The organism is Bacteroidota bacterium, assembly GCA_021300195.1.
Classification (GTDB): Bacteria; Bacteroidota; Bacteroidia; order J057; family JAJTIE01; genus JAJTIE01.
Window position 1 is genome coordinate 1 of the sequence record JAJTIE010000006.1, and the last position, 42,389, is coordinate 42,389.

36 protein-coding genes, 1 tRNA gene and 1 pseudogene are annotated in these 42,389 nt (G+C 56.8%); 18 read left to right on the forward strand and 20 right to left on the reverse strand.

Features of this window, described 5'->3' with window-relative positions; genetic code table 11:
- Positions 1–182: 182 nt before the first annotated feature.
- Positions 183–653: an SRPBCC family protein gene (locus LW884_02295; GenBank protein ID MCE3007167.1), complete on the reverse strand. Its 471-nt coding sequence runs from the start codon at positions 651–653 to the stop codon at positions 183–185.
- Between the two features lie 322 nt (positions 654–975).
- Here LW884_02295 and LW884_02300 point away from each other — a divergent pair, with 322 nt between their 5' ends.
- The 5 genes from LW884_02300 (at position 976) to LW884_02320 (ending at position 4,795) form a co-directional block, all read left to right on the forward strand.
- Positions 976–2,259 carry a DEAD/DEAH box helicase gene (locus tag LW884_02300; GenBank protein MCE3007168.1) on the forward strand — a complete coding sequence of 428 codons (1,284 nt, stop codon included), beginning with the start codon at positions 976–978 and terminating at the stop codon, positions 2,257–2,259.
- A gap of 262 nt (positions 2,260–2,521) precedes the next feature.
- The gene (locus LW884_02305; GenBank protein ID MCE3007169.1) at positions 2,522–3,004 is read left to right on the forward strand and encodes a transcriptional repressor; all 483 of its coding nucleotides are present in this window, start codon (positions 2,522–2,524) and stop codon (positions 3,002–3,004) included.
- A 3-nt stretch (positions 3,005–3,007) separates the two neighbouring features.
- Complete coding sequence (locus tag LW884_02310; protein MCE3007170.1) at positions 3,008–3,367, forward strand: STAS domain-containing protein; 360 nt, start codon at positions 3,008–3,010, stop codon at positions 3,365–3,367.
- 13 nt (positions 3,368–3,380) lie between these two features.
- Positions 3,381–4,637: an adenylosuccinate synthase gene (locus LW884_02315; GenBank protein ID MCE3007171.1), complete on the forward strand. Its 1,257-nt coding sequence runs from the start codon at positions 3,381–3,383 to the stop codon at positions 4,635–4,637.
- A gap of 85 nt (positions 4,638–4,722) precedes the next feature.
- Positions 4,723–4,795: transfer RNA gene (locus tag LW884_02320), tRNA-Ile, on the forward strand.
- A gap of 178 nt (positions 4,796–4,973) precedes the next feature.
- On the opposite strand, the gene LW884_02325 is transcribed toward LW884_02320, so the two are convergent.
- The 16 genes and pseudogenes from LW884_02325 to LW884_02400 form a co-directional block, all read right to left on the reverse strand.
- Complete coding sequence (locus tag LW884_02325; protein MCE3007172.1) at positions 4,974–5,753, reverse strand: enoyl-CoA hydratase-related protein; 780 nt, start codon at positions 5,751–5,753, stop codon at positions 4,974–4,976.
- A gap of 102 nt (positions 5,754–5,855) precedes the next feature.
- Positions 5,856–6,245 (reverse strand): 50S ribosomal protein L20, encoded by a 390-nt coding sequence (gene rplT / locus LW884_02330; GenBank protein ID MCE3007173.1) that lies wholly within the window; start codon positions 6,243–6,245, stop codon positions 5,856–5,858.
- Between the two features lie 62 nt (positions 6,246–6,307).
- A pseudogene (gene rpmI / locus LW884_02335) lies at positions 6,308–6,493 on the reverse strand (50S ribosomal protein L35).
- 51 nt (positions 6,494–6,544) lie between these two features.
- Positions 6,545–7,102 (reverse strand): translation initiation factor IF-3, encoded by a 558-nt coding sequence (gene infC, locus LW884_02340; protein ID MCE3007174.1) that lies wholly within the window; start codon positions 7,100–7,102, stop codon positions 6,545–6,547.
- Positions 7,099–9,039, reverse strand: a complete 1,941-nt coding sequence (gene thrS, locus LW884_02345) for a threonine--tRNA ligase (protein ID MCE3007175.1) — start codon at positions 9,037–9,039, stop codon at positions 7,099–7,101. Before thrS ends, infC begins: the two co-directional genes overlap by 4 nt.
- A 27-nt stretch (positions 9,040–9,066) precedes the next feature.
- Positions 9,067–9,582 carry an HAD-IIIA family hydrolase gene (locus tag LW884_02350; protein MCE3007176.1) on the reverse strand — a complete coding sequence of 172 codons (516 nt, stop codon included), beginning with the start codon at positions 9,580–9,582 and terminating at the stop codon, positions 9,067–9,069.
- Positions 9,583–10,260: a response regulator transcription factor gene (locus tag LW884_02355; protein ID MCE3007177.1), complete on the reverse strand. Its 678-nt coding sequence runs from the start codon at positions 10,258–10,260 to the stop codon at positions 9,583–9,585. It lies immediately after the preceding gene.
- Positions 10,261–10,359: 99 nt separating this feature from the next.
- Positions 10,360–11,010: a phospholipase gene (locus LW884_02360; GenBank protein MCE3007178.1), complete on the reverse strand. Its 651-nt coding sequence runs from the start codon at positions 11,008–11,010 to the stop codon at positions 10,360–10,362.
- The gene (locus LW884_02365; protein MCE3007179.1) at positions 10,982–12,724 is read right to left on the reverse strand and encodes a M1 family metallopeptidase; all 1,743 of its coding nucleotides are present in this window, start codon (positions 12,722–12,724) and stop codon (positions 10,982–10,984) included. The genes LW884_02360 and LW884_02365 overlap by 29 nt, the downstream gene beginning before the upstream one ends.
- Positions 12,702–13,301: a ribosome biogenesis GTP-binding protein YihA/YsxC gene (yihA, locus tag LW884_02370; protein MCE3007180.1), complete on the reverse strand. Its 600-nt coding sequence runs from the start codon at positions 13,299–13,301 to the stop codon at positions 12,702–12,704. Before yihA ends, LW884_02365 begins: the two co-directional genes overlap by 23 nt.
- Positions 13,302–13,453: 152 nt before the next feature.
- On the reverse strand, positions 13,454–14,590 hold the full coding sequence (lpxB, locus tag LW884_02375) for a lipid-A-disaccharide synthase (GenBank protein ID MCE3007181.1): 1,137 nt from the start codon (positions 14,588–14,590) through the stop codon (positions 13,454–13,456).
- Positions 14,591–14,635: 45 nt separating this feature from the next.
- On the reverse strand, positions 14,636–15,292 hold the full coding sequence (locus LW884_02380; GenBank protein ID MCE3007182.1) for a carboxypeptidase-like regulatory domain-containing protein: 657 nt from the start codon (positions 15,290–15,292) through the stop codon (positions 14,636–14,638).
- 185 nt (positions 15,293–15,477) lie between these two features.
- A complete protein-coding gene (locus tag LW884_02385; GenBank protein MCE3007183.1) occupies positions 15,478–17,538 on the reverse strand; it encodes a BatA domain-containing protein in 2,061 nt (686 codons plus the stop codon).
- Between the two features lie 108 nt (positions 17,539–17,646).
- The gene (secD, locus tag LW884_02390; GenBank protein MCE3007184.1) at positions 17,647–20,544 is read right to left on the reverse strand and encodes a protein translocase subunit SecD; all 2,898 of its coding nucleotides are present in this window, start codon (positions 20,542–20,544) and stop codon (positions 17,647–17,649) included.
- Positions 20,545–20,789: 245 nt separating this feature from the next.
- Positions 20,790–22,439, reverse strand: a complete 1,650-nt coding sequence (groL, locus tag LW884_02395; GenBank protein ID MCE3007185.1) for a chaperonin GroEL — start codon at positions 22,437–22,439, stop codon at positions 20,790–20,792.
- 69 nt (positions 22,440–22,508) lie between these two features.
- Positions 22,509–22,784 (reverse strand): co-chaperone GroES, encoded by a 276-nt coding sequence (locus LW884_02400; protein MCE3007186.1) that lies wholly within the window; start codon positions 22,782–22,784, stop codon positions 22,509–22,511.
- A 408-nt stretch (positions 22,785–23,192) separates the two neighbouring features.
- Between LW884_02400 and LW884_02405 the strand changes: the two genes are divergently transcribed.
- From LW884_02405 to fabD, 4 genes are all read left to right on the forward strand, one after another.
- Positions 23,193–26,090: a gliding motility-associated C-terminal domain-containing protein gene (locus tag LW884_02405; protein ID MCE3007187.1), complete on the forward strand. Its 2,898-nt coding sequence runs from the start codon at positions 23,193–23,195 to the stop codon at positions 26,088–26,090.
- A gap of 8 nt (positions 26,091–26,098) precedes the next feature.
- Positions 26,099–26,701, forward strand: coding sequence for a riboflavin synthase (locus tag LW884_02410; protein MCE3007188.1), 603 nt, complete (start codon positions 26,099–26,101; stop codon positions 26,699–26,701).
- Positions 26,702–26,792: 91 nt separating this feature from the next.
- Positions 26,793–27,569, forward strand: coding sequence for a 5'/3'-nucleotidase SurE (gene surE, locus LW884_02415; protein ID MCE3007189.1), 777 nt, complete (start codon positions 26,793–26,795; stop codon positions 27,567–27,569).
- Between the two features lie 52 nt (positions 27,570–27,621).
- Positions 27,622–28,512 carry an ACP S-malonyltransferase gene (gene fabD / locus LW884_02420; GenBank protein ID MCE3007190.1) on the forward strand — a complete coding sequence of 297 codons (891 nt, stop codon included), beginning with the start codon at positions 27,622–27,624 and terminating at the stop codon, positions 28,510–28,512.
- Between the two features lie 255 nt (positions 28,513–28,767).
- Here the strand turns inward: fabD and LW884_02425 are convergent, their stop codons facing one another.
- A complete protein-coding gene (locus tag LW884_02425) occupies positions 28,768–30,072 on the reverse strand; it encodes a replication-associated recombination protein A (GenBank protein ID MCE3007191.1) in 1,305 nt (434 codons plus the stop codon).
- A gap of 60 nt (positions 30,073–30,132) precedes the next feature.
- Positions 30,133–31,167: an ABC transporter permease gene (locus LW884_02430; protein MCE3007192.1), complete on the reverse strand. Its 1,035-nt coding sequence runs from the start codon at positions 31,165–31,167 to the stop codon at positions 30,133–30,135.
- Positions 31,168–31,315: 148 nt separating this feature from the next.
- On the opposite strand from LW884_02430, the gene LW884_02435 reads away from it, so the two are divergent.
- The 7 genes from LW884_02435 to LW884_02465 all read left to right on the forward strand — a co-directional run bounded on the left by LW884_02435 (position 31,316) and on the right by LW884_02465 (position 39,433).
- The gene (locus LW884_02435) at positions 31,316–32,734 is read left to right on the forward strand and encodes a Mur ligase domain-containing protein (GenBank protein MCE3007193.1); all 1,419 of its coding nucleotides are present in this window, start codon (positions 31,316–31,318) and stop codon (positions 32,732–32,734) included.
- 32 nt (positions 32,735–32,766) lie between these two features.
- Positions 32,767–33,390, forward strand: coding sequence for a glycerol-3-phosphate 1-O-acyltransferase PlsY (gene plsY, locus LW884_02440; protein MCE3007194.1), 624 nt, complete (start codon positions 32,767–32,769; stop codon positions 33,388–33,390).
- The gene (tgt, locus tag LW884_02445) at positions 33,383–34,519 is read left to right on the forward strand and encodes a tRNA guanosine(34) transglycosylase Tgt (GenBank protein ID MCE3007195.1); all 1,137 of its coding nucleotides are present in this window, start codon (positions 33,383–33,385) and stop codon (positions 34,517–34,519) included. The genes plsY and tgt overlap by 8 nt, the downstream gene beginning before the upstream one ends.
- 178 nt (positions 34,520–34,697) lie before the next feature.
- Complete coding sequence (locus tag LW884_02450) at positions 34,698–35,531, forward strand: phosphate ABC transporter substrate-binding protein (GenBank protein ID MCE3007196.1); 834 nt, start codon at positions 34,698–34,700, stop codon at positions 35,529–35,531.
- A 41-nt stretch (positions 35,532–35,572) separates the two neighbouring features.
- Positions 35,573–37,339: an ATP-binding protein gene (locus LW884_02455; GenBank protein MCE3007197.1), complete on the forward strand. Its 1,767-nt coding sequence runs from the start codon at positions 35,573–35,575 to the stop codon at positions 37,337–37,339.
- Positions 37,336–37,743: a response regulator gene (locus tag LW884_02460; GenBank protein MCE3007198.1), complete on the forward strand. Its 408-nt coding sequence runs from the start codon at positions 37,336–37,338 to the stop codon at positions 37,741–37,743. Before LW884_02455 ends, LW884_02460 begins: the two co-directional genes overlap by 4 nt.
- A gap of 34 nt (positions 37,744–37,777) precedes the next feature.
- Positions 37,778–39,433 (forward strand): SpoIIE family protein phosphatase, encoded by a 1,656-nt coding sequence (locus LW884_02465; GenBank protein ID MCE3007199.1) that lies wholly within the window; start codon positions 37,778–37,780, stop codon positions 39,431–39,433.
- A gap of 147 nt (positions 39,434–39,580) precedes the next feature.
- Here LW884_02465 and LW884_02470 read toward each other — a convergent pair whose 3' ends face one another.
- Positions 39,581–40,756 carry a formimidoylglutamase gene (locus LW884_02470; protein MCE3007200.1) on the reverse strand — a complete coding sequence of 392 codons (1,176 nt, stop codon included), beginning with the start codon at positions 40,754–40,756 and terminating at the stop codon, positions 39,581–39,583.
- Positions 40,757–40,770: 14 nt separating this feature from the next.
- Between LW884_02470 and LW884_02475 the strand changes: the two genes are divergently transcribed.
- Entirely contained in the window at positions 40,771–41,757 is a 987-nt protein-coding gene (locus LW884_02475; GenBank protein ID MCE3007201.1) for an NAD-dependent epimerase/dehydratase family protein, read from the forward strand.
- The gene (gene thiS / locus LW884_02480; GenBank protein MCE3007202.1) at positions 41,735–41,947 is read left to right on the forward strand and encodes a sulfur carrier protein ThiS; all 213 of its coding nucleotides are present in this window, start codon (positions 41,735–41,737) and stop codon (positions 41,945–41,947) included. Before LW884_02475 ends, thiS begins: the two co-directional genes overlap by 23 nt.
- Positions 41,948–42,389 lie beyond the last annotated feature (442 nt).

Genomic DNA, 42,389 nt, shown 5'->3' on the forward strand with positions numbered 1-42,389 from the left:
CGCTAGCCTCGTGCTTGTAGAAGAGGATCTCTGGCACACTCCAGTCGTCTAGCGGCACCCGGTAGCGCCTCAGGTTGCTGCTGTGGCCGGAGACCACCTGCGCAAGCGTCCCTGCATGGGTGTCTTTTTTCCTAATCATGCTAAGCATAAAGACTAGCAATTCACCTTTCTCGATAGCCCCCCTACCCTTGCGTGTAGGTACCGAAGATCTCTTCCATCCGAGCCTTTCGGTAGGCAAAGCTCCGGCGGATGTCTGCTGCCAGAAACAGGCTGTGCCCCAGCCTGCCCAGCAGGCCCAGCGGAAGCTGATACTGTAGCAGATCGCGCACCTCAGTCCCCCCAGCTATGGGCACCAGTTCATGCCTGTGCACCCAGTGCGAAAAGGGGCCCTGCTCCTGTATGTCAACAAAATACTGATTGGGCACCCAGGCCTGGATACGGCTAACCCACCGCATGGGCAGGCCGTACTTGTGCACCCGATAGGTCAATACTGTGCCCGCCTGTATGGGTCTTGTCGTGCTGTGCACCACCTCAAAGCGCATATGCCTGGGGGTAATGCGCGCCAGATTTTCGGGCACAGAAAAGAAATCCATCAATTCCGCTGCCGAGGCAGGCAGCCGCTGAGAATCCTGTAGCGTAAATAACTTTGCCATATATTAAGGTACAGAGTAGGAGACAAAAGCGTTCTGTAATGCAGCCAGGGTAGCACAAATAGTGTGTCTTTCTGGCTCTAGTTCCGCCATGGGCCCGGCACAGGCAGTCTTATGCGGAAACGTATGCGAAAAAGCATACAGACGAGGGCTGAAACCGGGAGCCTAAACCTGATACCAGATAATTTAATCAATAACCCTTTCGGATTCAGCTTTTTTTGTATATTTGCCTGTGGAAGTGTTTGCGGGGAAAGTATAGCAAAACAAAACTCAAGCAAGCACAAAGTATAATTTAATCACTGGGCACCGCCCGATTCTTTTTCACTTGAATACATTTTCAGAACTAGCGCTAGACGACCGCCTAATGCGGGCGATAGCCGACTTGGGGTATGAAACCCCAACCCCAATCCAATCACAATCTATCCCCCTGGTATTAGCCGGACGAGACCTGATGGGCTGTGCACAGACCGGTACAGGCAAGACGGCTTCTTTCAGCCTGCCTATCATCCAGCAGCTGCTGGAGGCAGACCGTGGCCCCGGAAAGGGCAAGCGTGCCACCAAGGTGCTGATCCTGGCCCCCACACGCGAGCTGGCACAGCAAATAGGCGATAACGTGCAGGACTACATCAGCAGAACCTTTCTGCGGCACACCGTGGTATACGGCGGCAGCCCCATCTTTCGCCAGATACGGGAGCTACAGCGCGGGCGCGAGCTGGTGATCGGCACGCCAGGCCGTGTGCTAGACCTGCTGCAACAGCGCGAACTGGTGCTGGATGAGCTGACCCACTTTGTGCTAGATGAGGCAGACCGCATGCTGGACATGGGCTTCATCAACGACATCCGCAAGATACACGGCTACATACCCGAGCATCCGCAGACGCTGATGTTTAGCGCCACCATGCCGCCTGCCATCCGCGCCCTGGCGTCCGAGCTGCTGCAGGACCCGGCACATGTGGAGGTAGCCCCCCAAAGCACCGCGGCGGAAACGGTAGAGCAAGCCCTCTTCCATGTAGACCGCAAGCACAAGATGCCACTGCTGAAGCACGTACTGGATGAAGAAGCCAAGGGCCAAACCCTCATCTTCACACGCACCAAGCGATGGGCCGACAAGCTGGCCGAGCAGCTAAATGACGACGGGTACTACACCGATGCCCTGCACGGAGATGTACGCCAAACCAAGCGCCTGAAGCTGCTAAAGGACTTCAAAGAAGGAAAACTAAAGGTACTGGTAGCTACGGATGTGGCTGCCCGTGGCCTGGACGTAAAAGGCGTAGAGCACGTAATAAACTACGACATGCCCAATGAGCCCGAAAACTACGTGCACCGCATAGGGCGCACAGGCCGGGCCGGAGCACAGGGCGTAGCCTTCAGCTTCTGCGACCAGACAGAACGCGAGTATCTGCGCGATATTGAGCGTATCCTGCAGCGGGCTGTACCCGTACGGAAACCACCCGAGGGCATGGAAGCACCCATAAGAGACGAGGCTGCACCCGGAAAAGGCAAGACAAAAGGCGCGGGCGGTAATAACCGTAGGCGCGGGGGCTTTGGCAGCAAAAGAGACAGCAAAGGAAAGGGAAGCAGTACCCGCAGGGCCTCTTCCTTCTCTTAGCACCTAAAGGCAAGTAGGCTCTGTTTAAGAAGTCTGCTGCATACAAGTCCAAAGCAGTCATGCAAAAGGGGAGCAAATGCTCCCCTTTTGCATGACTGGCTAGCGATCTAGCGGATTCACAAGCGTGTACCCCACAAACACCGGCGGCATACAAACAGGAAGCCAACGGGCCCAAACCACAGAGACCTCCCCCCCTGCACATACATGCCAAATTGCACATCTGCACCCGGATACTAGCACCGAGTTGCGTATCTTTGCGTATATGCCACAGAGCCCTGAAGCGCAAACGCTGGCCCGGATAGAGGAAGTAAAAGCCCTGTTTGCCAAATACCTGGATCAGCATGGCCAGCGGAAAACGCCGGAACGATTTGCCATACTGGAGGAGATCTATAAGCGCAACGACCACTTCGATGTAGAAAGCCTCTACATACACATGAAGAACCAGAAATATCGGGTTAGCCGGGCCACGGTGTACAACACACTGGACCTGCTGGTAGCCTGCGACCTGGTTGTCAAGCATCAGTTCAACAGCAACCAGGCACGCTATGAAAAGGCCTACGGATTTCGCCAGCATGACCACCTGATCTGCATAGACTGTGGAAAAGTACTCGAGTTTTGTGATCCCAGGGTTAGTGAGATTCAGAGCATGATCGGAAATTTACTTAACTTTCGCGTCAAAAGTCATTCGCTCTTGTTATACGGAAACTGCGACCGAACAGAGTGCAATGGCAAGACCTCCCACTAAACCATGGAAAACAGCGAAATGACCTATACCCACGAACTTAAAGACGGAATTGCTTTGTTTCACCTCGAGGGTAGTCTACTAGCCGAAGTGGACCGCACTAGCATCAAGAACGATTTTACTGAGTACCTGGAGCAGGATGTAAATAAATTTTTGATAGACCTAAGCAAGCTACGCCACATCAACAGCACCGGCCTGGGCATCTTCATCACCCTGTATACCAAGGTGCGGGGCAAAGGGGGAGAAATGGTAATCTGTAGCCCTAGCCAAAATATCAGCAACTTGCTCGCCATTACCAAGCTCAACAGTGTTTTCAACATTGTAGACACAGAGCTGGCCGGCCTTGAGCGCCTACAGTCTATCTAGTTCACAATCCTACATGTCAGTATCAATTCTGCTCGGCCTACAGTGGGGAGACGAGGGCAAGGGTAAAGTGGTGGATGTACTGGGAGACCAGTACCAGGTAGTAGCCCGCTTTCAGGGTGGGCCCAATGCTGGCCACACCCTGTACATACAGGGCGAGAAGCACGTGCTACACCAGATACCCAGTGGCATTTTCCGGCCCGGCGTACAAAATGTAATTGGCAACGGCGTGGTGGCCAATCCCATCGTCCTGATGGAAGAAATCCGCAAGCTGGAAGCCAAGGGCGTAGATGTACGCACACATCTGCTGATTAGCAACCGCTGCCACGTCATCCTGCCCACCCACCTGCACCTGGATGCCATGAGCGAAGCACAAAAGGGCGACAGGAAAATAGGCAGCACCCTGCGGGGGATCAGCCCAACCTATCAGGATAAATATGGCCGCTGTGGCCTGCGCATGGGAGACCTGCTAAGCCCCCAGTTTGAAGCCAAACTGAAAGCCGTGCTGGATGCGCATGATGCCCTGCTGAGGCGGGGTGGGTTTGAGTACAATCGGGCAGAAGGCGAGGATCGCTTTCGAGAGGCCGTGTCTATCCTCAAGACCTATCAGATACTCGATACCGAGCTGTACCTGCACCAGGCCCTGCGCGAGGGAAAAAACATACTGGCCGAAGGCGCACAGGGTACACTGCTCGACATTGAATTTGGCGCATATCCATACGTAACCAGCAGCAGCACAACGGCTGGTGGAGCGTGCACCGGCCTGGGCATCCCGCCCAACCGTGTAGACAAGGTGTATGGTGTATTCAAGGCCTATTGCACGCGCGTAGGCAGCGGCCCCTTCCCCACAGAGCTGGATAATGCCCTGGGCGAATCCATACGCCAGGCGGGAGGTGAGTTTGGCGCTACCACAGGCCGCCCACGCCGCACAGGCTGGCTAGACCTGCCTGCCCTGCGGTACGCCTGCGACCTGAATGGGGTAACCGACCTGGTAATGACCAAGGCTGACGTACTGGGCGGAATGGAAGCGGTAAAGGTATGCACCGAATACAAGGTGCGGGGCAAGCTACAAACCCATCCCCCCTTTGATATAGAGGATTCGGTGGAATTGATCTACGAGCAGTTTCCAGGCTGGCCTGCATTCAGCGAGCGAGATGCGATGCCCAGCAGCTTCCAACGATACCTGGCTTATCTGGAGCAAGCCCTGGACCGCAAGATAACCTACGTGTCGCTGGGCCCGGGAAGGGAGCAGATTGTAAAAGTAAGCGAGTGATCGTTTGCCTGAATTAAGAAAAATTGTAGATTTGCACCCCCTACCTGCGGTAGTAGTTGCCTCGGGCAGGGAGAATAGAAGAGAGGGGCTCGTGGCGCAGTGGTTAGCGCAGTTGACTCATAATCAATTGGTCGCAGGTTCGAGTCCTGCCGGGCCCACAGAGACCCACTGTACACAGTGGGTCTCTCGCTTTTAAACCCGATAGGATTTTCGCACGCGTACAATCGGGACAAGGTTCTGCACTGCCCCAGGTAGAGACGGAAAATCTATGTCCATCTCCTCGCACATACGATTCAGCTTATAAGTACGAGTTCCGAAAACCCGCTTTCTCCAGCACTACCTACCCTTCCAGTCTGGCTTTCTTTTGTCTACAAAGGCCTGCATGCCTTCCTTCTGGTCTTCGCTGGCAAAAAGGAGGTAGAAGTTTCTCCGCTCAAAGTGCAGGGCACTCTCCAGGGGCTGCTCAAAGGCCTGTAGCACCGCCTCCTTGGCCAGGCGGATAGCGAGGGGGCTCATGGCCGCCACCTGTTCTGCCAGCTTGAGGGCCTCTTCCAGGTATAACTCTACGGGCACCACTTTATTTATTAGCCCGGCTCTGTGGGCTTCTTCGGCGGTAATGAAGTTTCCTGTGAGCACCATCTCCATGGCACGGGCCTTTCCCACGGCACGGGTAAGGCGCTGGGTACCCCCGGCACCGGGCATCACGCCTATCTTGATTTCTGGCTGGCCAAACTGGGCGCTTGTGCTTGCTACAATCATATCACAGATCATGCTCAGCTCGCAGCCGCCACCCAGGGCAAAGCCACTTACGGCGGCTATTAGCGGAAGCTTGCAGCGCTTGATGGCATCCCATTTGGCAAACTGGTCTATCTCCACCATGTCTATGGCTCCATTACCTGCCATCTCCTTAATATCGGCACCGGCGGCAAAGGCACGCTCATCGCCTGCCAGCACCACACAGCGGGTGTGCCCATCGGCCTGTAGGCTGGCCAGCGCATCTACCAGCTCCTCCATCACCTTTCGGTTCAGGGCATTCAGTTCCTTGGGGCGGTTCAGGCGGATTAGGGCAATGTGGGGGCGGGCATTTGCCTCTACCAGGATGTGGGTGTAAGCCATGTGCGAAGATAGGAAAGCCATTAAGATGACGCATAAAAAAAGCCCGATAGTCGGGCTTTATATTTGCATGCGGGGTGGTGTATGCACCCCAAGAAAAGAGGGCTAGGCTGCGGGGGCGGCTTCCTTCCTGGCTGCTACGGGGGCAGTGGCAGAGGCACCTTCCTTGCTCACGGCTGCAAACACCTCGGGGTGGTTCATAGCCAGGTCGGCCAGTACCTTGCGGTTCAGGTCTATGCCTTGCGTCTTCAGGTTGTGGATCAGCTTGCTGTAGCTGAGGCCATTGAGGCGCGAACCGGCATTGATACGCTGAATCCACAGACGGCGGAAGTCGCGCTTCTTCAGTTTACGCCCGGTATAGGCGTACTTCAGGCTCTTCTCTATCTGGTTTTTGGCGACTGTCCATACATTTTTCTTACGGCCCCAGTAGCCTTTGGCTAGCTTCAGTATGCGCTTGCGGCGCTGATGAGAGGCAACTTTATTTACGGAACGCATGACTATTCTGCAGATTTTTTGTGTTTGAAACTGGGCTTGCGGTGCCTGGGGGTGGCCAGGTTCAGGAGGCGGGTAACGTGTATCGTATCCACTTCGTCCATGATCATGGTACCGGTCAGAAAGCGCTTGCGCTTGGTGGTACGCTTGCGTAGCATGTGCCGCTTGTTGGCATGCTTACCCTTAACCTTGCCGCTGGCGGTGATGCGAAAGCGCTTGGAAGCGCCGGAATGAGTTTTGACTTTAGACATGAGAAATGCTAAAAAAACGTATGCGTAAACGCGGACTGCAAATGTAGGGAATTATTTGGTTTTGGGTGCAAGGAAGAGAAACATTCTTTTCCCCTCCATTTTTGGGCCCGACTCAACCTTGGCATGCTCCTCCAGTGCTTCGGCAAAGTCTTGCAGGAGCTTTTCTCCCCGGTCCTTGTGCACAATGGTGCGGCCATGGAAGTGCACGTAAGCTTTGATCTTATTGCCTTCTTTCAGAAATTTTTCTGCGTGGCGTGTCTTGAAGTTAAAGTCGTGCTCATCCGTATTGGGGCCAAAGCGGATTTCCTTCAGCACCACTACGTGCTGCTTGGCCTTTTGCTCCTTTTCCTTCTTCTTGGACTCGTACTTGAACTTGCTGTACTCCATCAGCCGTGTGATGGGCGGCGTAGTGTTGCCATTTATCTCTATCAGGTCTACGCCCAGCTCGCGTGCCATATCCAGCGCCTGGGCGGTGGGGAATACGCCGTTGTAGCGCTCTTCCTCATGGCCAATGATGCGTACTTCCGGAACTCTAATAAAATCGTTGATGCGGTGCTGAGGCCCTCTGGGCCGGGGGGCGGGTCTGTTTCCTGGCGACTTTTTTCTCATGCAGGGACGTGTACGGGTTTTTTACTGTTTTCTATGGCGGATTTTATGGTTTGGACGGCATCCTCCAGGGCTAGCATGCCCCGGTCTCCCTCTGTATGCACGCGCAAAGATACAGAATTTGTTTGCGTTTCCTTTTCTCCCACAATAAACATGTAGGGAATTTTGGCTACCTCGGCATCGCGTATCTTTCGTCCTATCTTTTCGTTTCGCTCGTCCAGGGTGGCGCGCAGCCCTGCCTGCTCCAGCTGGGTGCGGATCTGGCGGGCATAGGGCATAAACTTATCGCTAATGGGTAGCAGGCTTACCTGCCTGGGTGCCAGCCAGAGGGGCAGGTTCCCGGCTGTGTGCTCCAGCAGGATGCCAAAGAAGCGCTCGAAGCTACCTAGCAGTGCGCGGTGGATCATCACGGGGCGGTGCTTGCTGCCGTCCTCGCCGGTGTACTCCAGGCCGAAGCGTTCGGGCATGCTGAAGTCTAGCTGCACGGTGCCCAGCTGCCAGCGGCGCTTCAGGCTATCGCGCACCACAAAGTCGATTTTGGGGCCATAAAATGCGCCATCTCCGGCATTGATGGTGTAGGCTACGCCCAGCCTGGTCAGGGTGTCTTGCAGGTATGCCTCGGCCTGGTTCCAGGTTTCCAGGGCGCCTACATACTTGCTCTCGGGGCGGGTGCTGAGGTATACGGCCACGTCGGTAAAGCCAAAAAGCTGGTAGATCTCGAAGATAAAGCTTACCAGCTTGCCCACCTCGGCCTGTATCTGGTCCAGCGTGCAGAAGATGTGTGCATCGTCCTGTGTAAAGGCCCGTACGCGGAAGAGGCCGGTAAGTACGCCGCTCAGCTCGTGGCGATGCACCAGGCCGTACTCAAACAGGCGCAGGGGCAGGTCGCGGTAGCTGCGGGGGGCCGTGCGGTATACAATGGTACTGCCCGGGCAGTTCATGGGCTTTACCGCAAACTCCATTTCGTCGATCTTGGTAAAGTACATGTTCTCGGCATAATTATGCCAGTGGCCACTCTGGTGCCACAGCTTTTCATTCAGGATAACGGGGGTCTTGATCTCTTCGTAGCCCGATGCATACAGGCGCTCGCGCAGGTAGTTTTGCAGCTCGTTGAGCACAACCATGCCGTTGTGGTGCCAGAAGGGGAAGCCTGGGCCCTCCTCGTGGAAGGAGAACATGTCCAGCTCCTTGCCCAGCCTGCGGTGGTCGCGCCTTTTAGCCTCCTCCAGCAGGTGCAGATACTCTTCCAGCTCCTTTCGGCTCGGGAAGCTGATGGCGTAGATGCGGGTTAGCTGGGGGTTTTCGCTCTTGCCACGCCAGTAGGCACCGGCGGTGCTCAGCAGCTTCACAGCTTTGATAACCCTGCTGTTGTATATGTGTCCGCCCTTGCACAGGTCTGCAAACCCACCGCTGTAGCAGAAGGTAATATCTCCGTCGGTCAGCTCCTCTATCAGCTCCACCTTGTAGGGGCTACCTTTCTGGCGGTAGTAGGCCAGGGCATCAGCCTTGCTTACAGGCTTCATTACAAAGGTCTCTTCGCTCTGGGCAAGCTCCATAAACTTGGCCTCTACGCGGGCAAAATCCTCATCGCCAAAGGCATGGTTGCCAAAGTCTATGTCGTAGTAAAAGCCCTCTTCGATAGGCGGACCAAAACCCAGCTGGATACCTGGATACAGGGCCTCCAGGGCCTCGGCCAGGATGTGGGCCGAGCTGTGCCAAAAGGCCTCCTTGCCCTCCGGATCTTTCCAGCTGTGGAGCGCCAGGGTGGCATCTGCTGCCAGGGGTGTGTTCAGCTCGGTGCGCTTGCCATTCACGGTGGCCACCAGGGCATTCCGGGCCAGGCCCTGACTAATACTTTCGGCTATCTGGTAGGGGGTAGTACCCAGGGGGTAGCTACGCTTGGCCCCATCGGGCAGGGTGATTTCAATAGACTGAGACATGTGTGGCACTTAGGGGTGCAAATATAATCAATCCATCCGCGCCAGCAGGCTTTGCCATTGCGTATACATGTCTAGCTGATACTCGGCCTCGGGGCAGGTTTCTTCTCCCACCATCACGGTGTGCATACCCAGCTGCCGGGCAGGTATCAGGTCTCGCTGGCGATCTCCCAGCATCCAGCACTGGTGGGGGTCTAGCCTGTGCTGGGCCAGTGCCCGCTCAAACAGCAGCGAGGCGGGCTTTCGGCATAGGCAGCGGCTGCTGATGGGGTGGTGGGGGCAGTAGTAAAACTGATCGATGGTGGCACCCGCAGCGGCAAAATCCTGGGCCACCTGCCGGTGCAGCATTTCTACCTCTGTGTGTCCGTACAGCTGCTTGCCTATCCCGCCCTGGTTGGTAATCACCAGGATGCGGTAGCCCTTACTTTTTGCCTCCCTACAAAAAGGCAGAATGGTGGGTAGATAGCGAAAATGGCGATACTCCCAGGTGTAGGCCTGGTTATCTTCGTTTATCACACCATCACGGTCCAGAAACAGGGCTTTCATTTATTCTTCCAGCAGGCCGTACTGTATGGCGTAGCGCACCAGGCCGGCGGTGTTTTTCACGCCTATCTTCTGCATCAGGTTTCGGCGGTGGCTGTGCACGGTGCGGGGCGAGATAAACAGCTTGTCGGCAATCTCCTGGTTCGTCATCTCGTAGGCAATGTGGCGCAGGATTTCTACCTCGCGCGTAGTTAGCTCTATGGGGGGGGCCGCCATTTGCTTGGCCTTGTTTGGGGCTGCTTCCATGGTACCAGCCTTGCTCATAAACTGGTTCATCACCGCCGTGGTAACCTCGCGGCTGAAGTAGGTATCGCCTTCGGAAACCCGCTCCAGGGCAGAGATCAGCTCCTGCTTTCCGGTATTCTTCAGAATATAGCCGCGTGCACCGGCCTGCAGCATGCTGGTAATGTACTCGTCGTCATCAAACATGGTGAGGGCAATGACTTTGACATCGGGCTTTTTCACGTTTATCTCTTCGGTAGCCTCTATGCCATTCATCTGGGGCATTTTAATGTCCATAAGCACCACGTCTACCGGCAGTTCCATGGCCTTCTCTACCGCCTCGCGCCCGTTGTTTGCTTCGCCCAGGATGCTGATTCCGGGTACGTCCTCCAGCATTGAGCGTATCCCGTTGATGATAATCTTGTGGTCATCCACCAGTAGAAGATTGAGTGTTTTCATATGAATGCTTCAGATAATTTTGTCTCTCGCCCCAGTATACTAAAAATATTAAATAGATGCGTTTTTGGATACAATTATTGCTAAAATAATCCAGGATTTTCATAATTTTTCCTGCAAAGCCCGCAGGGCATCCGGCGGCAGGGTGTGCCCGCCCCGGTAGGGCAGCGGCTGGTAGCTAAGGCCCAGGGCATCCAGGGCTTGTAGTTTATCGGGCACTTGGTCGATCGGCAAGAAGGGATCCGAGTCTCCCCAGGCTACCAGGGTGTGGGGCATAGGCTTGTGGTGTATAGGCTCTGGCGGTATGCTGCCAGCCCATAGCACCAAATGATGGGGCACAATGCGGCCCTGCGAAAACCAGCGCCAGGCTGTAGCCACCCCCTGCGAGAAGCCAAACAGAACAAGCCGGGTACCAGCAGTGTACCCTGGCTGGGCCAGCACCACATCCAGCAGCTGGTTCAGGTATACGGCCTGGTCCTGTATCTCGCTGGCCCGGTCTTCGCGGGTCATCCAGCTGGCACCCACCCGGCCACTATGCCCCTCCAGATAAAAGCGCGATAGTCCCTCGGGCGCTACTACCTGCACACTGGGCGCTGCCACGGGGGCAAACTTGCGGATCCAGTGCTGGGGGAGCATGCCATAGCCATGAAGCACGATCCACAGCTGCCGGAGGGGGGCCCCACCGCCCAGGGTGTAGTAGCGGGCTGTACGCGGCGTAAGCAGCCTATGGGCGAGGGGTTCTTCTGCGTTCATACTTGGTAGGGCGGCGGGTATGCCTGGGAATGGGGGCTGTGCGTAGCTGCAGCTGATCGGGCTCCATACGCTGGTGGGTGAACAGAAAGCGGTTGTTGGCCAGTTCCACCACACTGCCGGTATCTACCCCTTCTGGTAGGGCATGGGCCTGCAGCGCGGTGCCCACCGCTTCGTATCGGCAGGCGGTGCCACCTACACGCAGCTCCACGGGCATGGTAAAACCCGGCTGCACACCCTGCCAGCGCAGGTACAGCTGGTTGTCCCCCAGGGCATACACCAGGTGTGGCAGGGCGCGGTAGTATAGGTAGTGCTCTAGCATGGGGCGGTGGTGCTGCCCCAGCATACCGGCGGTGTAGTCCAGCACAGCCTCTGTACTGGTTTGCTGTAGCCCAAAGCGGTGATACAGGCCCCGCAGGTAGGCCCACCACAGGCTATCCTGGTTTACGGCCGAACGCAGACTATGTAGCATCCAGCTGCCCTTGTAGTAGGGGTCGGACGAAGCCCAACCATCAAAGTTCAGCCCGCGTGGCCCCTGTATGGCATCGGCATTTTGTATTTCCCCTCGCTGAGACATCAGGTAAGCCTGGGCCTGCCCGTAGCCCGCCTGGCACTCCACAAATACAGACTCCAGATAGGTGGTGAAGGACTCATGCACCCACAGGTCGGCATGGTCGGCTACGCTTATGTAGTTGCCAAACCACTCGTGCCCACTCTCGTGGATCAGTATATAGTCCCAGCCCCATTCGTTGTTCCGAAAGGAATTGCCGTAGGCAATGGCGCCCTGGTGCTCCATCCCCCAGTAGGGAGCCTCTACCAGGGCATAGCCGTCTGTGTAGAATGGGTAGGGGCCTACCTTGTCCTCAAAGCACTGCAGCATGTGCTGTGCCTGCTCCAGCAGGGGGGTGGCCTGCTGCGCATTGCCCGCCAGCAGGTAGCAGTCTAGCACCAGCGGGCCACGCATACCTGCATACACCTGCTGCCTGTGCACATAGTGGCCCAGGTAGAAGGTCAGGTTATAGGTGTTGATGGGTGCGTGCACCTGCCAGTGAAAGGTGTGCGTGGCACCACCTGGCTGGTGTACAATGCTCTGCAGGATGCCGTTGCTCACACAGTAGAGGTCCCTCGGCACCTCAAAATAGAGATCTGCACCCAGCTCTGGCTCATCGCTCAGGTGGTCCTTGCAGGGCCACCAGCTACTGGCACCCAGGCCCTCGCAGGCTACGCCAGCCCAGGGCCGGCCCTGGCTATCCTGGCTCCACACAAGGCCGCCTGCCCAGGGGGGATTTTGGGCGATGGGGGGGGGTCCCTCGTAGGCTATGTTCAGGCTATAGGTATGTCCTGGCTGGCAACTATCGGGCAGCGCCACAAACACCGCATGGCCCTGCCTGCGATACGGAAGCGCGTTGTCCGAAAGGCGCACAGACCGAAGGGTATAACCCGAGAACAAATCGAAGCGGAGCGAATCTGTATGCTGCAACAGCCGGAAGGTTATCGTATTATCTCCCGCTATCCGCTTCTGGGTCAGATCTAGCTGAATGGCCAGGCGGTAGTGCTGCACATCGTAGCAGCTACGGGCGGCATCCAGCGTGCCCCGTAGTGTATCGGCCTGGCCGAAAGGCCCCCGGTGCAGCAGTACATCGCCGGGCGGCTGGGCAAAACCCGCACGAGTAAGACAGAACAGGAGCAGCAGACTAGTGTATAGACACCTGCTCATTCAGCGACTGAATATAGTCCAATAGCTCCTTTTTTCCGGTACCATCTATGGCCGAGGTAACAAAAATAGGGGGTAACTCCTCCCACTCTTTCCGGAGCATCATCCGGTAGGCCGACACATTGGAATCGGGCCTGCCTTTCTTGTCAAACTTGGTAAATACCAGTGCAAAAGGCAGCTGCCGTACACCCAGGGTGCGGATAAACTCCAGGTCGTTGGCCAGGGGTGCGTGCCTGCTATCTACCAGCACAAAGGTGGTTATCAGGCTGGGCCGGAGGGTCAGGTAGTCGGTTATCATGCGCTCAAAATTATGGCGACTGGCCTTGCTTACCCGGGCATAGCCATAGCCAGGCAGGTCTACCATATACCAGCTGTTGTTTATCTTGAAATGGTTGATAAGCCGGGTTTTGCCCGGGGCCGAGCTGGTTTTGGCCAGCCCCCTGCGCCCTGTCAGCATATTGATCAGCGAGCTTTTGCCCACGTTGCTTCGGCCAATAAAAGCAAACTCAGGCAGATCGGGCACAGGCAGCTCGCGGTAGGTGCTACTGCTTTTTACAAAATCGGCCTGGGTAATCAGCATGGGTTAGGTTGAGTCGGAAGGTGAGTGCTTGGATAAAAATACGAACAATCCCTGCACCCGGGCACACAAAGCGGGGAAGTGTACCATCTGCATCGGCCATCCCTGTTTTTTTGTAGATAAACAAAAGGATACCACAGAGCGCGGGCGGGGTGCTAGCTGCGGGATTTCAGGTGGCCCCAGATGCTTTCGGCAGCTTTCTCGCTGGCACCGCCGCCACCCAGGCGCTCTTTTAGCATGCGGTAGTCTTCCAGCATACTCCGCCGCCTTTCAGCATCGTACACCAGCCTGTGCAGCTCCTCGGCCACGCGGCTAGGGCGCATATCTTTCTGTATCAGTTCCGTTACTACCGGCCGATCCATAATCAGGTTTACCAGGCTGATGTACGAGATCTTTACCAGCCTGCGGGCTATCTGGTAGCTCAGCCAGTTTCCGCTATAGCACACCACCTGGGGCACCTCGTGCAGGGCTGCCTCCAGGGTAGCAGTGCCGCTGGTTACCAGGGCATAGCGTGCGGCACGCAGCACGCGGTAGGTGTCGTTATACACCACCTCTATCTGCGGGTAGGCACGGGCCAGCTGGGCATAGTAGGCTGGGGGCTGGGTGGGGGCTGCCGCCAGCACCGGCTTCAGCTCGCCAAACGTGCTGGCAGCCTGTAGCATCACAGGCAGCATGCGGGCTATCTCGTGCTTACGACTACCGGGCAGTAGGGCCAGGATCGACGGATTCTCCGGTTTATCGCCAAAGTGGCCCTCCTCTATCGCATCCAGCAGCGGGTGGCCCACATACTCGGCCTCTACCTCGTAGGGCCTGTACCATTCTCGCTCAAAGGGGAGGATGCAGTACATGCGGTCTACGTAGGCGCGTATCTGCTTTACGCGGCTCTTTTTCCAGGCCCACACCTGTGGGGAGATGTAGTAAAACACCTGGATGCCGTGCTGGTGACAAAAGCGGGCCATACGCAGGTTGAAGCCCGGATAATCGATCAGGATAACCGCATCGGGCTTGAAGGCCAGCAGGTCGGCCTTTATCTGGCTAAACATCCGGAGGATGGTGCGCAGGTTCATCAGCACCACCAGAAAGCCCATAAAGTCGGTAGTGCGGATGTGGCGCGCCAGCTGCATACCGGCAGCCTCCATGCGGTCTCCGCCCATGCCGCGAAAGGCACAGGGACCCTTGGCCTTGAGCGCCCGGATCAGGTTGCTGCCATGCAGGTCTCCGCTGGCCTCTCCGGCTATCAGGTAGAATCTGCGCCTGCTGTCGGGCGGCGCATCTGCGGGGGCTGTGTCCATTGGGTTGTTTGTGCAAAAAAATACCGGTTCTCTTGCCGCCAGCAGCTACTGCTTCTTTCGGTCGTTAATAAGCTTGATGAAGTTGTACACGGCTATGGGGTCTACGCCCACATTCGTTACCGTGCCCTTGCGCTGGTAGTAGTCTATATAGCGCTGGCGGGCAACGGAAAGCCGATCTGCATCATCGGCAGGCAGGTTATTCATAAAATAGGCCATCGTCTCGGCATCCACCCGGTGATTGATGGTCTCGATAGACAGGGGCGTTTGCGTGGGCAGGTTCAGCACCGCCGTCCTCAGCTCCAGCGGGGTATTGTAGGGCCGAACCACAATGCTGTCCAGTATAAAATCCTGGGGAATCATGTACTGAATCAGGTATAGGTACTGCTCCCCGGCATCGGGCTTGTATTCCCGTATATACTGGCGCACGCTGATCATTTCGGTAAGGAAGCCAAAGCGGGAGAAGACCAGCGTGTCCGACTCTACCACCGGGAGGCTAAAGAATCCGTTGGCATCCGACACGGCCAGCCGGGTTTTTCGGGTGGTGGTAATGCGGCAGTAGCTGATCGGCACATGGTTATCCCTACCCAGCACCATACCACTCAGCTGGTACACACTCCCCGCTTTGGGGGTCGTAGCATTTTGCCCAAACAGCGGGAGCGCAGCGGTGCATAGCAGCACAATACCCAGATAGCGTACCATCATATAAACAAACATACGTTTTTTCTGAAAAAAAGACATACAAAGGCTGAAACGGAGCGAGGTAGCTACCCAATAGGCGTATGTGGATAGGTATTCGATCAAAAATCTGATTTTCAACTAGTTAAACACATTTAGCAGAAAAGAGGCAATAGAAACCACTACGGGCCAGACACATACGCCAGGTGAAGCTAGCGCATAAACCGTACAATCAGCACCTCGGCCAGCAGGCAGAACAAGGCTACCCACAAAAAGTAGCGCCACAGGGGCACACCAGCCGCACTCAGCTGCGCCTCTTTCCGCACCACCGCCTCCTCGCCCTTCAGTACCTTTACCTGCTCATCCAGGCCCCGGTTTTCCAGGGCTTCGCTCAGCTCGTCGGTACTGGCAGCTGCCAGCTGGCTTTCGGTATCGGAGAGGTTGAAGCTGATTCGCTCCAGCACACTGTCCTCCTGCACCACCGCGTAGGTACCGGGCTGTAGTGGCAGGCCCTCAAAGGAGAGCAGTGTCTGCCCAGCCTGCTCATACTGCTCAGGCACAAAGACCTGATCCCCCTTACGCAGCTTTACATTTCCGTTCCCCTTGGCCTGCACCCGGTGTAGCGTATAGGCCCCAATGGTTTGCGAAAAACCAGCATGCGCAGCATTATTTACCAGCATGGTGGCCCGGTACAGGATGGGCACAAAACTGCTCTTGATCGGGAAGTCGCCCCAGGCCAGGCTAGGGAAGCAGCTGAAGGTAAAGACCAGCCCGGCCTGTAGCTGTGTTTTTGTCAGTACCGCATTGCCCCGCGCATCCCGCAGAATTACGTTGTGGATGCTACCGGAATGGGGCGTAAAGTCATAAAGCTTGGAAAAGGAGGGGCTATCAAAACGTGCATCCTGCTTGCTGTCAGAAAAAACGCCCTGAAAAAGCGGATCTTGCAGGTCGGCATAGGGCAGCTGCACGGGCTCGGTATAGGTATTCAGTGTGCCAAAAGCCCCAAGCCCCATTGTCTGCATAAAACTGCGGAAGGACTGCTGCATATCTGAGGCGGGGAAGATGAGGAGCCCCCCACCCTCTTCGGCCACCCAAGACTTGATGCGAGCTGCCAAGCCGTCGCTCATCCGCGAAACGCCTGCCAGCACAAGGGCCGAATAGTCTTGCAGCGATACATTCGAGAATCGGGTTTCATCCAGCAGTTCTACCCGGTACTGCGTCATCAGGCGGCTATAGAAGGTGCGCAGGTAGCCAGGGTCTTCCCTACCCTGCACCAGCAGGATGCGGCTACCCTCAGGTATATTGAAGCTGAAATGCCGCTCGTTGTCAAACTCGATGGGCAGATCATCCAGGCGCACGGTGCCCTGCTGCCAGCCCCCCTGCTGGGGGGTGAAGGTAAGGGTAGCCTGCTGCTGCTGCCCGGCAGCCACGCTTACCGACCCCACACCCACAGCCTTCCCCTCCAGCTCTACCTTCAGGGGCAGGTTCTGCACGTCTTCCGGCCCATCGTTGTGCACCGTAAGCCGCAGGTTTATGGGCTTATCCTGCTCGATCACCACATCCTCAAAGGCCATGCCCGACACATATACATTGGGCTGGGCACGGGTTCCCACCTTGGCAAAGCGCACTTCGAGTCCCGGGGGCAGCGGGGGCAGCTTGATCGAATCCTGCATCACCGTTTTCTGTTGAAAGTCGGAGATAAAATACAGGGTGTGTACGGGATTGGCTGCGGCGGAAAAATAGAGCGGGGCGTTATTCAGCACCTCGGCGTAGCTAACCTGGCGGTCGGCATAGCCTAGCTGGTCTAGCGCTTGTATGGCCTCGCCCTGCGGCACAAAGGGTGCGCTGAGCAACAGCCTCCCCGTGGTCTGCACCTGGTAGGTGGCATTAGGGCCATGGGCCCGCAGGATGGTATAGGCTAATTTCCGTACCTGAGACAGGTAGTCGCCCCGCTCATCCACAGCACTCATGCTCAGGCTATTGTCTATAATAATAGCGACAGAGTGGCTACCCTGCCTGCGCTGCCCTGCCTCGGTAGCCCAGTAGGGGCCCGAAAACATGAGTACAAGCGCAGCCAGCAGCAGCAGCCGGGCGGCCAGTAGCAGATAGTGCTTCAGCCTAAGCCGGCGCCGCACCACCTGCTGCACCTCGCGGATGAACGCAAGGTTGCTAAACAGCAGCCTGCGGGGCCTGCGGAAGTGAAAGAGATGTACCAGAATGGGGATAGCAAGGGCCAGCAATGCCCACAGTACATGGGGGAATAGGAAGTTCATGCGAGGTAAAGTTAGCAAAGCTGTGCCAACAAAAAAGGAGCCGCAATGGCTCCTTTTTGTTTTCGATTAGCGGGCTGCCAACATATTGGGCTGGCACGCTGCGCCTGTCTAGCGGACCTTGGCAGGGGCTGCCTGCCGGGCGGCACTGCGCTGCATGGATCGCTTGATGAGGTCGAGTGAGATGGGGCTGGCCACAAAGATAGAACTGATGGTGCCGATGAGAATGCCCAGAATCATAGCCAGCATGAAGCCCTGCAGCACCTCGCCCGCAAACAGGAAGAGGATAAAGGCAGAGAGTAGCGTGGTGGTACTGGTAACGATGGTTCGGCTCAGGGTATCATTCACAGCCTGGTTGAACAGCAGGGTTAGATCGCCGCGCATGCCCTCTTCCTTGATGCGCTCGCGGATTCGGTCAAACACAATCACGGTATCATTGATGGTATAACCCACAATGGTTAGGATGGCGGCGATAAAGGTCAGGTCTACCTCTACACTAAAGGGCAGGTTATCTATTTGACCCAAGAGGCTGAATACACCCAGTACAAAAATCACGTTGAAGGTCAGGCTCACCAGTGCACCCATGCCATACTGCCACAGGTTGAAGCGGACCAGGATGTAGATAAACATGACGAGCAGGGCAAAAAACACCGACTGCTGTGCAGCATCCTTAATATCCTTTGCCACCGTGGGCCCCACTTTGTTGCTGCGGAGTATCTGCGGGTTCGCCTTTTCGCCATAGGCCTGGCTTATGGTGGTGAGGGTGGCCTTTTCCACGCGTGCATCCGCATCGGGGTCTTCCACCAGGTAGGCCGTGGTGATCATCACCTTGTTTTGGCCACTGATGGCCTTTATCTGGGGCTGCTCGCCGCCATAGCCTTTGGTAAGGCTACCACGCAGATCATTCACCACCTCGGGCGTAACGGGGGTATCCAGCTGTACAACGTACTGGCGGCCCCCCTTGAAGTCTACCCCCAGGCGGAAGCCCAGTGTGTAGATGGAAACCACGCTACCCAGGGTGATGAGCAGCACCAGGGTGTAGCTGATGCGGCGATTCTTCATCACCTGCAGTTTGGCACGGGCAAACAGGCGGGTAGCAGCCAGCGAGCCAAAGCTCATAGGCTTGGCATCGGGCTTGCGGGTCATATAGTCTAGCAGGAGGCGGGTAACCAGCAGGCCGCTGACCATGGTGGTAAAGATGCCGATCATCAGGGTAACCGCAAAGCCCTGGATGGGGCCGGTACCGAAGATAAAGAGGATGAGGCCGGTGAGGAAGGTAGTAAGGTTTCCGTCTACAATGGAACTGAGCGCGTTTTGGAAGCCCGCGTTAATGGACCCCTTGAGGCCGCGTCCCTCGGCCAGTTCTTCGCGTATGCGCTCATAGATCAGTACGTTGGCATCTACGGCCATACCCATGGTGAGTACGATACCGGCAATGCCTGGCAGGGTCATCACCACATTCAGGGCTGCGCTCATGCCGACGAGGAAGATCAGGTTGACCACCAGGGCCACGCTGGCCACCAGGCCCGCACGGCGATAGTAGGCTACCACAAACAGGATAACGGCGATAAAACCTGCAATGAAGCTGAACAGGCCGGCATCTACAGTCTGCTTACCCAGGCTGGGGCCCACCACTTCCTCGCCCACTATGCGGGCAGGTGCGGGCAGTTTTCCGGCCTTCAGGATGTTGGCCAGGTCGGTAGCCTCCTCCAGGCTGAAGTTGCCGGTTATCTGGCTATTGCCGCCGGTTATCTGGTCTATTACATTGGGGGCACTGTACACCAGCTGGTCTAGCACCACGGCTATGCTCTTGCCCTTGTACTCACCGGTCAGCTTGGCCCACTCGCGCGCGCCCTCGCCGTCCATGCTCATGCTCACCATGTACTGGTTGTTCTGGTCTTGGCCGGTGCGGGTGTCCACGATGTTCTCGCCCCGTACGGTAGACTTTCCCTTGGCGCTGAAGATGTAGAGGGCATAGAGCTCGTAGGCACTTTCGGTGCCTTCTGAGGGCTTGGCACTCCAGGCAAAGCGGAGGCTCTGGCTCTGTACCAGGTTTTTCACCACTGCAGAACGGAGCAGCTTGCCCACCTTTGCGGTATCAGCTTCTTCCACAATGCCCAGGTAGCGGGGGTCGGGGCCTGCTGCCTGGGGCATGGTCAGGTAGTCCGACAGTCCTTTGGGCTGCTTGGCAGCGGCTTGGGTCTTTGCCGTCTTGGTGTCTGCCGCAGCGGTTTCTGGCTTGGCAGCGGCGGTCTCTGTTTGTTTTTCCTGCTTCAGCGTATCGTCTGCCACGGCACCCCGGGTAGCCTGGTCTATCTGGGCCAGCAGGGGCTGCACCTCGGAAAAGCTACGCACGGGCCAGAACTCCAGCTGGGCCGTGTTTTTCAGCAGCTTGCGTACGCGGGCTATGTCGCGCTCGCCAGGCAGCTCTATCACAATTCGGTTTGTGCCCGTTACTTTCTGGATATTGGCACTGCTCACGCCAAACTGGTCCACCCGCTTTCGCAGTACAATCAGGGCGTTATCGATAGCAGCGTTGGCATCTGCGCGTATGCTCTCTATCACCTGTGCGTCGGGGGTGTTGTAGCTCAGGTTTTGTCCGCCAAAGTAGGCTGCCAGCTTTACCCCAGGCTTCAGCTTGCGCAGCTCCCGGATGAAAATATCTACAAAACCGGCATCCTGGCTGGCCTGCAGCTTTCTGGCGCTCTCTATGGCTTTGTCAAAGGTTTCGTCTACATTGTTTCCGGCCTTGGCGCGTATCAGCTCGTCTATGCCGATCTCCATCGTTATGTAGATCCCCCCCTGCAGGTCCAGGCCCAGACCCAGACTCTTGCGCACGGCGCCTTTGTAGTCGTCGTAGTGGGTCTGTAGCCATTTGGCCTTGGTCGAGTCGGGCTGCTGCTCATACTCGGCCTCCATGCCCAGTCGCTCGGTGGTGAAGTAGATATTATAGAGCGAAATGGCTGCAAAAATAGCCAGGAGCCAGAAAATCAGATTCTTTTGCTTCATGGGTGTAGAAGTCGCCTCTTTTTAATGGAGCCGCAAATTTAAGGGAATTTCTGTATGGAATACGGGATTTTGGCAAGCTACCAGCAATATTTTCAAACAGGTCTGTCTTTGCTGGCAGGCACCCCCTCCGGCTAAGCCTGCTGGCAAGTTCCGGATCGGATTTGGGGTCGAAATGGGCTACTTACACAAAAAAAGAGAGCCCTCTACAGGCTCTCTTTTTTGCATGTGCACGAAGCGAAGCGGGCTTACATACCCATGCCCATGCCGCCCATATCGGGCATAGCGGGGGCTTTTTCCTCTTCGGGTTCGTCGGTTATTACGCACTCAGTGGTTAGCAGCAGGCCGCTGATGCTGGCTGCATTCTCCAGGGCGGTGCGGGTTACCTTGGTGGGGTCTACCACACCGGCAGCTACCAGATCCTCAAACTGCTCGGTACGGGCGTTGAAGCCTTCGTTGCCCTTGGCATTGCGCACGCGCTCCAGGATAACGGCACCTTCCAGTCCGGCGTTGCCTACAATGATACGCAGGGGTTCCTCCAGTGCGCGGCGCACGATGCTTACACCTATGCCTACATCGCCTTTCAGCAGATCGTCGTGGATGCCACCACGGCCTTTTTCCAGCGCAGAGATGGCACGTACCAAGGCCGTACCGCCACCCGCCACGATGCCTTCTTCTACAGCGGCACGGGTAGCATGCAGGGCATCGTCTACACGATCTTTCTTCTCCTTCATGGCTACCTCTGTGGCTGCACCTACGTACAGCACGGCTACACCGCCACTCAGCTTGGCCAGTCGTTCATTCAGCTTCTCCTTGTCGTACTCGCTGGTGGTGCTTTCTATCTGTGCCTTTATCTGGTTTACGCGGGCTTGGATGTCATTGGCCTGTCCCTTGCCATCTACAATCGTGGTGTTGTCTTTGTCGATGGAAACACGGGCAGCAGTACCCAGCATATCCAGCGTAGTAGCTTCCAGCTTGTAGCCACGCTCTTCGCTGATTAGCTGTCCACCTGTCAGGATGGCAATGTCTTCCAGCATAGCCTTGCGGCGATCGCCAAAGCCGGGGGCTTTTACGGCGGCAATCTTCAGGCTACCACGCAGCTTGTTTACTACCAGCGTAGCCAGGGCTTCGCCGTCTACGTCTTCGGCCACGATCAGCAGCGGGCGGCTGGTGCGCACTACCGACTCGAGCACAGGTAGCAGATCCTTCATGTTGCTGATCTTCTTGTCGTAGATCAGGATGAAGGGATCTTCCAGCTCCACGGTCATTTTCTCGCTGTTCGTTACAAAGTAGGGCGAGATGTATCCACGGTCGAACTGCATACCCTCTACCACTTCGCTGTAGGTCTCCAGCCCTTTGGCTTCTTCTACGGTTATTACACCGTCTTTGCCTACTTTCTCCATGGCTTCGGCTATCAGCTTGCCTATTTCCTCGTCGCCGTTGGCACTCAGGGTAGCTACTTGGGCTATCTCCTTGCTGTCCTTTATGGGCTTGCTTTGCTTTTTCAGCTCGGCTACTACCACTTTGGTTGCCTCGTCTATGCCGCGCTTGATGTCCATAGGGTTGGCACCAGCGGTTACGTTTTTCAGTCCCTCGCGGTAGATGGCTTGGGCCAGTACGGTGGCGGTAGTGGTACCATCACCTGCAATGTCATTGGTGCGGCTGGCTACCTCTTTCACCATCTGTGCACCCATGTTTTCGATCTGGTCCTTCAGCTCGATCTCCTTGGCCACCGTTACGCCGTCCTTGGTTACACTGGGTGCGCCAAACTTCTTGTCAATAACCACATTGCGACCACGTGGGCCCAGGGTTACTTTTACGGCGTTTGCCAGTGCGTCTACGCCTTTTTTCAGTTTCTCGCGTGCATCGCGATCGTACTTGATGATTTTTCCTGCCATTTTTTTAGGTGTTTTAGAGAAATTTTGAGTTTGTACTTTGTACTTTTTTCAGGTAGCTACCGGGTACTGCTAGATAACTGCGTACAGGTCGCTTTCGCGCATAATCAGGTAATCTTTACCTCCAATGCTTACCTCCGTACCGCTGTATTTACCATACAGTACGCTGTCGCCTACCTTTACCGTGGTGGGCTCATCCTTTTTGCCGGGTCCTACGGCCACTACCTTGCCCTTTTGGGGTTTTTCTTTGGCTGTGTCGGGGATGATGATGCCGCCAGCGGTTTTTTCTTCGGCAGGGGCGGGCTCTACTACCACGCGGTCTGCCAGTGGGTTGATGTTAAGAGACATAATTTGCTAAGCTTAAAAGTAAAATGAAGATTAACAGAGCGCACCGGAGCAATATTGGTGCCAAAATGATTTTTCGGCCAAAGTGACAGCTTCCAGGTAGCAGTGCTGCCAGATTGCCTAGGCTTCCTGACAGGATCGATGACCGACTGACAGTACCCAGGGAAAAAGAATTGTAGTGCTGAGAAAACGAGGGGGCGGGTACCGATACTGGAGGCACCCGCAGCACCGACCAAAGACTGAAAATGGGTACCAGAAACGATCTTCGCGCGAATCTGACATAAAGCACTGCTTTTCATGCACTTAGCATGCCGGCTCACATGGCCGGATGGTTCAGGCTAAGGATTTCTTCCATTTTGCCGGAATAAAATCGTCCAACTTGCGTTTAGGCATTGTGTGTAAATTTGTGTGATGCATAGCAGGCTCCCGCTTTATTTCTTCTTTTTCATCACGCTAATCCCGCTTGTGGCGCTGGGCAGCCACAATCTGGCGGGCCAGATCTATGCCCAGCGGGTGCGGAGTGTAGACCCCACGGCAAACAGCAACCTGTACGAGATTGTACTGACTACTTATACGGACCCCGCCCCACGTGGGGTAGACCGCTGCCAGGCAATCATTGAAGTATGGAGCCTGGATGGCAACGGGCAGCTGAAGAAGGTGGCAGACCTGGGCCCCATAAACCGCGAGAACGGGCAGCCCCGCGCCTGCGACCTGGACCCCGGCACGGCCTTCATCCCCAATGGCGTATCGGTGCGCGGCACCATCAAGCGGAATATATACCGTACCCGGTTCCTCTTCCCGGGCCCGGGGCGCTATGTGCTGCGCTACTACGACGTGGCCCGGAATGCCAGCATACGCAATATGGATAACAGCGGTGCCACGGCTTTCTTTGTAGAAACCATGGTGCTGAACAGCCCCATTACCCCCAATACCTCGCCCGAGCTGCTGAATGAGCCCTTGGACGATGCCTGCACCCGCCGCCTGTGGACGCACAACCCGGCAGCCTACGATGCCGACGGAGACATACTGCGCTATAGCCTGATACCCAACCAGCAGTATGACCCAACGGGGGGAATTATCTTCCCCACCGTAGTGCAGAATTATCGTTTCCCCAATGAATTTGGCGGCAGCTTCACGATAGACCCCGACCTGGGCCTGGTAAGCTGGAACACCCCCCAGCAAGTAGGGATCTACAACATTGCCATCCGGATAGAGGAATTCCGAAATGGGGTGCTGATTGGCTATGTCATTCGGGACATGGCCATATTTGTGAATCCCTGTAACAACAACCCGCCCGAGATACGCGCCCTGCGCGATACCTGCATCCTGCCGGGGGTAAACCTCTCATTCGAGATAGAAGCGCGGGACCCCGATGGAGACATCCCCACGGTGCAAGATTATAGCCGAGACAGTGTGTACCTGTACCTGAACAACGGCGCACAGGGCAATAACGGCCCATTCCAGCTGGCCAATGGACCCGCTACCATGAGTCCGCCGGAGTCTTCCTTCCCACTTCGCTACCCAAATCCGAGCGGCTTCTTCAACACAGCTCCCTCCGACCCGCCCAACCGACCCGGCATAGATCCCGCCACCATTCCGCCCGATCCGGTGTTTAACTGGACCCCTCTGTGTGAGCACATACGCAGCCAGCCCTATCGGGTAGACTTTTATGCGCATGATAACCTGGGCAATGATCCCACCCTGGCGGCCAACCACATTACCACCATCAAGGTAGTGGCCCCACCACCCCGAAACCTGGTAGTAACCCCCGGGCCCCGCCAGCTACAGCTGGCCTGGCAGCCCACCAGCTGCACCAATGCCACGGGCTACAACATCTACCGGGCCCTGGACAGCAATGCCAGCTATGTGGACACGGTATGCTGCGATGACGCGCTAACCGGCTATGAACTGATAGGCACCACCAATGGCTGGAACCAGACCAGCTTTGTGGACAACAACAACGGGGCGGGCCTGGTGTTTCGCAGCCAGTACTGCTACCGCGTTACAGCCCGATACCCTGCCAGTATAGAGAGCTGCCCCTCGAACATAGACTGCGAAAAGATACAGCGAAATATGCCCATCATGCTGATTGACAGCATAGACTTTACCGATGCCAATGTGGGGCAGGTAAAAGTAGCCTGGCAGTCGCCAGACCTGCGCCTGATCGATCCCGTATTCTTCCCCACCCCCTACACCTACACCCTGGAGCACAGCAGCAGCCAGAACCCCGGCAGCTTTGCTACCGTGGCACAGGGCCTTGCCTTTGCCGACACCCGCTACCTGGACCTGCCCCGAAATACCCTGGACCAGGGGCACCTGTACCGGGTGCGCATGTTCGACGCTACGGGCAATGAGGTGGAAGTGTCTGACCAAGCCACCAGCATCTTCCTCCAGACCGTTGGCCAGCAGGATGCCATCCGGCTGATATGGCGCGAAAACGTGCCCTGGACCAACTTTGAATATGAAATATGGCGGCAAGACCCCGGCGAAACAACCTATAACCGAATTGCCACCGTGACGGAGCCCGCCACGCGTGTAAATGGCTCCATCAACGAACATACCTACCTGGATACCGACCCGAAGACCCTGACCGATGCCACCATCGACAACACCTACTGCTACTACATCCTGGGCAGGGGCAGCTACTTCATCCCGGGTGTACGAGACAACCTGGTAAACGCCTCGCAGATACGCTGCGACGAGCCGATAGATACCATCCCCCCCTGCCTGCCCCCCGCCGAGGAGATAAGCATAACGGGAGACTGCGATGATTTTTCGGTGGAGATAAACTGGACCCAGCCAGAATTTGCCTGTGCGCCCGACCTCGCGTTCTTCCGCCTGTACTATGCGCCCAAGCCCGGCCTGCCCTATGTGCAGATCTGGCAAAGTGCCGATGCCAATGCCCGCCGCTACCGAGCCACAGACCCCGACCAGCAGGGCCTGGGCGGCTGCTACGCCCTGACAGCCGTAGATACGCGCGGAAATGAAAGCGACCCAAGTGAACCCCTTTGCTTCGAAAACTGCCCCGTAGTGAAGCTGCCCAATGTCTTTACCCCCAATGGCGACGGCATCAACGACACCTTTGTACCCATAGAGGTGCGAAATGTACTGAGGCTGCGCATCCGCATCTTCAACCGATGGGGCGAGATGATGCACGAAAGCAGGGATATTGACAAGCTGTGGGAGGGAACCGCACCCAACGGGCAGCCTGCCAATGAGGGCACCTACTTCTACGTGCTGGAGGGGGCACTGAATAACTTTGCCGAAACCACCTTTGAGCGATCTGGCTCCATTACCCTTATTCGCTAGGCACCCGCATGTTTACCGGTATTATAGAGGCCCTGGGCACGATAGAGGCGATAGAACCTGTGGGCACCAACCTGCAGCTGTGGGTATCGGCCCCCTTTGTACAGGAACTGAAAATAGACCAGAGTGTGGCCCACAATGGGGTGTGCCTGACTGTGGCTGAGCTGAAGGACGGCCTATATCGGCTAGACGTAATACAGGAAAGCCTGAACCGAAGCAGCCTGGGCCTGCTACAGCCGGGCGCGAGCGTAAACCTGGAGCGATGCGTGCAGGCTGGCCAGCGCATGGACGGACACTTTGTGCAAGGGCACGTGGATACTACCGGAACCATCCAGCAGATAGAAAACCAGGACGGTAGCTGGGACGTGTGGATAAGCTACCCGCCCGAACAGGCCACCCTAATTGTGCAAAAAGGATCGGTGGCCGTAGACGGCATTAGCCTGACTGTGGCCGAGGACATGGCTGGCCGCTTCCGGCTATCGCTCATCCCCTACACCTGGCAGCACACCAATGCCCACAGCTGGCGTGTGGGCAGCCCGGTAAACCTGGAGTTTGACATCCTGGGCAAGTATCTGCACAAGCACTTCCAGCAGCTGGCACCCCGACAGGCCTAGCCGCTGGCTGCCCTACCCTACCCCAGCGACCTGCCGTCAAAGACTGCTCGAAGAATTGAGGTTTAGCCATTTTGTGCTAGCTTCGCACTACATGGCACACATACTGGTTTGTAACGACGATGGCATCTTTGCCCCAGGCATCAAGGCCCTGGTGGAGGCTGTGAAGGAATTTGGCACCTTGACCGTGGTAGCGCCCGATAGTCCGCAGAGCGGCATGGGCCACGCCATCAGCGTGGGCAAGCCCATCTGGGCAGGTGTAAGCCATGACTTTGGCCCCGATGTAAAAGCCTGGGAAACCAGCGGCACCCCAGCCGACTGTATCAAAATAGCCACCGGCCAGCTGATGGACAAGCGCCCCGACCTCATCGTATCGGGCATCAACCACGGCAGCAATAGCAGCATCAGCGTCTTCTACAGCGGCACCATGAGTGCCGCCATAGAGGGCGTACTGGAGGGCATACCCTCCATAGGCTTCAGCCTGCTGGACTACAGCATGGAGGCCGACTTCGCAGCTGCCAAGCAGGTAGTACGCACCATTGTGCGCCGCGCACTGGCCCACCGCATGCCCGAGAATGTGGCCCTGAACGTAAACATCCCCAAGCTGCCAGCTGCCGAACTGAGGGGCATCAAAATAACGCGCCAGAGTGCAGGACGCTGGGTAGAGGAGTTTGACAAACGCAAAGACCCCTATGGCCGAGACTACTACTGGCTGATGGGCCAGTTTGACCTACAGGACGACGGACAGGATACCGACGAATGGGCCCTGCGCAACGGCTACGTAAGCGTGTGCCCGGTGCAGATAGACGTAACCGCCCACCACGCACTGGCCCGCCTGAACAACTGGGAGATGAACGAGATAGAGGGATAGCGGGACAACTACTTTTTCGTCAATAAAAAAATAAAAACCTATACTAAAAGAAATGAAATCCGCCTACGTATTCCCCGGCCAGGGGAGCCAAACGCCCGGAATGGGTAAAGACCTGTACGAAGCCAGCCCCGGGGCCCGCAAGTTGTTTGCCGAAGCCGATGAGGTGCTGGGCTTCAAGATCAGCGACATTATGTTTGAGGGCACGGCCGAGGAGCTGACCCGCACGAGCGTAACGCAGCCCGCCATCTACATTCACTCCGTTATTCTGGCCCTGCTGACCGATGTGCGCAGCCGCGCCCAGATGGTGGCAGGCCACAGCCTGGGCGAGTTCAGCGCGCTGGCTGCCGCCGGTAGTCTCAGCTTTGCCGATGGCCTGCGCCTGGTGCAGCAGCGGGCCGAAGCCATGCAGCGGGCCTGCGATGAGCAGCCTAGTACCATGGCCGCCATCATAGGCCTGGAAGACGAGGCCGTGGAACAGCTATGTGCCGAGGTAGCGGGCGTAGTGGTGCCCGCCAACTACAACAGCCCCGGCCAGCTGGTTATCTCCGGCGCGGTGCCAGCTGTAGAGGCAGCCGTTGCGCTGGCTAAGGAACGGGGTGCCCGCATGGCCAAGCTGCTGACCGTAAACGGAGCTTTTCACAGCCCGCTGATGCAGAGCGCCCAGGATGCACTGGCCAAAGCCATAGAGACAACACGCTTTCAGGCACCCAGCTGCCCCATCTATCAGAACGTAACGGCCAAGGCCGAGACCGACCCGGCCCGCATACAGGCCAACCTGAATGCCCAGCTGACCGCACCCGTGCGCTGGACCCAGAGTGTGCAGGCCATGGTGGCCGATGGCGCGGGCCTGTTTGTAGAGGTAGGTCCCGGCAAGGTGCTGCAGGGGCTGGTGAAGCGCATAGCCAGCGAGGCAGAAGCACAGGGGTACAGCAGCCTTACATAGCCCCCCACCCAGAGCGGAGGCTATAGCGTAGGCGGAACAGCGCATCACCTAGTCAAAGTTGGGTGCCCTGTGTGGTATCCCCCTTCCCCAAAAAGCGGATCTGTTTTTTGGGGGTCCAAAGTTTACAATGGCCCATAGGCTGTAGAGTCATTACAGGCGGATCGGGGTACAAGCGGTGGGCACCTGCAACTCTTTCTGTGCGAGGCTGGTACCTCCGTCACCAGGGAAGTGAAATTAAACAGAGGGCTATCCCCCCTAGTATCCATACTCTTCGCCCCACTTCTGCTGCAGGAAGGCAAGGATTTCTTTTTCCTTGCCTATGGGCTTGGGGTTGTAGTAGCGCGTGCCCTCCAGTCCCTCGGGCAGGTACTGCTGGTTGCCCGCGCTGGCGGCGTAGTCGTGGCTGTATTTGTAGTCCTTGCCATAGCCCAGGTCTTTCATCATGCCGGTAGGGGCATTGCGCAGGTGCAGGGGTACGGGAGTGTTGGGCTGGCGGTGTACGGCCTGCTGTGCCTGGTTGATAGCCATATAGGCCGCGTTGCTCTTGGGGCAGGTGGCCAGGTAGGTAGCGCACTGGCTCAGGATGATGCGGCCCTCGGGCAGGCCTATGCGCTCTATGGCCTGGTAGGCAGTAGTGGCCAGCAGCAGGGCATTGGGGTTGGCGTTGCCAATGTCCTCGCTAGCCAGGATGACCATGCGGCGGGCAATAAAGCGTGGATCCTCGCCCGCCTCCAGCATACGCGCCAGCCAGTACACCGCGCCATTGGGGTCGCTGCCTCGCAGGCTCTTGATGAAGGCCGAGATAACGTCGTAGTGCTGCTCTCCGCCCTTATCATACAGCACCACCTTTTGCTGTGCCAGGGTCATTACCATTTCATTGGTAATCTGCAGGGGCTGGCTGGTGCCGGGCAGGGGGGCTGGGCTGTGGCTCAGAACCAGCTCCAGCAGGCCCAGGGCGCGTCGGCCATCTCCACCGCATAGCTGATACAGGGCCTCTAGCTCAGTCAGCTCCACGTTTCGGGCTTTCAGTTCGGGGTCGTGGGCCACTGCCTGCTGTAGCAGCTGGCGGATCTCCTCCAGGCTCAGGTGCTTCAGTACATAGGTTTGGCAGCGGCTTAGCAGAGCGGGTATCACCTCAAAGGAGGGATTCTCGGTAGTAGCCCCTACCAGGGTAACCAGTCCTTCCTCCACGGCATGCAGCAGGGCATCCTGCTGCGCTTTGTTGAAGCGGTGGATTTCGTCGATAAAAAGCAGCATACCGGGTGCCATGCGTGCTTCTTCCAGCACGGCGCGTACCTCCTTTACCCCACTCTGCACGGCACTGAGCTGCCGCAGGGGGCGCTGTAGCTGCTGTGCCAGGATGCGCACCAGGGTAGTTTTCCCCACACCGGGCGGCCCCCACAGGATCATGGAGGGCAGGCGGCCCTGATCCACCAGCAGGCGCAGCGGGGCCCCGGGGCCCACCAGATGCGTCTGGCCAATATAGCCTGCCAGGGTGCTGGGCCGTACACGATCGGCCAGCGGGGGCTGTGTGGCCGGAGAGGAAAAAGAGCTAGCCATAGCCAAAGGTAGTATCCCGGCAGGGCGAGCGCAAGTAGATTGGCACGCGTGCGTGCCAATCTACTTGCGCAGGCGGATGCGGGGGTCCAGGCGGGTGTAAAGCACATCCACCCCCTCATTGATGGCAATGAAGAGCACCGAGGTACACAGGGCCGAACCCAGCAGCAGGGGGTAGTCATTGGTCAGCAGGGCATCGATTGTAAGCTTGCCAATACCCTGCCAGTGGAAGATGTACTCAATGAAAAAGGTACCGGCCAGCAAGCTGGCCAGCCAGCCGGTCAGGCTGGTGAGCACGGGGTTCAGGCTATTGGGCAGGGCATGGCGGAGTACCACGCGCATCGGGCTAAGGCCCTTGGCACGTGCGGTGCGGATGTAGGGCTGGCGCAGGGTCTCGATCATGCTGTCGCGGCTAATCTGAAACAGGATGGCCAGTGGGCGAATCCCCAGTGTGAGTGCAGGCAGGATGAGCAGCCGCCCCTGCCAGTGGTAGCCCATGCTAAACAGGTCGGGCTCGCGTACGTAGCCGCTGCTGGGCAGCCAGCCCAGGCTGGCGCTAAAGACCCAGATGGCCAGGATGGCCACAAAAAAGCTAGGTGCCGAAATACCCACCAGGCTTACCAGCCCCAGGGCGCGGTCCCACCAGCTGCCTGGGCGGGTGCCCGCCAGGGTGCCCAGGCCAATGCCCACCAGGGCAGCAAAGGCCAGGGCCGTGAGGGCCAGTAGGGCCGTGCCGGGTAGCCGCTCCAGATACAGGGCCAGGATGGGCCGCCCACTCTGGTAGCTATGGCGCAGGTAGGGTGCCTTTAGCACCAGCCCACCCACCAGGGGCAGGTAGCGGTAGTTTCCAGTCTGGCGGGCCGCCTCGCTCAGGTAGGCCAGGGGGCTCAGGTCGTTCAGGTAGCCCAGGTATTGCTGCCACAGCGGCTGATCCAGGCCCAGCTCGGTGCGGATGTTCTCCAGGGTGGCTACATCCGCACGCTGGCCCGCTATCTGCTCTGCCGGGTCGCCCAGCAGGCCAAACAGTAGGAAAAGCAGCGTAACCACGCCCAGCAGGGTGGCCGCAGCCCGAGACAGGTGCAGGGCAAGCAAGCGCATGGGCGAAGGTAGTAAACAGAAAGACCCAATGACAGCCCGATGAGCTGGCCGAAATAAATTGGGTAGCCAGTCAGGTGGGGGCTGCTTTGCCCCATAAGTTCCACTACCCAACTAGCCCAAGGGCTGAATTGGCTATATTTGCGCGCACATGAACCAGCGTCTACATTTTATCGCGATAGGAGGCAGTGTGATGCACAACCTGGCCCTGGCCCTGCAGGACGCAGGTGCGCAGGTATCGGGCAGTGATGACGAGATACACGAGCCCGCACGGGGCAGGCTAGACCGGGCCGGCCTGCTGCCGGCAGAGATGGGGTGGCACCCGGAGCGCATAGTCCCGGGGCTGGATGCCGTCATCCTGGGTATGCACGCCCGCGAGGACAACCCCGAACTGATAAAAGCCCTGTCGCTGGGCATTCCGGTCTATTCCTTTCCCGAGTTTGTGCACCGCCACTGCCAGCACAAGCAGCGGATTGTGATAGCAGGCAGCCATGGAAAAACAACCGTAACCAGCATCATTATGCACGTGCTGCGGGGGCTGGGCCGGCAGTTTGACTACCTGGTGGGGGCTCAGCTGGAGGGGTTTGACCGCATGGTACGCCTCAGCAGCACGGCCCCCTGCATCCTGATAGAAGGAGACGAATACCAAAGCAGTGCCCTGGACCACCGGCCCAAGTTTGCACACTACGACCCCCACATCTTGGTACTCACCGGCATAGCCTGGGACCACGTAAATGTGTATCCCACCGAAGAGGAGTATCTGGCCCAGTTTGCCAACCTGCTGCAGAACCTAACCAAGGCAGGCATGTGTGTGTACAACAAGGACGATAAAACCGTGCGCGAGCTGGCCCACAAATACCTGGTCAAAGACTTCCACTTCCCCTACCCCTACACCATAGCGTACAACCCGGTGGGGCAGATCGGGTATCGCAGCAAATACACCGTAAAGAAAATATATAAGCACAAAGACGGCCATACCGACATAAAGTTGGACGGGCACCGCTTTGGCACCAGCCTCTTTGGCAAGCACAATGTGAGCAACATAGCCGCTGCCTACGAGGTGTGCAAGCTGCTGGCCGTAAGCCCGGAGGAGTTCGCCGAGCAGCTGGCCAGCTTCCGGGGTGCCGCCCTCCGCCTGCAGCGCATTCATCAGGCTGGGAACCTTACCGTGTATCGAGACTTTGCCCACGCCCCCAGCAAGGCCCACGCCACGGTGGATGCTGTGGCCGAGGCCTATAAGGGATACCAGCTGACGGCCGTGCTGGAGCTACACACCTATAGCAGCCTGAATCGGCAGTTCATAGAGCAATACCAGGGTACACTAAAAAAAGCGACCCACAAGATTGTGCTGGTAAACCAGCATGCACTGGAGCAGAAGAAGATGCCCCGGCTAACCGAGGCCGATGTGTTCCGGGCTTTTGGCGACCGGTCCATCGTGTTTGTGCAAAACCGCCAGGAGCTGGCCCAGGCTGTTCATCAGGCGCTTAGCCCCGGGCTTCCCTCCGTGCTGCTCCTTATGAGCAGTGGCACACTGGACGGATACCGCTTTGAGGCCCAAGCTGTTTATTAGTCATGGCCCATATGCTGCTTGCACTCTTACCGATGGCTTATCTGCTCGGTGCCCTGCCCTTTTCGGTCTGGATCAGTAGGTTGTTCTATCAGGATGACATCCGGCGACACGGCAGTGGCAATGCGGGTAGCACCAATATGTACCGCACCTATGGGCTGTGGGCGGGCCTCAGCACCCAGCTACTCGACATTGCCAAAGGCAGCCTGGCCGCAGCCCTGCCCCTGCTGCTGGCCCCAGGCGTTCCGGCCTGGCTAGGCCTGCAGGGCCTACAGCTAGTGCTGGGTCTCACAGCCGTGCTTGGGCATGTATACTCCGTATTTATCAAGTTTAAGGGAGGTAAGGGGGTAAACACCATGCTGGGCATGATGCTGGTGGTGGCCCCCTGGGGCTCGCTGGTGGCTATTGGGGCGTTTGCGCTGATGCTACTCAGCACCCGCATGGTATCAGTGGGCAGCATGGTAGGCGTGCTGGCATTCAATACCTGGCTGTGGCTGGCCCAGCCGGCTGGGCCCTACCTGCTACACGGGGTGGGGGCTGCGTTGTTCCTCTTTGTGGTGTATACCCATCGTAGCAATATTGTGCGCATCCGCCAGGGCAGCGAGCGCCGGATTCAGTTCTCGCGAAAATCCGGGGCCGCCCGGCCCGGCCATGGCTGAGGCACCTTTCTTCGAGCTACAGGCCACCTGCCCACTCACCGGTGCCCGGGCAGGCCTACTGCACACGGCCCATGGCAGCATAAGCACCCCCATCTTTATGCCCGTGGGTACCCAGGGCACGGTGAAGGCCCTGACCCAGGCGCAGCTGCACGAGCTGGAGGCACAGGTGATACTGGGAAACACCTACCACCTGTACCTGCGTCCGGGCCTACAGGTGCTGGAGGCAGCGGAGGGACTCCACCGCTTGATGGGCTGGAACCGGCCTATACTGACGGACAGCGGTGGCTACCAGGTGTACAGCCTGGCCGCCAACCGGAAGATCAGCGAAGAGGGTGTAGGCTTCAAAAGCCATATAGATGGCAGCAAGCACTTCTTTACACCCAAAAACGTGGTGGATAAGCAGCGCAGCATCGGCAGCGACATCCTGATGGTGCTGGATGAGTGCCCCCCCGCCCAGAGCGAACGAGGCTACCTGCTGCGTAGCCTGGCGCTTACCCACCGCTGGGCCGCCGAGGCCCGGCACTACTTCTTGCAGCAGCCCGAAACCTATGGGTATAGGCAGCACCAGTTTGGCATTGTGCAGGGGGGGGTGCTGGCCGACCTGAGGCGGCAGAGTGCGCAGGCCATTGTGGACCTGAACTTTGAGGGCAACGCCATAGGTGGCCTGAGCGTGGGCGAACCCACCGAAGAAATGTATGAAATGACCGAAGTGGTAACCGCCCTGCTACCCACACACAAGCCCCGCTACCTGATGGGGGTAGGCACCCCGGCAAACATCCTGCAGAGCATAGCCCTGGGCGTAGATATGATGGACTGCGTGCTGCCCAGCCGGAACGCCCGCCACGGCCTGCTATACTACTGGGATGGCATCCGAAACCTGAAGAACCGGCAGTATGAGCAGGACTTTGCCCCCCTGGATGCCACCAGCCAGCTGCCCGCCGATGCCTATAGCCGGGCCTATGTGCGCCACCTCTTCAAGGCGCAGGAGTACCTGGCCCTCACCCTGGCCACAGCCCACAACCTGCACTTCTACCTCCGCCTGGTAGGCGAGGCCCGCCGCCACATCCTGGCTGGTAGCTTTGCTGGCTGGTACCGCAGTGCGCTGGCCCAGCTGGAGCAGCGCCACTAGCTGGTGAAAATCGGGCATTCCCCCCCTAACAAAATCTACCAGAATAAAGAGGCCCAAAAACCCGCATCACCTGTATGGATATTGATAGGTGAAACACGCATTGTTTACATAATCATAACCCATCCTACGCTGTCTGGTAAACCTTCTGCAGCAAATTTGGCCCGAAGATTTACTACACATGCGCAGGCATTACCATTTGTACCTAATTCTGGCGGCCCTGGCGGTAGTGGGCTGCAAACGTCATCCGGACTATGTGCTGATCCGGGGAAGCGAAACGATACTGCCCGTGGCCTGGAAACTGGCCGACCGGTTTACCGAACTGGACACCATGCCAGACCTGTCTGCCATAGGTGGGGGCAGCGGAAGTGGCATAGCCGCACTGATCTCGGACAGTGCAGACATTGCCATGAGCAGCCGGCCAATACAGGAGCACGAGCGATTGAAGATCCGGGAAAAAGGATACAATCTAAAGGAATGTGTGGTGGGACTGGACGCACTTGCCCTGGTTGTAAACAAGAACAATCCCATCGACAGCATAAGTATTGACGCTGTGAAGTCAATCTTCACGGGCAAGATCTACAGCTGGCACGACCTGGGGGGCGAAGAAGCAGAGATAATAGCCTACAAGCGGCCCGAAAGCAGTGGAACCCAATCTTTCTTTAGCGAGGTGGTGCTAGAAAATGCACCCCTTGCCGATATGGAAACCCTGGAGCAAAACGCACAGATTGTAGACCATGTAAGCGCAAACCCCCATGCCATAGGCTACATTGGCATAGCCTATGTAGACACGGCCCTGGTAAAGCCCCTGAGCATCTACAGTGGCAAGCTGCCCGCCGTGGCCCCCAGCATCGAACGAATCTCTGCCGGAGACTATCCCTGGACACGAAAACTGTACTTCTATTATGCAGCCGAGAACGAGGACCGGGTGGGGAAAGTGATTCAATACGTCGAGTCTGAAGCAGGCAGAAAATTGGTAGAAAAAGTGGGCTACCTCGCCGTACAGAAACAGTAAAATACAATAAAAATTACGGACCCTACCATACGGATCATGCCATGAAGATTACAAATCCATCCAGGCGCCTTACCATCAATTACCTGCTCTCCCTGCTCATTATCCTGGCGCTGGTGGGCACCAGTCAGTACCTGGTTCGTTCTTCGCTGGACAAACAGGTTAGCGACGGCGCACTGATAAACGCGGGTGCCAAGCAGGTATACCTGAGCCAGCAGCTGGTAAAGCAGGTACTCGTGCTACAGCAAACGAAGACAGAAAAACAGCAGGCTGACCTTGTGGAGACAATGGAGGCCACCCGTGCACGGTGGAACCAAACCCATCATCAACTATCCGAAGGCCTGGCAACCCAAAAGCTGGCAGGCAGCAACGAGGGTGAGATCATCCGAGGCATGTACAGCGCCATCGAGTATGCCCAGAGCCAGATCAACGCCTCGGTGGAACAGATCGTGTATGCGCACAAGAATGGGAAGCTGGATACGGTGCTAGCTGTGGCTGGCCGAACCCTGCTGGATAATGAAGACCGATATGCCACCGGTATGGACCGAATCGTTTACCAATACGCACTGGAGGCCAAGGAAAAGGTAAAGACCACCGAACAGACCCAGATCTTGCTCTTTATCGCTATCGTGATTACGCTGGTATTGATCGCCCTGCTGGTCTTTCGCCCGGCTGTGCGGCGCATACAGGAGGACGTGAAAATACTGAACCAAACCTACCAGAACCTGGAAAACCAGAAGGCCAAACTGGAGCAGGCATACACCGAGCTAAAAAGCACGCAGGAGCAGCTGGTGCAAAGCGAGAAAATGGCAGCACTGGGCCAGCTGATCGCCGGCATTGCGCACGAAATAAACACGCCCCTTGGCGCAATTCATGCCAGCAATGGCACCCTGGCTAAAAGTGTAGACGGCCTGGTGCATGACCTGCCCGAGATAGGGCGCGCCATGACCCCCGTGCAGCAGGCACAGTTTCATACACTTATAGAGCTAAGCAAGAGTGCAAATAATGACCTGAGCAGCCGGGAAGAGCGCCAGATAAAGAAAGATCTTCAGCAAAAACTGGAGGATCTGGAAGTAAAAAATGCACCCGTACTGGCAAGAGAACTGGTGAAGATAGGCCTGCATGCAGATAACCTGGCAGAGGTGCAAGATGCATTTGCATCGCCCGAATCTGAGCGGATGATACATACGGCCGGCACCGTGGGCAAGATGCGTATGCACATGCAATACATTGACCTGGCAGTGTCAAAAATGCAGAAGATCGTCTTTGCCCTGAAGACCTATAACCACCGCCAGATCCATGACGAGCCCATACTGGCCGACCTGAACAAAAACATGGAAGCCGTGCTGGTAATCTACCACAACCAGCTAAAGTATGGCATAGAGCTGGAGAAAAACCTACAGCCAGACCTGCCCGAAACCTTCTGCTGGCCGGATGAGCTGAACCAAGTGTGGACAAACCTGATACACAACAGCATACAGGCCATGGACGGTAAGGGCACCATGCGCATTGGCACCCAGCTTTCGGCAGATGGGCAGTGGATAGAAGTAGAGGTCACAGACTTTGGCCCTGGAATCCCACCCGAGGTGCAAGCACGCATGTGGGAGGCATTCTATACCACCAAGCCCGCCGGCGAGGGCAGTGGGATGGGCCTGGATATTGTGCGAAAAATCATAACCAAGCACGGCGGAGAGATACAGGTAGATAGCCATCCTGGAAAAACCACCTTCAGGGTACGAATACCTCACCGGCCTACGTTAGCAAGTACATACGCGCAACAGCAAGAACACTCCTTTGTCGAAATATCATGATTAAACGAGCCATTCTGTGTGTAGATGACGAGAAAATGGTGCTAGACAACCTCCTGGACCAGCTCGAAAACACCTTCGGGGATACATTTGAGTACGAGGTGGCAGAAAGTGCCGAAGAAGCCTGGGAAGTGATAGAGGATCTTGTTTCGGATGGATTTGAGATGGTCCTCGTCATTAGCGACTGGCTGATGCCACGGGTAAAGGGCGATACTTTTCTGATTGAGCTACACGCAAAGTATCCGCAGACAGTAACCATTATGCTCACCGGCCAGGCCGAACAGGACGCGGTACTTAATGCGAAGAACAACGCTAATCTGTTTGCCTATATACAAAAACCCTGGAACGAGGAGGACCTGATGGAACGGGTAAATATAGCCTTTTCACAACTTGGTATTACTGTATAGGCATACCGAATCACATGCTTATTTATAAGTTTAAATGAAAAAATGCACCATACTGTGTGTAGACGACGAAAAAATGATCCTGGATAATCTGGAGGATCAGATACGGCAGCGCATGGGCGAAGAGTTTGATATAGAAATTGCTGAGAGTGGAGCTGAGGCATTAGAAATAATGGAGGAATTGGAGGCCGATGGGCGGCCACTAGCTGCTATTATTTCCGACCAGATGATGCCCGTAATGAAAGGAGATGAGTTCCTGATAGAGGCGCACCGCAGACTGCCCGATACACCAAAAATCCTGCTGACAGGTCAGGCAGACCTGGAGGCAATACAGAACGCAATAAACAACTCAAAGCTATACCGATACATAAGCAAGCCCTGGGAGGCCCATGACCTGATGATGACGGTAGAGGAGGCTGCGCGCAGCTACCTGCAGCATATACAACTGCTGGAGTACAACGAGCTACTCCGGGCACTCAACCGCGCAAGCCAGGAGATATCCGGAGAAATGAACCTGAACATACTGGTAGAAAAACTGATAACTAGCACCATAAAAAATACCGGTGCGCAGAAGGGCTACCTGGTGATGAAGCGAGACGGCGAACTGATGATAGAGGCCGTAAGCAGTATACTGGAAGTAGAGGCGAGCAGACTAAAGCAAGAGCTTGTTATAAATCGGAGCTTCGTAACACAGAATATCCTGGAAAAAATCAACATCACACTCAACTCTCTAGACTCGAACTACCACAGAATGGCCAGCCCGATATCCAACAAGGGGAAGCATATTGGCTATGTGTATGTAGAGTCGAGCGAGCAGGAGAAATACTTCGACAGACACCAGCGCGAGGTACTGGAGATGCTGGCATCTCAGGCAGCTATTTCGCTGGAAAATGCAAGCCTATACCGAAATCTGGAATTAAAGAATCAGGATATTCTGGATAGCATTGCCTATGCACGCCGGATACAGATGGCTATTATGCCCCAGATTTCCCTGCTGCAAGATGCCTGGCCCAGGTCATTTGTACAGTATAAGCCGAAGGCCATTGTAAGCGGAGATTTCTACTGGTTTTCTAAAAAAGAAGACCATCTTCTTGTAGCAGCAGTAGACTGCACGGGGCATGGCGTTCCGGGTGCTTTTATGAGTGTGATGGGCAGCAATTTTCTGAACCAGATTGTGAATGATTATTCCATCTATAATCCAGACACCATTCTGCGTATTCTTGACAGCAAGGTGAGAGACGGCCTTAATCAATATGAAGTAAAAAACGGATACAATCAGGATGGAATGGATATTGCGCTTATCTCAATCCATCTGCCCAGCAGAAAAGTGCAGTATAGTGGTGCCCGACGCCCTCTTTATTTACTCAGAGACGAAGAAATCGTTGAGTTTTCGGGCACAAAAGCCAGCATAGGAGAAAGACGGGAGGAAAAAGAGGAATCGGTAGCATTTCCGGCACATGAATTCAAGGCCAAACCTAAAGATCGCGTCTATCTGTTTTCAGACGGCTTTGTAGACCAGTTTGGTGGAGTCAAAGGCAAAAAATTTGGACGTAAACGTTTCCAGAAACTACTACTGGAAACGGGCGGCAACAGTATAGATGCCCAACTGCACCTGATAGACCAGGCAAGCATAGACTGGCAGGGCGAGCAGGAGCAGACAGACGATATTCTGCTGATTGGTTTGGAATTTTAGGCTCCTGAAAGCTACGATACACCTGCCTACCCAGCCACTAGGCGGGCTGCAGGTACCCGCCCCCTGCTCCAGGGTTATGAGTCCGGGTACGCCGTGGGGCCAGACGGCTTTGACTAGGGTTTTGGCTCGTGTCGTACCGGGCGAGCCCTATCCGCGGTACTGTGCCTTCCACCAGCGGTCGGGGATTTCGCCCGCCAGTGCCTGGCTATAGTCAGCCTCGGCACAGGGCACCAGGCTTGGGCGCCGGTGTGTCGTGCCTGGCTGCTCTACCAGCACCTCCATCCACCAGCGCTCGCTAGCCTCGTGCTTGTAGAAGAGGATCTCTGGCACACTCCAGTCGTCTAGCGGCACCCGGTAGCGCCTCAGGTTGCTGCGGTCGGGCACGGGGCGGTCCTCTATCCGGTTGTAGTACCCCTCTATAAAGTACCAGGCTAGCAGGGCGGCCAGGGTGCTGGTTTGTAGCCGGTGGTCGTGCACGGGGTTTACCTCGCACAGGTGCAGCAGGTGGGGGTGGTAGCCCATGCCTGCATAGCGTGCCAGCTGGCAGGCCTCCTCTGCACTCAGGCCCGCAGGCTGGCTATTGCTGGCTGCGGGTGCATCGGCCAGGCGGATGGCGCTCAGGTCATAGCTCACCATGTGTGCGGTACGCAGCAGTGGCTCGGCCAGGCGCAGGTCTGCCTTCAGCTCGCCTATCCGCAGTATGTCGTAGTTCAGCTGCTGCATGGCATTGCGCTCCGTCTCGCTTACCAGGTGGTTTTGTGCACCTATCACGGAGAAATGGTGCAGGTAATTAGGCTCATGCGTCAGGATTGCGTGGTTCACGCTCTCGTTTGTCAGTGCTACCTCGCTATCCCATATATCCAGTCGGGCATCTATGGCCACCAGGTCTACCTGCTGCTCGGCCTGCTCAAAGCCACGGTACAGGCCGTAGCTCAGGTCTTGCGTGCCTCCTATTACCATTAGGGTCTTGCCCCGCTTCAGGATGGCGTGGGCCACAAACTGCAGGGCATCCTGCACCTCCTCTGGCTCGGCCTTCTGTACCAGGTTTCCCAGGTCGCATATCTTTAGCGCGCGCGGCGCACTCAGCTGGTACAGGCGGTCGCGTATCTGGTCTGCCGCCCGCGCACAGCCTCTATCATCGGCAGAACCGCGGTCTTCGCGTATGCCAAAGAGCACCAGGTCTGCCTGGGTCCAATCCGGGAAGGCGGTAACAAACTTTTGCGTCAGGTTTCCCAGCGCATGCGGGTTTGGGCGGAATCGCGGATCGAACAGTTCGGGATTTAGCGCGTCGAAAAAGAAGGAGATGTCCATACCTTTGTGCAAACGTACGCAACTCGATGATACTGGTAACCGGTGCTACGGGCTTTCTGGGCCTCCATGTGGTAGAAGATTTACTCAGGCACGGGTACAAGGTGCGGGTACTTGTGCGTAACCCACTCCACCCCCGCCTGGCCAGCGTGCGAGACCGCGTAACACTGGTGGAGGGAGACCTGCTAGATATCTCTAGCCTGGAGGTAGCACTGCGTGATATATCGGGCATTGTGCACGCGGCAGCACAGGTAAGCTTTTACCGCCCCTACCACCGGCAGATGGAACAGGTGAACCAAACTGGCACTGCCCGACTGGTGAATATGGCGCTGGAGATGGGTGTGGCCCGGCTGGTGTATGTAAGCAGCATAGGCGCCCTGGGTCCGGCAGATAAAAACGGCATCATCCATGAGGACTGCAAGTGGGTGCCAGGCCTGCCTGGTACCCGGTACGGCTATACCAAATATCTGGGTGAGCTGGAGGTGCACCGGGGCGTGGCCGAGGGGCTAGAGGCAGCCATCGTGAACCCCAGCCTGATCATAGGCCCGGGCGACTGGGCACAGGGCAGCCCGGCACTCATACACCGCATAGCCAAGGGCATGCGGCTGTACCCGCCCGGCACAAATGGATTTGTGGGCGTGTGGGATGCAGCCAGGGCCGCACGCCTGCTACTGGAGAGCAATGTGCGAAGGGGCGAACGCTATGTGCTGAACAGCGAGAACCTGAGTTTCCGCGACTTCTTTGGCCGTGTAGCCGCCGAGCTGGGCAAGCCCGCACCCAAGTGGGTGGTGCCCCGCAGGCCCGCTATGGCCTACGGCTACCTAAATGAGCTAGCAGCCCACCTAAGGGGTACGCACCCACTCATAACCCTGGAAAGCGCACGCACGAGCGGCGGTTTACGCAGGTTCAGCAGTGCACGCTTCCAGCGGGATTTTGGTTTTGTCTTTGAGCGGATGGACACTGTTATCCGCCGTACCGTAGAAGCGTATCGGAATGAAACTACATATCAACGGTAACCCTAAGGAGGTGGCCGAAACCAGCCTGCCCCTGGATACCTACCTGCTACAGTATGAGGGGATAACCCCAGATGCCAGGGGGATAGCCGTAGCTATAAACGGCCAAGTGGTGCCCAGGGGACAATGGGCCAGCCGGACGCTGGCAGAAGGCGACCGGCTGGAAGTAGTGCGGGCCTTTCAGGGGGGCTAGTCGAGCGGACGGAGCATGCTGCTGCCTACCCCACCGATTCAAATAGGCAGAATCCTGCTTAGGCTACCTGAAGCTAACGGATGCTGACGAGCACAGGTCCCTGCCCAGAAAGATGCCAAGTACGCTGCCAGACACAAGACTACCTGTTCGAAGCCGCGGTGCGGCTACTGGTGCGCCCGCCTATGTCTTGGTCTAAGTCGTGGTTCCACAATTGGTAGTAGTTGCGGCCGACCCAGATGCGGTTTACCTGGTCGATGCCGATCCTGCTGCTGCCATATAGATGGAGTTCGCTCTAGCGGTAGGTGGCACTACCCGTGCGGGGATTTGCTGCTAACACGCCCGGCGGGCAAACCCAAACAGGCGTGCGCTACCCCTTTTCATCCAATAGTCGCCAAAACCGCTTCTCCAATGTGTCTGTCAGCCCAATTAAATAGCGCGTAAC

What these genes read in the sequence shown, in the direction of transcription:
- LW884_02450 (MCE3007196.1), top strand. Translation starts at nt 34,698, where the DNA reads ATGCGCAGGCATTACCATTTGTACCTAATTCTGGCGGCCCTGGCGGTA.
- infC (MCE3007174.1), bottom strand. Translation starts at nt 7,102, where the DNA reads ATGAGAAAAAAGTCGCCAGGAAACAGACCCGCCCCCCGGCCCAGAGGG.
- LW884_02385 (MCE3007183.1), bottom strand. Translation starts at nt 17,538, where the DNA reads ATGAACTTCCTATTCCCCCATGTACTGTGGGCATTGCTGGCCCTTGCT.
- secD (MCE3007184.1), bottom strand. Translation starts at nt 20,544, where the DNA reads ATGAAGCAAAAGAATCTGATTTTCTGGCTCCTGGCTATTTTTGCAGCC.
- surE (MCE3007189.1), top strand. Translation starts at nt 26,793, where the DNA reads ATGGCACACATACTGGTTTGTAACGACGATGGCATCTTTGCCCCAGGC.
- LW884_02410 (MCE3007188.1), top strand. Translation starts at nt 26,099, where the DNA reads ATGTTTACCGGTATTATAGAGGCCCTGGGCACGATAGAGGCGATAGAA.
- fabD (MCE3007190.1), top strand. Translation starts at nt 27,622, where the DNA reads ATGAAATCCGCCTACGTATTCCCCGGCCAGGGGAGCCAAACGCCCGGA.
- groL (MCE3007185.1), bottom strand. Translation starts at nt 22,439, where the DNA reads ATGGCAGGAAAAATCATCAAGTACGATCGCGATGCACGCGAGAAACTG.
- lpxB (MCE3007181.1), bottom strand. Translation starts at nt 14,590, where the DNA reads ATGGACACAGCCCCCGCAGATGCGCCGCCCGACAGCAGGCGCAGATTC.
- tgt (MCE3007195.1), top strand. Translation starts at nt 33,383, where the DNA reads ATGGCTGAGGCACCTTTCTTCGAGCTACAGGCCACCTGCCCACTCACC.
- LW884_02325 (MCE3007172.1), bottom strand. Translation starts at nt 5,753, where the DNA reads ATGGCTTACACCCACATCCTGGTAGAGGCAAATGCCCGCCCCCACATT.
- yihA (MCE3007180.1), bottom strand. Translation starts at nt 13,301, where the DNA reads ATGCTGATTACCCAGGCCGATTTTGTAAAAAGCAGTAGCACCTACCGC.
- rplT (MCE3007173.1), bottom strand. Translation starts at nt 6,245, where the DNA reads ATGCGTTCCGTAAATAAAGTTGCCTCTCATCAGCGCCGCAAGCGCATA.
- LW884_02365 (MCE3007179.1), bottom strand. Translation starts at nt 12,724, where the DNA reads ATGAGCAGGTGTCTATACACTAGTCTGCTGCTCCTGTTCTGTCTTACT.
- thiS (MCE3007202.1), top strand. Translation starts at nt 41,735, where the DNA reads ATGAAACTACATATCAACGGTAACCCTAAGGAGGTGGCCGAAACCAGC.
- LW884_02455 (MCE3007197.1), top strand. Translation starts at nt 35,573, where the DNA reads ATGAAGATTACAAATCCATCCAGGCGCCTTACCATCAATTACCTGCTC.
- LW884_02425 (MCE3007191.1), bottom strand. Translation starts at nt 30,072, where the DNA reads ATGGCTAGCTCTTTTTCCTCTCCGGCCACACAGCCCCCGCTGGCCGAT.
- LW884_02315 (MCE3007171.1), top strand. Translation starts at nt 3,381, where the DNA reads ATGTCAGTATCAATTCTGCTCGGCCTACAGTGGGGAGACGAGGGCAAG.
- LW884_02360 (MCE3007178.1), bottom strand. Translation starts at nt 11,010, where the DNA reads ATGAACGCAGAAGAACCCCTCGCCCATAGGCTGCTTACGCCGCGTACA.
- thrS (MCE3007175.1), bottom strand. Translation starts at nt 9,039, where the DNA reads ATGTCTCAGTCTATTGAAATCACCCTGCCCGATGGGGCCAAGCGTAGC.
- LW884_02460 (MCE3007198.1), top strand. Translation starts at nt 37,336, where the DNA reads ATGATTAAACGAGCCATTCTGTGTGTAGATGACGAGAAAATGGTGCTA.
- LW884_02435 (MCE3007193.1), top strand. Translation starts at nt 31,316, where the DNA reads ATGAACCAGCGTCTACATTTTATCGCGATAGGAGGCAGTGTGATGCAC.
- LW884_02350 (MCE3007176.1), bottom strand. Translation starts at nt 9,582, where the DNA reads ATGAAAGCCCTGTTTCTGGACCGTGATGGTGTGATAAACGAAGATAAC.
- LW884_02310 (MCE3007170.1), top strand. Translation starts at nt 3,008, where the DNA reads ATGGAAAACAGCGAAATGACCTATACCCACGAACTTAAAGACGGAATT.
- LW884_02295 (MCE3007167.1), bottom strand. Translation starts at nt 653, where the DNA reads ATGGCAAAGTTATTTACGCTACAGGATTCTCAGCGGCTGCCTGCCTCG.
- LW884_02400 (MCE3007186.1), bottom strand. Translation starts at nt 22,784, where the DNA reads ATGTCTCTTAACATCAACCCACTGGCAGACCGCGTGGTAGTAGAGCCC.
- LW884_02475 (MCE3007201.1), top strand. Translation starts at nt 40,771, where the DNA reads ATGATACTGGTAACCGGTGCTACGGGCTTTCTGGGCCTCCATGTGGTA.
- LW884_02380 (MCE3007182.1), bottom strand. Translation starts at nt 15,292, where the DNA reads ATGATGGTACGCTATCTGGGTATTGTGCTGCTATGCACCGCTGCGCTC.
- LW884_02355 (MCE3007177.1), bottom strand. Translation starts at nt 10,260, where the DNA reads ATGAAAACACTCAATCTTCTACTGGTGGATGACCACAAGATTATCATC.
- LW884_02405 (MCE3007187.1), top strand. Translation starts at nt 23,193, where the DNA reads ATGCATAGCAGGCTCCCGCTTTATTTCTTCTTTTTCATCACGCTAATC.
- LW884_02465 (MCE3007199.1), top strand. Translation starts at nt 37,778, where the DNA reads ATGAAAAAATGCACCATACTGTGTGTAGACGACGAAAAAATGATCCTG.
- plsY (MCE3007194.1), top strand. Translation starts at nt 32,767, where the DNA reads ATGGCTTATCTGCTCGGTGCCCTGCCCTTTTCGGTCTGGATCAGTAGG.
- LW884_02430 (MCE3007192.1), bottom strand. Translation starts at nt 31,167, where the DNA reads ATGCGCTTGCTTGCCCTGCACCTGTCTCGGGCTGCGGCCACCCTGCTG.
- LW884_02305 (MCE3007169.1), top strand. Translation starts at nt 2,522, where the DNA reads ATGCCACAGAGCCCTGAAGCGCAAACGCTGGCCCGGATAGAGGAAGTA.